Source organism: Amycolatopsis sp. NPDC051903 (assembly GCF_044452505.1).
GTDB lineage: Bacteria > Actinomycetota > Actinomycetes > Mycobacteriales > Pseudonocardiaceae > Amycolatopsis.
In genome coordinates, this window is record NZ_JBITBT010000057.1 from 1 (window position 1) to 50,788 (window position 50,788).

Annotated in this window: 48 protein-coding genes; 21 read left to right on the plus strand and 27 right to left on the minus strand. The window is 70.8% G+C overall.

The features are described 5' to 3' along the window. Positions 1 to 119: 119 nt before the first annotated feature. Positions 120 to 1,622, minus strand: coding sequence for an alkaline phosphatase family protein (locus tag ACIA77_RS49015; RefSeq protein WP_395893096.1), 1,503 nt, complete (start codon positions 1,620 to 1,622; stop codon positions 120 to 122). A 210-nt stretch (positions 1,623 to 1,832) separates the two neighbouring features. Between ACIA77_RS49015 and ACIA77_RS49020 the strand changes: the two genes are divergently transcribed. Beyond that, a complete protein-coding gene (locus tag ACIA77_RS49020; RefSeq protein WP_395893097.1) occupies positions 1,833 to 2,210 on the plus strand; it encodes a hypothetical protein in 378 nt (125 codons plus the stop codon). 70 nt (positions 2,211 to 2,280) lie between these two features. Here ACIA77_RS49020 and ACIA77_RS49025 read toward each other — a convergent pair whose 3' ends face one another. Genes ACIA77_RS49025 through ACIA77_RS49045 form a run of 5 tightly spaced genes read right to left on the minus strand, consistent with a single transcriptional unit; the run spans position 2,281 to position 7,667 of the window. Next, a complete protein-coding gene (locus ACIA77_RS49025; protein WP_395893098.1) occupies positions 2,281 to 3,099 on the minus strand; it encodes a proline-rich domain-containing protein in 819 nt (272 codons plus the stop codon). A gap of 41 nt (positions 3,100 to 3,140) precedes the next feature. Further along, positions 3,141 to 4,445, minus strand: a complete 1,305-nt coding sequence (locus tag ACIA77_RS49030; protein WP_395893099.1) for an aldehyde dehydrogenase family protein — start codon at positions 4,443 to 4,445, stop codon at positions 3,141 to 3,143. Next, positions 4,442 to 5,950 carry a CoA transferase gene (locus tag ACIA77_RS49035; protein ID WP_395893100.1) on the minus strand — a complete coding sequence of 503 codons (1,509 nt, stop codon included), beginning with the start codon at positions 5,948 to 5,950 and terminating at the stop codon, positions 4,442 to 4,444. The genes ACIA77_RS49030 and ACIA77_RS49035 overlap by 4 nt, the downstream gene beginning before the upstream one ends. Before the next feature lie 52 nt (positions 5,951 to 6,002). Continuing rightward, positions 6,003 to 6,923 (minus strand): 3-hydroxyacyl-CoA dehydrogenase NAD-binding domain-containing protein, encoded by a 921-nt coding sequence (locus tag ACIA77_RS49040; protein WP_395893101.1) that lies wholly within the window; start codon positions 6,921 to 6,923, stop codon positions 6,003 to 6,005. Between the two features lie 9 nt (positions 6,924 to 6,932). After that, complete coding sequence (locus ACIA77_RS49045) at positions 6,933 to 7,667, minus strand: acetoacetate decarboxylase (RefSeq protein WP_395893102.1); 735 nt, start codon at positions 7,665 to 7,667, stop codon at positions 6,933 to 6,935. Between the two features lie 104 nt (positions 7,668 to 7,771). Between ACIA77_RS49045 and ACIA77_RS49050 the strand changes: the two genes are divergently transcribed. Continuing rightward, positions 7,772 to 8,533, plus strand: coding sequence for a class I SAM-dependent methyltransferase (locus ACIA77_RS49050; protein ID WP_395893103.1), 762 nt, complete (start codon positions 7,772 to 7,774; stop codon positions 8,531 to 8,533). Here the strand turns inward: ACIA77_RS49050 and ACIA77_RS49055 are convergent. The 6 genes from ACIA77_RS49055 to ACIA77_RS49080 all read right to left on the minus strand — a co-directional run bounded on the left by ACIA77_RS49055 (position 8,508) and on the right by ACIA77_RS49080 (position 16,532). Then, entirely contained in the window at positions 8,508 to 9,227 is a 720-nt protein-coding gene (locus ACIA77_RS49055) for an alpha/beta hydrolase (RefSeq protein WP_395893104.1), read from the minus strand. The two genes, ACIA77_RS49050 and ACIA77_RS49055, sit on opposite strands and share 26 nt — an antisense overlap. Positions 9,228 to 9,405: 178 nt before the next feature. Beyond that, entirely contained in the window at positions 9,406 to 10,554 is a 1,149-nt protein-coding gene (locus ACIA77_RS49060; protein WP_395893105.1) for a S8 family serine peptidase, read from the minus strand. A 14-nt stretch (positions 10,555 to 10,568) separates the two neighbouring features. Next, on the minus strand, positions 10,569 to 12,719 hold the full coding sequence (locus tag ACIA77_RS49065; RefSeq protein WP_395893106.1) for a hypothetical protein: 2,151 nt from the start codon (positions 12,717 to 12,719) through the stop codon (positions 10,569 to 10,571). Between the two features lie 96 nt (positions 12,720 to 12,815). Beyond that, positions 12,816 to 14,276 (minus strand): flavin-containing monooxygenase, encoded by a 1,461-nt coding sequence (locus ACIA77_RS49070; protein ID WP_395893107.1) that lies wholly within the window; start codon positions 14,274 to 14,276, stop codon positions 12,816 to 12,818. Beyond that, positions 14,266 to 15,738, minus strand: a complete 1,473-nt coding sequence (locus ACIA77_RS49075; RefSeq protein ID WP_395893108.1) for a class I adenylate-forming enzyme family protein — start codon at positions 15,736 to 15,738, stop codon at positions 14,266 to 14,268. Before ACIA77_RS49075 ends, ACIA77_RS49070 begins: the two co-directional genes overlap by 11 nt. 17 nt (positions 15,739 to 15,755) lie before the next feature. Continuing rightward, positions 15,756 to 16,532 carry an SDR family NAD(P)-dependent oxidoreductase gene (locus tag ACIA77_RS49080; RefSeq protein WP_395893109.1) on the minus strand — a complete coding sequence of 259 codons (777 nt, stop codon included), beginning with the start codon at positions 16,530 to 16,532 and terminating at the stop codon, positions 15,756 to 15,758. A 137-nt stretch (positions 16,533 to 16,669) separates the two neighbouring features. Here ACIA77_RS49080 and ACIA77_RS49085 point away from each other — a divergent pair, with 137 nt between their 5' ends. Further along, complete coding sequence (locus tag ACIA77_RS49085) at positions 16,670 to 17,266, plus strand: TetR/AcrR family transcriptional regulator (protein ID WP_395893110.1); 597 nt, start codon at positions 16,670 to 16,672, stop codon at positions 17,264 to 17,266. Between the two features lie 51 nt (positions 17,267 to 17,317). Here ACIA77_RS49085 and ACIA77_RS49090 read toward each other — a convergent pair whose 3' ends face one another. Then, complete coding sequence (locus ACIA77_RS49090; protein WP_395893111.1) at positions 17,318 to 18,148, minus strand: alpha/beta fold hydrolase; 831 nt, start codon at positions 18,146 to 18,148, stop codon at positions 17,318 to 17,320. 254 nt (positions 18,149 to 18,402) lie between these two features. On the opposite strand from ACIA77_RS49090, the gene ACIA77_RS49095 reads away from it, so the two are divergent. After that, complete coding sequence (locus ACIA77_RS49095; protein WP_395893112.1) at positions 18,403 to 19,974, plus strand: hypothetical protein; 1,572 nt, start codon at positions 18,403 to 18,405, stop codon at positions 19,972 to 19,974. Positions 19,975 to 19,983: 9 nt separating this feature from the next. On the opposite strand, the gene ACIA77_RS49100 is transcribed toward ACIA77_RS49095, so the two are convergent. The 4 genes from ACIA77_RS49100 to ACIA77_RS49115 form a co-directional block, all read right to left on the minus strand. Then, positions 19,984 to 20,652 carry a LuxR C-terminal-related transcriptional regulator gene (locus ACIA77_RS49100; RefSeq protein ID WP_395893113.1) on the minus strand — a complete coding sequence of 223 codons (669 nt, stop codon included), beginning with the start codon at positions 20,650 to 20,652 and terminating at the stop codon, positions 19,984 to 19,986. Beyond that, positions 20,649 to 21,284 (minus strand): sensor histidine kinase, encoded by a 636-nt coding sequence (locus ACIA77_RS49105; RefSeq protein WP_395893114.1) that lies wholly within the window; start codon positions 21,282 to 21,284, stop codon positions 20,649 to 20,651. Before ACIA77_RS49105 ends, ACIA77_RS49100 begins: the two co-directional genes overlap by 4 nt. Before the next feature lie 96 nt (positions 21,285 to 21,380). Continuing rightward, positions 21,381 to 22,208, minus strand: coding sequence for a hypothetical protein (locus tag ACIA77_RS49110; protein ID WP_395893115.1), 828 nt, complete (start codon positions 22,206 to 22,208; stop codon positions 21,381 to 21,383). After that, on the minus strand, positions 22,201 to 23,718 hold the full coding sequence (locus ACIA77_RS49115) for a polysaccharide deacetylase family protein (protein ID WP_395893116.1): 1,518 nt from the start codon (positions 23,716 to 23,718) through the stop codon (positions 22,201 to 22,203). Before ACIA77_RS49115 ends, ACIA77_RS49110 begins: the two co-directional genes overlap by 8 nt. Before the next feature lie 181 nt (positions 23,719 to 23,899). Here ACIA77_RS49115 and ACIA77_RS49120 point away from each other — a divergent pair, with 181 nt between their 5' ends. The 5 genes from ACIA77_RS49120 (at position 23,900) to ACIA77_RS49140 (ending at position 29,722) form a co-directional block, all read left to right on the plus strand. Beyond that, positions 23,900 to 24,592 carry a LuxR C-terminal-related transcriptional regulator gene (locus ACIA77_RS49120; protein WP_395893117.1) on the plus strand — a complete coding sequence of 231 codons (693 nt, stop codon included), beginning with the start codon at positions 23,900 to 23,902 and terminating at the stop codon, positions 24,590 to 24,592. Between the two features lie 5 nt (positions 24,593 to 24,597). Beyond that, entirely contained in the window at positions 24,598 to 25,881 is a 1,284-nt protein-coding gene (locus ACIA77_RS49125; RefSeq protein WP_395893118.1) for a nucleotide sugar dehydrogenase, read from the plus strand. Positions 25,882 to 25,965: 84 nt separating this feature from the next. Then, positions 25,966 to 26,949 carry an NAD-dependent epimerase/dehydratase family protein gene (locus ACIA77_RS49130; RefSeq protein ID WP_395893119.1) on the plus strand — a complete coding sequence of 328 codons (984 nt, stop codon included), beginning with the start codon at positions 25,966 to 25,968 and terminating at the stop codon, positions 26,947 to 26,949. Then, positions 26,946 to 28,022: a glycosyl hydrolase family 18 protein gene (locus ACIA77_RS49135; RefSeq protein WP_395893120.1), complete on the plus strand. Its 1,077-nt coding sequence runs from the start codon at positions 26,946 to 26,948 to the stop codon at positions 28,020 to 28,022. Before ACIA77_RS49130 ends, ACIA77_RS49135 begins: the two co-directional genes overlap by 4 nt. Further along, entirely contained in the window at positions 28,019 to 29,722 is a 1,704-nt protein-coding gene (locus tag ACIA77_RS49140; protein ID WP_395893121.1) for a glycosyltransferase, read from the plus strand. The genes ACIA77_RS49135 and ACIA77_RS49140 overlap by 4 nt, the downstream gene beginning before the upstream one ends. A gap of 87 nt (positions 29,723 to 29,809) precedes the next feature. On the opposite strand, the gene ACIA77_RS49145 is transcribed toward ACIA77_RS49140, so the two are convergent. Beyond that, positions 29,810 to 30,949 carry an FAD-dependent monooxygenase gene (locus ACIA77_RS49145; protein WP_395893122.1) on the minus strand — a complete coding sequence of 380 codons (1,140 nt, stop codon included), beginning with the start codon at positions 30,947 to 30,949 and terminating at the stop codon, positions 29,810 to 29,812. A gap of 97 nt (positions 30,950 to 31,046) precedes the next feature. Here ACIA77_RS49145 and ACIA77_RS49150 point away from each other — a divergent pair, with 97 nt between their 5' ends. Beyond that, positions 31,047 to 31,748: a TetR family transcriptional regulator gene (locus ACIA77_RS49150; protein ID WP_395893123.1), complete on the plus strand. Its 702-nt coding sequence runs from the start codon at positions 31,047 to 31,049 to the stop codon at positions 31,746 to 31,748. A gap of 117 nt (positions 31,749 to 31,865) precedes the next feature. Here ACIA77_RS49150 and ACIA77_RS49155 read toward each other — a convergent pair whose 3' ends face one another. Together ACIA77_RS49155 and ACIA77_RS49160 are read right to left on the minus strand one after the other, a co-directional pair. Then, a complete protein-coding gene (locus ACIA77_RS49155; RefSeq protein WP_395893124.1) occupies positions 31,866 to 32,222 on the minus strand; it encodes an ArsC/Spx/MgsR family protein in 357 nt (118 codons plus the stop codon). Between the two features lie 18 nt (positions 32,223 to 32,240). Further along, the gene (locus tag ACIA77_RS49160) at positions 32,241 to 32,840 is read right to left on the minus strand and encodes a hypothetical protein (protein ID WP_395893125.1); all 600 of its coding nucleotides are present in this window, start codon (positions 32,838 to 32,840) and stop codon (positions 32,241 to 32,243) included. A 141-nt stretch (positions 32,841 to 32,981) separates the two neighbouring features. Here ACIA77_RS49160 and ACIA77_RS49165 point away from each other — a divergent pair, with 141 nt between their 5' ends. Then, a complete protein-coding gene (locus tag ACIA77_RS49165) occupies positions 32,982 to 33,512 on the plus strand; it encodes a GNAT family N-acetyltransferase (RefSeq protein WP_395893126.1) in 531 nt (176 codons plus the stop codon). A gap of 256 nt (positions 33,513 to 33,768) precedes the next feature. On the opposite strand, the gene ACIA77_RS49170 is transcribed toward ACIA77_RS49165, so the two are convergent. Continuing rightward, on the minus strand, positions 33,769 to 34,218 hold the full coding sequence (locus ACIA77_RS49170; protein WP_395893127.1) for an MEKHLA domain-containing protein: 450 nt from the start codon (positions 34,216 to 34,218) through the stop codon (positions 33,769 to 33,771). Positions 34,219 to 34,370: 152 nt separating this feature from the next. Then, on the minus strand, positions 34,371 to 35,012 hold the full coding sequence (locus ACIA77_RS49175) for an FMN-dependent NADH-azoreductase (RefSeq protein ID WP_395893128.1): 642 nt from the start codon (positions 35,010 to 35,012) through the stop codon (positions 34,371 to 34,373). Between the two features lie 84 nt (positions 35,013 to 35,096). On the opposite strand from ACIA77_RS49175, the gene ACIA77_RS49180 reads away from it, so the two are divergent. The 5 genes from ACIA77_RS49180 to ACIA77_RS49200 all read left to right on the plus strand — a co-directional run bounded on the left by ACIA77_RS49180 (position 35,097) and on the right by ACIA77_RS49200 (position 40,677). Then, positions 35,097 to 35,591 carry a MarR family winged helix-turn-helix transcriptional regulator gene (locus ACIA77_RS49180; RefSeq protein ID WP_395893129.1) on the plus strand — a complete coding sequence of 165 codons (495 nt, stop codon included), beginning with the start codon at positions 35,097 to 35,099 and terminating at the stop codon, positions 35,589 to 35,591. A gap of 118 nt (positions 35,592 to 35,709) precedes the next feature. Then, a complete protein-coding gene (gene ctaD, locus ACIA77_RS49185; RefSeq protein ID WP_395893130.1) occupies positions 35,710 to 37,446 on the plus strand; it encodes a cytochrome c oxidase subunit I in 1,737 nt (578 codons plus the stop codon). 38 nt (positions 37,447 to 37,484) lie between these two features. Further along, positions 37,485 to 39,071, plus strand: a complete 1,587-nt coding sequence (gene ligD, locus ACIA77_RS49190) for a non-homologous end-joining DNA ligase (protein ID WP_395893131.1) — start codon at positions 37,485 to 37,487, stop codon at positions 39,069 to 39,071. Positions 39,072 to 39,125: 54 nt separating this feature from the next. Next, positions 39,126 to 40,112, plus strand: a complete 987-nt coding sequence (locus tag ACIA77_RS49195) for an LLM class F420-dependent oxidoreductase (protein ID WP_395893132.1) — start codon at positions 39,126 to 39,128, stop codon at positions 40,110 to 40,112. Between the two features lie 271 nt (positions 40,113 to 40,383). After that, entirely contained in the window at positions 40,384 to 40,677 is a 294-nt protein-coding gene (locus tag ACIA77_RS49200; protein WP_395893133.1) for a hypothetical protein, read from the plus strand. Between the two features lie 601 nt (positions 40,678 to 41,278). On the opposite strand, the gene ACIA77_RS49205 is transcribed toward ACIA77_RS49200, so the two are convergent. Continuing rightward, complete coding sequence (locus ACIA77_RS49205; RefSeq protein WP_395893134.1) at positions 41,279 to 41,887, minus strand: hypothetical protein; 609 nt, start codon at positions 41,885 to 41,887, stop codon at positions 41,279 to 41,281. 18 nt (positions 41,888 to 41,905) lie between these two features. Then, positions 41,906 to 42,466, minus strand: a complete 561-nt coding sequence (locus tag ACIA77_RS49210) for a helix-turn-helix domain-containing protein (RefSeq protein WP_395893135.1) — start codon at positions 42,464 to 42,466, stop codon at positions 41,906 to 41,908. Positions 42,467 to 42,508: 42 nt separating this feature from the next. Here ACIA77_RS49210 and ACIA77_RS49215 point away from each other — a divergent pair, with 42 nt between their 5' ends. The 3 genes from ACIA77_RS49215 to ACIA77_RS49225 are packed head-to-tail and all read left to right on the plus strand — an operon-like array spanning position 42,509 to position 43,902. Next, positions 42,509 to 43,030: a GNAT family N-acetyltransferase gene (locus tag ACIA77_RS49215; RefSeq protein ID WP_395893136.1), complete on the plus strand. Its 522-nt coding sequence runs from the start codon at positions 42,509 to 42,511 to the stop codon at positions 43,028 to 43,030. Between the two features lie 17 nt (positions 43,031 to 43,047). Beyond that, positions 43,048 to 43,488 carry a helix-turn-helix transcriptional regulator gene (locus ACIA77_RS49220; RefSeq protein WP_395893137.1) on the plus strand — a complete coding sequence of 147 codons (441 nt, stop codon included), beginning with the start codon at positions 43,048 to 43,050 and terminating at the stop codon, positions 43,486 to 43,488. Positions 43,489 to 43,497: 9 nt separating this feature from the next. Continuing rightward, positions 43,498 to 43,902 carry a VOC family protein gene (locus tag ACIA77_RS49225; protein ID WP_204091152.1) on the plus strand — a complete coding sequence of 135 codons (405 nt, stop codon included), beginning with the start codon at positions 43,498 to 43,500 and terminating at the stop codon, positions 43,900 to 43,902. A 90-nt stretch (positions 43,903 to 43,992) separates the two neighbouring features. Here the strand turns inward: ACIA77_RS49225 and ACIA77_RS49230 are convergent, their stop codons facing one another. From ACIA77_RS49230 to ACIA77_RS49240, 3 genes are all read right to left on the minus strand, one after another. Beyond that, positions 43,993 to 44,979, minus strand: a complete 987-nt coding sequence (locus ACIA77_RS49230) for a hypothetical protein (protein ID WP_395893138.1) — start codon at positions 44,977 to 44,979, stop codon at positions 43,993 to 43,995. After that, positions 44,976 to 45,539, minus strand: a complete 564-nt coding sequence (locus tag ACIA77_RS49235; RefSeq protein ID WP_395893139.1) for a hypothetical protein — start codon at positions 45,537 to 45,539, stop codon at positions 44,976 to 44,978. Before ACIA77_RS49235 ends, ACIA77_RS49230 begins: the two co-directional genes overlap by 4 nt. A gap of 415 nt (positions 45,540 to 45,954) precedes the next feature. Continuing rightward, the gene (locus tag ACIA77_RS49240) at positions 45,955 to 46,164 is read right to left on the minus strand and encodes a hypothetical protein (RefSeq protein ID WP_395893140.1); all 210 of its coding nucleotides are present in this window, start codon (positions 46,162 to 46,164) and stop codon (positions 45,955 to 45,957) included. Between the two features lie 382 nt (positions 46,165 to 46,546). Here ACIA77_RS49240 and ACIA77_RS49245 point away from each other — a divergent pair, with 382 nt between their 5' ends. Next, a complete protein-coding gene (locus ACIA77_RS49245) occupies positions 46,547 to 49,630 on the plus strand; it encodes a BTAD domain-containing putative transcriptional regulator (protein ID WP_395893141.1) in 3,084 nt (1,027 codons plus the stop codon). Positions 49,631 to 49,889: 259 nt separating this feature from the next. Then, a protein-coding gene (locus ACIA77_RS49250) for an IS5 family transposase (protein ID WP_395893142.1) occupies positions 49,890 to 50,686 on the plus strand; the annotation gives its coding sequence in 2 pieces (ribosomal slippage) (positions 49,890 to 50,231 and positions 50,234 to 50,686; 795 coding nt in all). Positions 50,687 to 50,788: the final 102 nt, after the last annotated feature.

Here is a 50,788-nt window from a genome sequence, read left to right on the forward strand (position 1 = left end):
CGATACCCGGCGCCCCCCCAATAACACCCGCGCGGGGGGGGGGCCCCCCCCCGCCCCCCCCCCCGGGGGGGGGGGGGCGGGGGGGGGGGGGGGCCCCCCCCCCCCCCCGGCCGGGCAGGTCAGGAGGTCTTCGGCCGGTGGCCGGGTTCCTGACGGGGGAAGGTCTGCTTGCCGGTCGGGATGGCCGGCAGCTTGAACTGGCTCACCTCGAACTGCGCGAGGTTGTACTGGCCCTGGGTGTCGGGCAGCACGGGCGCCTTCTTGCTGGCGTCGCCGAAGCGGAACGCCGACGTGAGGTCGCCCACGGTGCGGCGGCGCCAGTCGGTGATGTTCGGCTCGCGCACCCCGGTCACGCGCTCCAGCAGCCGCAGCTGCGACGTGTGGTCGGAGGTCTCCGAGCACACCCAGCCGCCCACGGTCCACGGCGACACGATGATGCAGGGCACGCGGAAGCCGAGCCCGGTCGGCAGGCCGGCGCCGTCGACGCCCGTCACCGACTTCTTGAACACGAACTCACCCGGGGTGCCGGGCTGCGGGGTCGGCGGCACGACGTGGTCGAACAGGCCGTCGTTCTCGTCGTAGGACAGGATGAACACCGTCTTGGCCCACACGTCGGGGTTGGCCGCGATGGCGTCGATCTTGCCGGCGACGAAGGTCGCGCCCGCGGCCGGCAGGTTGGCCGGGTGCTCGTCGTAGGCGCTGGGCGGCAGGATCCAGCTGACGGTGGGCAGCTGGTCGTGGGCCGCGTCGTACTCGAACTGGCCGAGCGGCTGCGGGTTCATCGCCTTCTCGAACAGGTCGTCGCCCGGCTTCGCGTTGAAGTACTGGGCGATGTGCGAGATCGACGCGAGCCCCGTGGTCGAGCCGGGCGCGTGGTAGATCTTCCAGCTCACGCCGGCCTCGGTGAGGCGCTCGGGGTAGGTCTTGAAGGAGTACTGGCCGTTGGGCGCGCTCGTGGTGAGCGACGGGCCGCCGAACTCGCCTTCGGCGTCGATCGTGCCGGCCATCCACATGTGGCGGTTCGGGCCCGTGGGGCCGAGCACCGAGCAGTGGTAGGAGTCGAGGATCGTGAACGCGTCGGCCAGCGCGTACTGGAACGGGATGTCCTCGCGCGTGAAGTAGCCCATGGTGTACTGGCCGTTGACCAGGCCGTCGGCGGCCATGTGGGCGGGCAGCCAGTTGTCGTTCTCGCCGCCGTTCCACGCCTGGTGCTGCACGGCCCACTCGTGGCTCGTCGACGGGATGGCCTGCGCGGCGGTCGACTTCGTGTCGAGGTGGTAGGGCAGCAGGTAACCGTCGGGGTTGTCGGGGTCCTTCTGGTAGAAGACCGAGCGGCCGTCGGCCTGGCGCGCGACGTGCGGGTCACCGAAACCGCGGACGCCCGAGAGCGTGCCGTAGTAGTGGTCGAAGCTGCGGTTCTCCTGCATCAGCATCACGACGTGCTTGATGTCGGAGACCCGGCCGTTCTTCGGCGCGGGCTCGGCGATCGCCTTGCGGACGTTGGCCGGCAGGGCCATGGCCGCGGCGGCGAGCCCGCCGGCGGCCGCGGCGGAGCCCAGCAGCCGTCTGCGCGTGAAGCCGTTGCCCTGCTCTTCAGTGTTGGATTTGCCGGTGTCGCTCATCCAGAGAGGTCCTTTCGGGGTGGGAGCCTCCGCAACACTCACCCGTCCGAGTGAGCCGGAGGACGGGGAGTTGATGAGCAACGGCTGAACTTCGGGGAAAAACCCCGCCGAATTGCGGACGAAGTGGCGGAACCAGACATCGGATTCGTCTACAGTGGACTGACAATTTTCCCGTCAGCGGAACGGCCGCGCGCGATGAGGGTGGAGTTCGTGAATCGCACGATCGCGGTGAACTACCCCGCACCGATCCCCGTGGGCCACGTCGTCGAGGTGACCGAGTTCACCGACACCCGGCCGGAGAAGAAGCGCCGGGGGTTCGACATGAGCGAAGCCTTCCGGCACCCGGTGCTGGTCGACCGCACCACCGGCATCCGCTACATGAACCACGTCCACGCGTCCACGGGCGGCAACGGGGGCAACACCTTTACGCCCACCCTGTACAGCGTCCTCCCCCGTCCGGACCTGCCGGTCTCGGCCGTCTGGACGGGCAAGGTCGTGGCGTGTGCGCTCGTGATGAACGAGGGCCTCAGCGGGCAGCACACCACGCTCGTGCTCGAACCCGCGGAGCGGCCGGCGGAACAGGCCTGAACGCGCCGCACCGGCCGCTGCTCACCCTCGGCGAGCCGCGGCCGGCGCGGCGGGAGTCCACTGTGGCCGATCAGGGCATCGCGGGGCCCTGGCGCGGGCCGACGGCCGCACCGGCGACCACGAGCACGGCACCGACGGCGAGCACGATCGGGCCGGTCCCGAGCTGCGAGAAGCTGCCCCAGTACATCGTGGCGATGCCGGCGAGGTGCAGCACGAGCATCACGGTCGCGCGGCCGCCGAACACCGTGCGGTACCACCAGAAGTTCGCGCGTGTGAGGTCGCGGCTGCGGATGCCGCTGAGCAGGAACGCCGAACGCTTCGAGCGCAGCCCGCCGAGCGTCCACGGCAGCACGGACACCGCGGTGGCGGCCGTGATGATGAAGGCGAGGAAGTGCACGTAGGCCGCGGCGAACCCGTCCGTACCGACCTCGCTGACGCGCTTGAACAGGTCGAGGAACGACATCGTCACCGACTGGCTGCCGCTGGTGAAGGTGATCCACGACAGCGCGAACAGCCCGACGAGCTCCAGCACGACACCCAGGATCGCCGGGGCCGCGGCCCAGCCGGCCAGGGTGAGCGGGCCGGCCGCCGGTCGCTGCTGCGGCGGGAAACCCTGCTGCTGGGGATACTGCTGCTGGGGATACTGCTGCTGCGGGTACTGCTGCGGCGCACCCCACTGCTGGTGCCCCGGCTGCGGGTAACCCGGCTGGGCGAACCCCTGCGGCGACCCCGGCTGCGGCGGATTACCCGACTGGGCGAACCCCTGCGGCGACCCCGGCTGGTACTGCGGCTGCCCTTGCGGTGCGAAGCCCTGCGGCGAACCCGGCTGCGGCGGATAGCCCTGCTGCGGGTAGCCCTGCTGCGGCTGCTGACCCCCTGGGTGACTCATGATCGGAGATGGTAGCCCCCTGCGGGCGATCCCACCGGTCGTCAGCTCAGCGGCTTGTCGAGCACCGCCTTGAGGTTGCTGAACGTGTCGATCGAGTACTTGCCGTGGTAGCGGCCCATTCCGCTCTCCCCCACGCCGCCGAAGGGCAGTTCGGGCGCGACCAGGTGCAGCACCGGCATGCCGAACGTGACGGCACCCGACGAGGTTTCCGCCAGGATGCGCTGTTTGTTCGCTTCGGAGCCCGTGAACGCGTACAGCGCCAACGGTTTGTCGCGCCCGGTGATGAACGCGATCGCGTCGTCGAGCGAAGGCACGGACAGGATCGGCAGGATCGGTCCGAAGATCTCTTCGCCCATCACGGGCGAATCGGGCGCGACTTCGGTGAGCACGGTCGGTGCGATGAACTTCGCGGCACGATCCGTTCGCCCGCCGGTGACGACGCGTCCGCTGGCGAGCAACCTGGCCAGCCGGTCGAAGTGGCGGGTGTTCACGATCCGGCCGTACGCTGGGCTCTCCGCCGGGTCGTCACCGAACTTCGCGCGCAACGCCTGCGCGAGCAGCGGTTCGAGTTTCGCGGCCGTGTCGCCGAGGGCGAGCACGTAGTCGGGCGCGACGCAGGTCTGGCCGGCGTTCAGGAACTTCGTGTCCACGATGCGTTCGGCGACCACGCCCAGGTCGACGTCGGTGTCGACGATCACCGGGCTCTTGCCGCCCAGCTCCAGCGCCACCGGCGTGAGGTGCTTGGCGGCAGCGGTCATCACGATCCGTCCGACGGCGCCGTTGCCGGTGTAGAAGATGTGGTCGAAGCGCTGTGCCAGCAGCTCCGTCGTCTCCGGGATCGCGCCCTCCACGACGGCCACGGCCTCACGGTCGAGGTACTCCGGCACGAGCCGCGCGATCGCGGCCGACACCGTCGGCGAGAGCTCACTCGGCTTCACCACGGCGGCGTTGCCCGCGGCCAGCACGCCGACGAGCGGCGCGAGCGCGAGGTGCAGCGGGTAGTTCCACGGCCCGATGATCAGCGCGACGCCGAGCGGCTCGCGCACCACGCGGCCCTCGCCCGGCTGCAGCCGCGGCGGCAGCGCCGCGGGCTGCGGCGCGAGCCACTCGTCGAGGTGCTCGAGGGTGTCGTCGACCTCGTTGACGATGAACACGACCTCGGTCCGCTGCGCCTCCACGGCGTTCTTGCCGAGGTCGGTGTGCAGCGCTTCGAGGAAATCGTCCTCGCGTTCGAGCAGCATGCGCTTGAGCGCGCCGAGTTGCTCGCGCCGCCATGCCAGGGGTTTCGTGCGACCCGCCGCGAACGCGGTGCGCAACCGGGAAACGACAGCAGGGATCTCGATCACGACCTCGACTCCAACGGCAGCCATTCGGCGCGGCCGGAGCCGCGCGGGACGAGGACCGTGGCGAATTCGCCCGGGGTTTCGGACATCCGCACCTGGTCCGTCACGCCTTGGTAGAGCCCCAGCGGCGTCTCGGCGGTGAACGTCTCCGGGTCCAGGTACGCGTGCTGGTCACCGGTTCCGGCGACGGTGCGCGCGTAGTCCTTGTCGAACACCCCGAGGCTGATGATCCACAGCGCGATGCGCGTGAGCGAGATGTGCACGCGGTAGCTGCCGCCTTCGGTCGCGCGCCGCATCAAGGCCGCGCAAATCCCCGTGGTGGCGAGCCACGGCACGAGGTAGTCGTTGACCACGCCGATGTGCGGCAGCACGGGCTGGTCCGGCGAGCCCTCCAGCGTCATCATCCCGGTGACGCACCCGGCCGTCTGGTCGAAGCCGACGCGCTGCGCCCACGGCCCGCGTTCACCGTGCAGCGACACGGTGGTGTGGATGATGCCGGGCCGCATCTCCGCGGCCCGCTGCGCCGAGAGCCCGAGCCCCGAAACGAGCCCCGGCCGGCGGTTGGCGTAGAAGACGTCCGCTCCGCGCAGCAGTTCGTGCACCTTCGCCAGCGCGGTCCTGTCGCGCAGGTAGTCCACTGTGGCCGAACGAACGCCGACGTTCGCGGTGCAGTAGGTGACCGGGTTCTCCCACTCGGTGGGGCGCCACAGGTTCAGCGCGTCGGCGCCGTGCAGGGCGAGCGACCGGCCGACGGCGGCGCCCGCGATCACGTGGCCCATCCCGAGCGCGCGGATGCCGTCCAGCGGCTGGCGGGCGCCCGCGGGCAGCGGTTCCGGAGCGGAGTCGCCGATCTTCTCGATTTCGATGAGCGGCAGCTCGGCCAGCACGTCGCGGTACTGCCGCGTTTCCAGGAACTCCTCCGTGCTGCGCACCATGGGCATCACGAGGCCCGCGGCAGCTCCGGCTTCCTCCAGTTCGAGCGCGCTCCAGCGGGCGACGGCGTCGGCCACGGCCGGCTCGTCGTCCCACGTGCGCAGGAGTTTGAGCGTCGCCGACTTCAGCTTGGGGTAGATGTCGAGCGGCATGACCCAGCGGCCGTCGCCGGCCCGGTAGAACTTGAGCGACAGCGGGCTGCCCGGGTCGGCGGTGTTGGTGGGCGGCAGGCCGTTGAGCAGCTCCCACTTCTTGTCGTAGAAGGGACACAGCCGGTGCGGCGCCGTGCGCACGTCCATGCTGATGTCCTGCCCGGGCCCGCCGCGGTGGCGCCACACCGCGGCCAAAGCCACGGACTTGGCGACCAGCCCGATCGCCGGCGCCGCGCCCAGCCGCACGGCGCTCGGCACGATCGGGTCGGTGCCGGTGAACTCGACGGTGCCACCGCAGTCCTTTTCGGACAGTCCGGCGTCGGCGAGGACCTCGGCCAGCGCGGCGTGGAGGTCGAAGCGGTCGTCGGCTGCGGAACGGATCGGGTTCGCGAGCGCCGCGCGGACCCGTTCGGTGACGGTCATGCGCGCACCTCGCGCCGGCGGATCGTCGTGGCCGGGTCGGCCGTCAGGTCGCTCACCGCTCCTCCTGCCCGGGGGTCGTGCCGAGTGCCTTCATCACGGCGAGCTGCTTCTCGTCGCGGGCTTTCGCGAGTTCGTCGACGGTGCCGCCGAAGTCCTCGGACTGCGCGGACAGCAGCGCGACCGTCGGTTCGTCGAGGTCCGGCGAGCCGAGCTGGCCCCAGCGCTTGCGCAGGCCGGGCCCGAGGTGCTCGAGGAAGTGCGGCAGCCCGCCGGAGCCGCCGCCGAGGTGGAAGCTCAGGAACGGCCCGCTCACGGCCCAGCGCTGCCCGAGCGACGAGGTGACGACCTCGTCGAGCTGCTGCTCCGTGACCACTCCTTCGGCGACGAGGTGCACGCACTCGCGGAAGATCGCGGCCTGCAGCCGGTTGGCGACGAACCCGGGCACCTCCTTGGCGAGCACGATCGGCTTCTTGCCCAGGCTCCGGTAGAACGCCACGGCCCGCTGGACGTTCTCCGGCGACGTCCGCTCCCCCGGCACGACCTCGACCAGCGGGATGAGGTGCGGCGGGTTGAACGGGTGGCCGACCACGAGCCGTTCGGGCCGCTTCAGCGCGGTCGCGATGTCGGTGGCGGGAATGCCCGACGTCGAAGTGAGCAGCAGCGCTTCGGCCGGCGCGTGTTCCTCGATCGTGGTGAAGATCTGGTGCTTGAGGTCGAGCCGCTCCGGGCCGTTCTCCTGCACCACGTCGGCCTCGGCGACGGCCGCGGCGAGGTCGGGTTCGAAGTTCACGGTGAGGTGGTCGCCGGGCAGGCCCAGCTCCCGCAGCGCCGGTGCCAGCTCGGCGAGTCCGGCGCCCACGGTGTCCTGGATGCCCGGTGCCGGGTCGCTGATCGTCACGTCGAGCCCGCGCGCGGCCATCAGGCCCGCCCACGACACGCCGATGACCCCGCCGCCGACGATCGTCGCCTTCATCGCGTTCCCCTAAGCCAGGTAGTCGTGCACGGCCGCGGCCCGGCCGAGCGTGAGGTCGGTGAGCAGGTGGCTCGCCGACACGATCTCGAGCACCGGCAGGTCGGCCAGCGGCGCGAGCGCGTGGGGCACGAGGTGCAGCCGCGCGGGCCCGGTCCACGCGCCCTTGATCGTGACGTCGCTGATCCGGCTCCGGGCCAGTTCGCAGATGCGGGGTGTGCCGTCGTAGCCGGGCACGATCTTGAGCATGAACGTGGGCGCGGTCAGCTCCGCGCGCGCCCGCTCTTCGTCGAGCGCGCGGTGCTTGTAGCCCATCGTGGCGAGCGCGACCCGGATCGAGCCGTAGTCGAGGGTGCCGACGAGCGTGTCGGAATCGGTGTACAGCCGCGGCTGGCCGAGCTTCTTCGGGTACGCCGCGACCTCGCGGCCGCTCGCGATGGCGGGCAGGCTGTCCACGTACATGCCGAGGGTGAACTCGCCGGCCTCGGCGCCGTGGCGGACCATCGCGACCTGGCCGGATTCGGTGTAGTCGCCGAGCCCGGTCACGTCGGGCATGCGCATCACCTCGAACCGCACCAGCGGTTCGTCGACCACCAGCGGTTCGGGCACGAGCGCCCGCAGCGCCGCCGGATCCGTCCGGTACGTGATGTTCAGGTACTCCCGGTCGGTGAACCGGTAGGGCCCGCGCGGGAAAGCCGGCGCGGCCAGGGGCGTGGCGAGCTGGGCGAGGACCTCGTCCTCACGCATGAGCGACTTCCCGGAAGATCACGAACCGGAATCTACCTGCGGTTTTCGCCCGCCGCATCTCGTCGGGGTTGTCGCCGGGACGGGGCGTCCGGTGTGATGACGCGATGGCGTGCGGGTTCGACTACGACGGCGAAATGCGGTGCTACCAGCCGCGGCTGCGCGAAGCCCTGGCCGTCGAGCCGGACGACGTGGTGCTCGACATCGGCTGCGGCACCGGCACCACGACCCGCGAGGCGGCCCGGCTCGCGATCCGGGGCAGCGCGGTCGGCGTCGACGTTTCGCCCGAGCGGCTGGCACTGGCCCGGCGCGACGCACCGGCCAACGTGAGTTTCGTGCGGGCCGACGCGCAGGTGCACCCGTTCCCGCCCGCGCGGTTCACCCTCGCGTTCAGCCGCTACGGCACGATGTTCTTCGCCGATCCCGCCGCGGCGTTCGCGAACATCGGCCGCGCGCTGCGGCCCGGCGCGCGGTTCGTGCAACTGGTCTGGCAGGGCTCGGCCCGGCAGGAGTGGGTGAGCGAGATCCGCGGCGCGCTCGCCGCCGGCGCCCCCGTGGCCGGGGACGAGAGCGCGTTCTCGCTGGGTGACCCCGCCGTGGTCACGGAGTTGCTGACCACGGCGGGGTTCACCGGCATCGACGTCACCGACCTGGCCGAGCCGATCTGGTACGGCGCGGATCCCGACGCGGCCGTCGACGCTGTACTGCCCTTGCGGTTGACGCGAGACGTGCTCGATCAGCTCTCCGGCACCGACCGGGACCTGGCCCTGGACCGGCTTCGGAGTGTCATGGTCGCGCACCACACGCCGGACGGCGTGTGGTTCGGCTCGCGGTCGTGGCTCGTCACCGCGCGAGGAGGTGGCGGGTGAAGAACCGGACCGCGCTGTCGGCTTCGAAGCGCGGCAACTGCTTGTGCTTGCCCGCGTTGGCGTGCAACGTCTTCTCCGGTGAGGCGAAGGCGTCGAACAACGCGAGGGCCGATTCGCGCGGAATGTGCTCGTCGTCCCACTGGATGTCGAACTCGACGGGCACGGTGATCTGCTTGGCGAGCTCGACCAGCGGTTCCGGCCAGAACTGGCCCAGCACCGCGGCCGTGATCCGGGGTTCGGCCGCCACCAGCGGGACGCCGATCGCGGTGCCCATGTTGATGCCGTAGTAGCCGACCGGGCCCGGCACGTCTTCCAGCAGCGCGTCGAGCGCCGCCCGGTACTCCGGCACGGCTTGCTCGGCGAGCAGGCCGTTGTAGCGGACGACGATCGGGCCGACCGGCTCGCCCGTCGCCATGGCCTGCTGCATCGCGGCGATCTCACGGTCGTCGTGGGCCGTGCGAGGCCGGTCGCCGTGGCCGGGCGCGTCGAGGACGGCCGCGGAGAAACCCGCGGCCAGCAGGAGCTGCGCGCGACCGGTCATGGCCGGGTGCTTCTTGTGGTTGCCACCGCCGTGGCCCATCAGGACCAGCGGACCGGCGCCCGCCGCGGGCGTCCAGAGGACGCCGGGGACCCCGCCGACGGTGAATTCGCGTTCGACGACACCGTCCGTGGAGGTTTCAGAAGTGAAGTACATGGCTTGCCGCCTTTCGAGAATGCCTTACGGCGCTCCCGGCGACACCTATCGCCCAACCGCGACCACGAGGGGGAGCACCCACATCGATGAACTGAACACGGGTCCCACCTCCTCGAGCCGAATCACGGTCGAGGCGACAGTACCGGCCCCGGCGTCCTCCGGCCAGCTCATTTTTCGCTCAGAACCCGGCGAGGCCGTCGGGCGTGCCCACCCCCGTCGGCGCGTCGTAGCCGGCCGCCGCGACGCACAGGTAGTCGCCGCCGCACTTGGCGCCGCCGGAGAGGCGGTCGTTGGTGCCGTCGGTGACGTCGAAGAAGTGCGCCGCGCCGGCGTACAGCGTGGCGGCGGTCGTGGTGCCCGCGCGCCCGGCCCGCGCGATCAGGCCGGCGACGAACGGCGCCGACGCGCTCGTGCCCTCGGCCGTGCCCCAGCCACCCGCGTCGGTGAAGTGGATCGCCAGTTGCTCGGCGGCCGCCGACACGTCGGCGACCGTCCGATTGCGACAGTGCGGATCCTTTTGCCACGACGGTTTCGCGACGTAGGCCGAGCAGCCGCTGCCGCCGCGCGACCACGCCGACTCGGTGAAGCCGCGCGCGGACGAATCGCGGGTGAGCGTGGTGCCGCCGACGGCCACCGCGTCCGGCAGCACCGCCGGAAAGCTCGCCGCGGTGTAGCCGGCGTCGCCCGACGACACGACGGTCGTGACACCCGGGTGCTGGTAGCTGCTCGCGAAGGCCAGCGACACCCCGCTTTCGCGCCCGCCGTAGCTGTTGGTCACGATCTTCGCCCCCAGCCGCACCGCGGTGTCCTCCGTGGCCGCCAGGTCCGCGAAGTCCGGGCTGTCCCCCTCGACCACGAGCAGCCGGCACGACGGGCAGGCCGCCGACACCATCGACACGTCCAGGGTGGCTTCCACGTTCCAGCCGTAGTTCTGACCCGGTAGCGGCCCCGTTTCACCGCGCTGGTTCACCTTGCGGAAGCAGCCGGTGTCCGAAGTGCACGGTGGCAGCCCGTACTGCGCCCGGTAGGCGGCGAGGTCCTGTTGGAGCGCCGGCGAGTCGTAGGCGACGGAGATCGCCACCAGGTCACCCGGCCCGGCGTCGGCGGGCAGCCGGTACGCCTGGCCGAGGTCGGTCGCGCCCCAGCCCTCGGGCGTTTCGGCCGCGACCGCCGTCACGGGTGGCGCGTAACGGGTCAGGCAGCGCGCCATGGTCGGGCCGACGGCGCCGCACGCGTCGCGGGGCCCGGTCGCGGCGCCGGCCGGAGCTGTTGTCGCGACGAGCGCCGCCCCGGCGAGCACGGCGGCGGTGAAGAGTCTTCTGAACACAGTGGACACTCCTCTCACGCGTTCACGCGGTAGGCGGCGGTGATCGTTTCGGCGACGGTGCTGCCGCCGGCGTCGGCGGCGGTCACGCGCAGGGCCACGGGCGTGCCCCGGAAGTCCGCGGGCATCACGGAATACGCCGCGTGGACCGCGCCGTTCGCACCCGGCGTGACGGTGGCGTCCTGCCACGTCGTGCCCCCGTCGGTGGAGAACTGGACGGCCGCCGAGGCGACGGTGCTCGGCGCGGCACCCTGCATCCGGGCGAAGGTGACGTCGAGCGCTTGCGGGCCCGCGGCGGTGCTGCCGTCGAGCCCGAGCCCGGAGATCGTGTACGTCGGCATGAGCAGCGGCTCCACCCCGCACGTGGTGTCGGGCGACGCGCCGCCGTAGCCGCAGATGAACGGCTTCGGCAGCACCGGCCCGTCGACGTGCTCCGAGCGCCACGACCATTCGGTGTGCGTCGCGGTCGACAGGGCGAACATCGGGCTGCTGCGCGTCGCGTCCACGGTGAGCCCGAGCGTGGCGGGCGCCGCGGTCACGGCCTGCGTGAACTGCGCGTCCTGGAACAGATCACCTTCCGCGGCAACCGTTCCGTCCTGCGTGAACCGGTAGTGGCCGGAGCGGGTGTCGCCGGCCTCGCCGTAGATCCCCATGCCGGTGTGCCCGGTTTCGTTGTCGCTGAACGGCACGAGGTCGACCGACACGTCGTCGCCGTCGCGCACCGCGCCGGGAACCTGGAACGGACTCGCCGCGCCCGCCGAACCGGCCACGGTCGCGCCGGCCGGGTGCAGCGGGAACTCGTTGTAGCCCTCGGTCTTGTGCTGCCCGCCGGCGTAGACCTCGCCGGTCGTGTACTGGGCGCCGTACCAGGCTTCGAAGCTCCCACCGCGGATGTACTTGGCCACGCCGCCGATCCACAGCAGGTCCGGCGCCGCCGACACGTACTCGATCTGGTGGCGCGGCAGGTCGATCGGCACGGCCGGCCGCCCGCCGCGGTCCTCGAAGGAGAACATGCCGCTGCGCTGGTGCCGCCCGAGCGAAGGAACCTCGGAGTAGTAGCTCGCGTCCACTGTGGCCACCTCGGCGTCGGTGGCGGGGTAACGCTGCTTCGGGATCGTGCCGATGCTGGCTTTCTGCAGCCAGTACTCGTACGGCGTGCCGGGCCCCGGCGGCGAGATCAGGCGCGCGTACGGGTAGGTCTGCAGCTCACCGGTGCGCACGGCCTTGGCGACGGGCGAGATCCACATCGGCACCCCGGGTCCGGCGTCGTAGTCGAACGTCACGGCGGGACCGGACTTCGCGGCGCGGCGCACGAGGAACCCGTTGTCGTCCAGCAAAGCCGGCCGCGGCGTCTGCCAGGTGACCTTGCTCGTGGCCTGCGCGGCGTCCACGCGCACGGTGGTGTCGGCCTTGACCGTGAACTCGGGGTGCACCACCTCCCGCACGCCGGTGACCGTGCCGTCGGCCGCAGTGGTGAAGAAGGCGCTGACGGCGCTGTAGGTACCGGCCGGCACGCTGTACTTCGCGGTGCCGTCGTAGAAGAAGTTCAGCGCTTCGCCGTCGTCGAGCAGGGTCGAGTCGTCGACGTTGGTGACGAGGGAAATGCCGGTGTCCGAAGGCGTTCCGTCGAGTTCGTCGGCGGCGAGGGTGAGCGTGTTCAGCACCCCGCGCGGCTGCTGCTTCGGCGCCGTTCCGAACGTGGCGCCGTTCGCGAACAGCCCGCGGCCGCCGAAGCCGCCCCGCGCCCGGTCCTCTGTGTACTGTTTCGCCAGCCGGGCGCCGAAGTCCTTCGCGGCCGCGCGGTCGAACGTGCGCGCCGGCGTACTCACCCGGTCCGCGGCTGCGCGGTCCACGTCGAACAGGCTGAGGTCGAGCCCCTTGCCCAGGTACGGCACGGCGGTCGCGGGGATCTCGTAGTCGTGCCCGCCGAGCCCGAGGTGGACGAGCGACCGCGCGGGCCCCTTGCCGGCCGCGGGCTCGACGTCGAACGTCTTGCGCCCACCGGCGTCGTGGATGGTGACGACGTCACCCGTGATGAGCAACGCCGTCCGGTCCTGCCCCGGCGGGACTCGTCCTTGCCGGCTGTGCTCTTGCGGCCCGGCGGCCGCGACCCCTGCCCCGGTCACGACGAGCGCCGCGACCCCCAGGACGGTCAAAGGTTTCCGCACACACACCTCCAGGTGGTAACGATCACCCGCTACCTACGTGGGAGGTGCGACGGAGGTTCTGCCGCGGTTTCGAATTGCTCCGTTCAGCCCAGCGGTTCAGGCCGGCTCGACGACGTAATCCGCCGGCCGGACGCGCCGCGTGCGGCGCCAGAACTCGACGGTGCCCGCGGGCCACAGCACGGTGTTGCGGCCCGAGCGCGGGTCCTGGTACCAGCTGCGGCAACCGCCCGTCTGCCAGACCGTGTGAGCCAGGCGCGAGTCGAGCCAGTCGTTGAAGGCGGACTGGACCTCGGGACGCACGTCGAACGACTTCGCGCGGCGCAGCCGGCGCAGGGCGGCGACCACGTACGAAGCCTGCGCCTCGATCATGAACACCTGGGAGTTGTGGCCCAGCCCCGTGTTCGGGCCGACCATGAGGAACAGGTTGGGGAATCCCGTGACGGTCGTGCCGAGGTAGGCCTGGTTGCCGCCGCGCCACGCGTCGGCGAGGGTGCGGCCGCCGCGGCCGACGACGTCGAAGCGGATGGTGTGCTGGGTGTCGAAGCCCGTGCCGTAGACGAGAACGTCGGCGGGCACGACCGTCCCGTCGGCGGAGACGACGGCGTCGGGCCGCACCGAAGCGACGCCACCGGAAACCACGCCGACGTGCGGCTGCGACAGCGCCGGGTACCACGTGCTGGAGATGAGCAGGCGTTTGCAGCCGATCGTGTAGTCCGGCGTGAGCCGCGTGCGCAGGTCCTCGTCCGGCACCTGCTTGCGCAGCAACCGCCGCGCGAGGTCGGCGGTGCGCTGCATCGCCGCGGGGTCCGCGACGAACCCGACGGCGCGCTTCTCGTGGAGCCAGTACAGCCGGTCGCGCACGTACCAGCGGTAGGGCGGGAACCAGCGGGCCCAGAACTTGTGCCGGGCGTCGAACGCGCGGTCGGCCTTCGGCACGATCCACGGCGGCGTCCGCTGGAACACCGTCAGCGCGGCGACGCGGTCGACGATCGCCGGCACGAACTGGATCGCGCTCGCGCCCGTGCCGATCACGGCGACGCGCTTGCCGGTGAGGTCGACGTCGTGGCGCCACTGCGCGGAGTGGAACACCTCGCCGCTGAACGACTCCACGCCCGGCAGCTGCGGCACCGCCGGGAAGTGCAGCGGGCCGACGGCCGACACGACGAACCGCGCGCGGTAGGTCTCCCCCGTCGCCGTGGTCACGTCCCAGCGTCCGGCCGCTTCGTCCCACTCGGCGCGCGTGACGCGTTGTCCGAACCGCAGCCGGTCCAGCAGCTTGCGCCGGCGCGCGACGTCGTGCAGGTACTCCAGGATCTCCGGCTGGCCCGCGAACAACCGGGTCCAGTCGGGTTTCTGCGCGAACGAGTACGAGTACAGCGGCGCCGGGATGTCGCAGCCGCAGCCGGGATACGTGTTGTCGCGCCAGGTGCCGCCGAGGTCTTCGGCGGCTTCGAGGACGCGGAACGAGCGGAAGCCCGCTTTGTCGAGCCGCGCGGCGACGCCGAGCCCGCTGAACCCGGCGCCGATCACGACGACGTCGACGTGCTCAGCCGGCATCCGCGAGCTCCCGCTTCAGGACCTTGCCCGACGGGTTGCGCGGCAGCTCGGTGACGAACCGCCACTCCACCGGAACCTTGTAGTCCGCCAGGAGCTTCACCGCGTGCTCGCGCAGGCTTTCCTCGGACGGCGAGTGCCCGGGCCGCGGCACCACGACCGCGCGCACGCGTTCGTCGAAGATCGGGTCGGGCACGCCGATCACGGCGACCTCGGCGACGTCCGGGTGCTGCGCGAGCGCGCTCTCGACCTCGAGGCTGTAGATGTTCTCGCCGCCGCGGATGATCATGTCCTTGAGCCGGTCGAGCACGCGCACGAACCCGTCGGCGTCGATCGAGCCCACGTCACCGGTGTGCAGCCAGCCGTCGACGAACGTCTCGGCCGTGGCCTGCGGATTGCCCCAGTAACCGGCGACGACCACGGGCCCGCGCACGCACAGTTCGCCGACGGTGTCCCGCAGATCGCGTGGCGGCTGATCGGGCAGCGCGATCGCGACCTCGACGCCGTCGACGACCGGGCCGACGCTCCACGCGTGGCTCTTGTACTCCGCACCCGCGGTGTAGGTGACGATCGACGTCGCTTCCGTGAGGCCCCAGACGTTGCCCAGCACCAGATCCGGCAGCTGCTCGGCGACCTGCGCCGGGAACGGCTCCGGCACCGGGGAGCCGCCCATCACGAACAGCCGCAGTGACGAAAGGTCCGCGCCCGCGTCGTCCGCCTTCAGCAGGATGAGCCGCAGCATCGCCGCGACGCCCGCGAAGAACGTGATGCGCTCGGCGGCGATGAGCGCCACGACCGTCTCCGCCTTGAACGCCGGCGTGAACACGCAGCACGCACCGTTGGCGAGGAACCCGACGAACTGCGAAACGATCGCGGTGGCGTGGAACATCGGCGCGGCGACGAGGGTGCGTTCGCCGGGAGCGGCGCCGAGGCGCTCGCGCACGGTGCCGGCGTTGAACATCAGGTTGGCGTGCGTCTGCATCGCGCCCTTGGGCCGGCCGGTGGTGCCGGACGTGTACAGCAGGTGCGCGACGTCGCCGGGTTCACACTGCTGGCCCGGCTGGGCGGCGGGATCGGCGGTTTCGCCGGTGTCGGCGGTGAGCGCGGCCGCGTCCACGGTCGGCGCGCCCGGCAGATCGCGGTCGGTGAGCACGAGCTTCGCTCCGCTGTCGCCGAGCACGTGGTCGATCTCAGGACGGGTGAAGCGCGTGTTCACGAGCACGGCGACGGCGCCCGCGAGCTGCACGCCGAAGTAGCCGACGGCGTACTGCCAGCCGTTGGGCAGCAGGATCGCGACGCGGTCGCCGGGTTCGACACCGAGCTCACGCAGCCGCGTCGAGAAGACGGCCGCGCGGCGGACCATTTCGTGGTGGGAGAGGCGCAGTTCGCCGTCGACGAGGGCTTCGCTCGGCCCGTGTCTCTCGGCGACGGCGACGAGCATGGCGGGCAAGGTGCTGGGGGACATCGGGGATCTCCTGGCGGTCAGCGGTAGAAGCCGCCGCGGGTGAGCCCGGCACCGCCGTCGAGGCGCAGCGCCTGGCCCGTGGTGTACCCCGCGGCCGGGGAAAGCAGGTAGAGCACGGAGCCGACGACTTCGCCGAGCGTCGCGACGCGGCCCATCGGCACGTCGGTGAGCAGCCGGTCGCGCGCCGCCGGCGGCAGGGCGAGGACCTTGGGCGTCGCGAAGAGGCCGGGCGCCACCGCGTTCACACGCACGCCGTCGCCGGCCCACTCCGCGGCGAGCGAACGGGTCAGGCCGAGCACGCCGGCCTTCGCCGCCGCGTACGCCGCCTGCCCGGGCAACCCGTCTTCGGCGGCTACGGACGAGAGGAAGACGATCGCGCCGCGGGATTCCTTCAGCGCCGCGTGCGCCGCGCGGGCGACGACGAACTGCGCGACGAGGTTGGTGTCCACATCGGACTTGAACGCGGCGAGCGGGAACGTGCCGGCGCGGTGCACGGTGTCGACCACCCCGGCGGCGCCGATCAGGGCGTCGAGGCCGCCGAGCCGGTCGGTCGCCGCGGAGACGGCCTGGGCGGCGGCGGTTTCGTCGGTCAGGTCGGCGGTGAGGTGGTCCGCCGGGTGCTCGGTGTCGCCGGCGTCGGGGTTTCCGGTGGGAGCTGCCACCCGGTCGATGCCGACCACCCGGGTTCCCGCCTGCGTCAACGCCTTGACGAGCGCCTGCCCGAGCCCACCGGCCGCGCCCGTGACCACCACCCGGCTGCCCGGCCGCGGAAGCGGCGACCAGTCCTGTTCCACCCTTGCCCCACCCTCGCGTGCCGATCGATTGATCGACACCCAGGTTAACCACGCTGTGTTCGGCGCGTCAACGTGTCGATCGTACGATCGGCACGATCGTCCCCCGCGCTTGCGCACATCCGGTCGAAAGGAGCGCCGTGGCCAGGAAGAAGAGTCTCGACGACGGGCCCGCGCTGCGCGGCCTGATCCTCGGGCGCGCGAGCGAGCTCTTCCACGAGCGCGGCTACGGCGCCACGTCGATCCGGGACATCGCGGACGCCGTCGGGATCTCGTCGTCGACGATGTACCACCACTTCACCAACAAGCAGGAAGTGCTGCACGCCATCGTGTCGCGGTTCATGACCGACTTCGTCGCCGCGACGGTGCCGGTGCTGCGGGACCGCTCGCTGCCGCCGGCCGAGCGCATCCGCCGGACCGTGCGCCGGCACCTGGAACTGAGCGACGACCGGCGTCCGGAACTGCTGGTGGGCAACCCCATCCGGTACGCGCTCGACCCCGTCCAGCAGGAAGAAGGCATCCGGCTGCAGACGGCCTACCACGACGCCGTCCGCGACACCCTCGCCGAAGGCGCCGCCGCCGGCGACTTCCGCATCGACGACGTCGCCGTCACGACCATGGCGGTGCTCGACATGCTCAACGGCGTGCGCGAGTGGTTCTCCCCCGCCGGCCGGCTGAGCCGGGACGAGCTGGTGGCCGAGTACGTCGCGTTGGTGGATCGGCTGATCGGCGCCTGACCCCACGAGGAAAGCCCCGGCCGCGGCCGGGGCTTTCGTTCGCAGCGAGCGTTACTTGGTGGTCGCGTCGGCCGCGCTCAGGATGATGTCGGTGACCTTGTCCGGCCGCGAGACGAGCACCGCGTGCGAAGCGCCGGGCACGACGACGGTGTGGGCGTGGGCGCGCTTGGCCATCCACTCCTGCGCCGCCGGCGGGATGTTCTTGTCACCGGTCGGGATCAGGCTCCACGACGGGATGTTCTTCCACGCGCCCGGGCCCGAGGCCTCGTCCAGTGCCGCCGCGGTGATCGGCCGCTGCTCGACGGCCATGAGGCGCGCCTGCGCCGGCGCGACGTCAGCCGCGAACTGCTTCGGGAACAGGTCCTGCTTCACGTAGAGGTCGGTCTCACCGCCGGGGAGGGCGACCTGCTGGAGCGTGTCGCCGAGCGTGCTGCCCGGGAACTTGGCCGACAGCCCACCGGCGGACTCGCCCTGGTCGGGGAGGAAGGCCGCGATGTAGACCAGCGCCTGCACCTTCGGGTCGTTCAGCGCCGCGGCGCTGATCACCGAGCCGCCGTAGGAGTGGCCGACGAGCACGACCGGCCCGTCCACGCTGTCCACCAGCGCCTTGATGTAGGCCCCGTCGGACGCGACGCCCCGCAGCGGGTTCGCCGCCGCGATCACGTGGTAGCCGCGTCGCTCGAGCCGCTCGACCTCGCCGTTCCAGCTCGACGCGTCGGCGAACGCGCCGTGCACCAGCACGATCGCCGGTTTCACCTTGTGGTTCGCCTGCGCTTCCTGCTGCTGCGGCGCCGCCGACGAAGGCACGGCGGCGAACACGGCGGCCGCGGCCAGCGCGACGGTGGCGGCGGCGATCTTGGTGAGGCGAATACGGGTGCGCATCTCTGACTCCTGGAAGGTCGGGTTTCTCGCTTGCCCCTGAAGAGTACAACTTAATTGCGCACAATCAAGTTGTCCGCTCTGAGATGTGGATCGTCTCCTGCCGAGGAATAAACCAAGTCCTGGCCGCGGATGTGCGACACACTCGACAGTGGGGCCCGAAGGGCACGAACCCGGCACCTCCGTCATCGGCCCCCAAGTTCCGCTGAGGTTTCGACCGGTCGGGGTCGTCACCGTTCGTCGACCACGGGATTCGCATGACCAGCACGTCCGAACCAGCCACGAGCACGCGGACCGGGCGGCCACCCCGCCGGGCGCTGGTGCTGACGGGGCTCGGCCTGTTCGTCGTCTTCCTCGCCGGCGCTTGGTCGGCCTGGTTCTTCACGATCGACGACGCCTTCATCAGCTTCCGCTACGCGGCGAACCTCGTCGCCGGCCACGGTCCCGTGTGGAATCCGGACGGCGCGCGCGTGGAGGGCTTCACCGACTTCCTGTGGGTGCTGTGGGCGGCGCTGGGCGCGTGGCTCGGGTTCGCGCTGCCGCTGTTCATGAAGCTGACGTCGCTCGTCTTCGGCCTGCTGACGCTGCTGATGCTGGTGCGGACCGGGCACCGGCGCGGCGGCCTGGCGGGCGCACTCGTGGCGGGCGGCGCGTACGTGGTGTTCCTGCCGACCTACTTCCACATCACCAGTGGACTGGAAACGGCGGTGTTCGCCGCCGTCCTGCTGCGCGCGACGGTGCTCGGCCTGCGGGCGCTCGACGGCGAGCACGTCCACCCGTGGGAACCGCCGCTGCTCCTGCTCGTGCTCGGCACGCTGCGACCCGACGGCGTGCTGGCCGCGCTGCCGGCCGTCCTCGTCTGGTTGTGGCTGACCCGCCGCAGCCGCGCGACGTGGCTGTGGACCGCCGCGGCCGTGGTGGTCGGCGCCGGGTACTTCGCGTGGCGCTGGCAGTACTACGGCCAGCTGCTGCCGAACACGTTCTACGTCAAGTTCGGTGACCTCGCGTCCGGCCGTACGTGGGTGAACACCACGTTCTGGCTGCTGCTGCCGCTCCTCGTGCTGACCCTGTCACTCCTGCTCCGCCGGTCCACCCGCGCGGCCGGCGCTCTGCTCGTGGCCACGGTGCTGCTGACCTACGTGACGTACGCCGTGTCCGGGCCGACGATGGACTACCTCGGCCGCTTCGCCGACCACGGCGTGCCCGTGCTCTGCCTCGGCGCCGGGCTCGCCGCGTCCGCGCTGGGCGGGCGGTGGCTGACAGCGCTGGCCGGCACGATCGCCGTCGCCTGGTCGGCCGTCGCCGGCGCGACCGCGCCCGATCTCGGCCTGATGGTCAACTACGGGCCGGATCTGCAGCGGGCCCACGTCGCGATCGGCCGGGGACTCGCGGCCGCCGCCGTGCCGGCGCGAGCGCGCACGCTCGCCGTCGGCGACGCCGGCGCGATCCCGTACTACAGCGGCTGGCACGCGATCGACTACATCGGCCTGAACGACCCCCAGATCTCCCGCGGCGCCGACCCGACGCGCGTCATCACGGCCGCCCGGCCGACCGTCGTGATCATCACCGCGCCGAGCCCGCAGGTGCAGGACGTCCGCTACGGCGTGCGCAACCTCGAAGCCACGGCCGGGTACGAAGAGGTCGCCGCCGTGCCGATGCGCGGCGACTACCACCAGACGATCTGGGTGCTGCCCGAGTTCGCGGCCACCGTGCGCGACCACGTTAACGCGGCGGTCGCGCAAGCCGCGCCGGCCAACGACCCCGGCCGCTACGACGAAACCGTCGGCCGCTGGCTCGACCGGCTCAAGGCCGAGCTGCCGGGGTCGTGACGCGGCGGCTCAGCCGAGCTGAGCCTGGAACTCCGGGTTCAGCGACGCGGCCGGCACCAGCGCGTGGCGCACCGCGAGGGCCGCGGCCTCCAGGCGGGAGTGGACCCCCAGCTTCACGAGCACGCCCTGGACGTGGCTGCGCACCGTCGCGGTCGACACGCCCAGGCGGCGCGCCATGGTCTCCGTGGTGTTGCCGTCGATGAGCATCGCGAGGCACTGGCGTTCGCGGGCGGTGAGAAAGCGTTCGCGCAAGTCGATGTCGCTCGAGCGGTCCGCGGCCGGCTCGGCGGTGCGGGCTGGGACGTCGACGTGGGTTTCGCCCTCCACGACGCGGCCGATGGCGCTGATGAGGTGCTCCACGCCCCGCGTCTTGTGCACGTAGCCGGCCGCGCCGGAGCGCAGGGCATCGGCCACCGCGATGGTGCCGGGGCTCGCCGTGAGCATGATGACCTTCGTCCCCGGGCTGGCGTCCAGCGTCGCCGCGACACCGTCTTCAACGGGCCCCTCGCCGAAGTTGCGGTCGAGCAGGCAGACGTCCGGGCGCGTGTGGCGCACCCGGTCCACCACTTCCGCGAGCGTGCGGCCCGTGCCCACCACCCGCATCCCGTTCCGCTCCAGCAGCCCGGCCAGCGCGTCCAGAAAAACCTTGTGATCGTCACCGAGGACGATGCTCGTCATGGATGTTCCTCCCCTTCAGTCATCCGGCTGGGGAAGACGATCCGCACGCAAGTGCCCCCCGCGTCGCCCGGACCGACGAGCGTCTGCGCACCGCAGGACTCGGCCAGCCGCGCGACCGTGACCAGCCCCAGCGACGCCGTGCCCGGCGGGATGCGCCCGAACCCGGGCCCGTCGTCCGAGATCGACACGGTGACCGGCGAGTTGGCCGTGAGCTCCACGCGCACGGACCCGCCCACCCCGGCGGCCCGCACGGCGTTGCCGAGCACGTTGGCCAGGATCCGCCACAGGATCGTGCCGTCCGCACGGACCGCGGCCGCGGCACCGTCCACGAGCACCACCGACGGCTCGCTGACCCGATCGGTCAGCTTCACCAGCTGCGCCAGCAACGGCCGCAGCTGCACGACCTCCGCGTGCGTCTCGGCGGCCAGCGCGTGGGCGACGAGCGCGCGCAGGCGTGCCACCTGCTCGCCGATCAACCCCGCCCCGGCCGGATCCTTGAACTCCGCCTCGACCAGGTAGGCCAGTGCCGTGATCTCGTGTCCGAGATCGTGCAGCACTCCCCACAGAGCCTCGACGGTTCGGTCCTCGCTCCGGCGCCCGGTGCCCGCCCGGCGATCCGGCACGGATTCCATGGCAATTCCCTCGCCTTTAAACTTCCCCGACCGAGGGGAGTCGTCCGCGATCTTCGGCGCGTTACTCGTGATTGGACGGTGATCCGAAGCGGACGGTTATCGGTTCTCGTGCGTAACCCCACTCGTGGTGACGACGATCTTCCACGGACCGGGCGGCACTTCGGCGGCTTCGGCGAACTGCCAGTCCACCCGATCGTCTTCACCGTTGAGGTCGGTGAACCCGAGACACCCGTTCAGCGCAGGTGAGACGTCCAGACCGGCACCGTTGAACCGGCGGTTCGCCGGCCGGGCGTCATCGGAGCCGAACACGTACCGGGCGTCGTCGTACTCGCCGGGGCCGGCGTCCTGGATCTGCCCGTAGCAGATCCTGCCCCCGTTGCGAATGCGAACCCAGCGATTTTTCAGAAGACTGAAGGTTCGATCCGAAATCCGAGCGGAATAATACTCGTCGCGCGCCCACGGCACCACCTGAGCGCGTTGCCGGTGTGCAGCCTCGTTCCCCACATCGTCAAAAGGAAGGTCGAGGTAGAACGGATTCTCGCGTGGGACGAGGCGAATGGGGAAGAATCCGTTGGCCGCCGTCCGCCGTTCGGTCTCGCAGTTTCCGGCGACGACGGCGCCGTCGCAGCCACCGTAGTGCTCCAGCCAGCGGTCGTCGTACGCCGATCGGACCTGGCTGCCGTCCTCGGCGTTCGGGTCGAACACCTCCCCGACCCAGAACGTCGTCGCGACGATCCCCGTGTGCCACGGGTATCCGTGCGGCGAAGGCTGCACCGCCGGCGCGCCCGCCCGGGGGGAGGGGACGGGCGCGCCGGTGCAGGACGCGGTGATCAACACGGCCGCCAGACCCCACACCGCGAACCTGATCCGGGTCGCCGCCCGGCGGCTCCAGCCGGGCGGCGACGGTGGACGGACCTCAGTCACCGGGCTCCGCGGGAGCGATGACCTGGCCCGGCTTCGATGGAACCAGCGGCTTCGCGTGCTTGCCGAACACGCCCGCCTTCAGCGAGTTGCGGCTCGGCACCGCGAACCTGCGCGGACTCGTGGGCGACGCCTGGATGGCGGCCGCGGCGGCCGCGCCCGATCCTGCGGTGAACGAGTAGTCGTCGGTGGTCAGGGAACCGTTGGCGATGAGCGCGAGGCCGTAGCTCATCCCGACCGCGTCGGCGGGCGCCGGGGGCGTGGTGAACGTGCCCTGCGTCCAGTTCGCCGCCGGCGCGAGCCACGGACCGGACGTCCAGTACTGCCAGAAGCCCTGCGTGTTGCGGTAGTACAGCGCGAACTGCGTGATCGCCGTGGATTTGTACCAGACGCCGACGGTGTACGTGCTGCCCGCGGTCACCGCGGGTGTGCAGGCGCCGAGGTCGAACGTCGGCAGCAGCTTCGCGTCACCGTCCGTGTAGTTGGTGACGTCGAGCCGCTCGGCGCTGGTGCCCGTGTGCGCGTCGGTGGTGCGGGTCCACGTCGGGGTGTTGCCGCCGTAGCCACCCGGCATGTAGCAGTCGGGGAACCCCGTGCCGCTCGTCGAGCTCTCGAGCGAGGTGTTGGCCAGCGTCGTGTTCGTCGACGCCGGCGCGGTCACGATCGGCTTCACCGTGCCGCCGATGACCTCGTTCATCGTCTTCACCGTCGTACCCACGCTCGTGCGCGTGGACAGCCACGACAGGAACTGATCGAGCCGCGTGGTCGGGATCGACAGCTCGTCGCACCCCGTGCCGTCGCAGACGTGGTGGAAGGTGAACGTGAGCAGGCCGCCGGTGTTCTCGGCCGCGGTGACGGCACTCTGCATCTGCTCCAGCGTCCAGGTGTTGTCGTCCTCGTCGAGGGCGCGCAGCTCGAACGCGTCGCGGGGCGGCGTCGTCTCGGCAGCGGGACAGCCGGCGCAGCCGTGCGCCGAAGCGATGTCACCGAGCCCGCGAGCGCTGTTGTACCCGCAGGTGCGCGCGGTGTCCTTGACCGCGGTCGTCAGCGACGCGTACGGGTACGCGAAGCTCGTGACGGAGTAGCCCAGGCCGGCCAGCGCCGCGCGGTCGTTGCAGATCTGCCGCTTCGCCTCGTCGGCGGGCACGGTGGCGAGGTCGGGGTGCGTGACGGTGTGCCCGCCGATCTCGTTGCCGGCACCGGCGATCGTCTGCAAGTCGGCCTGGGTGAGGTAACCGGGCGCGCCGACCGAACCGCTGATGATGTAGAAGGTGCCCTTCATGTTGTACTTCTGCAGGATCGGCAGCGCGTTCATCTGATCGGCGTTGCCGTCGTCGAACGTGAGGGTCACGGCGAGCGGCCGGGTCGGCGACGCGGAAGCCGTGGGGCTCTCCGCCGCCAACGCCGGCAGCACGCACAGCAGCGCGGCCGCGCAGACCGCGAGCTTCGTGCGCGCCCGCCGGAAGTCGAAGCCCTTGCGGGGCTTGCGGTGTTTCCGCCTTGTTCGTTGCATGGGTGGCCACCAATAGCTCGGGGATTCCTGAGCCGACCGTATTGTCCAGACCGCGGCACCGGATCCCCCTCGAAGACGAGGCCGCCTACCGCAAATGCGGGATCTCCGTCATCTGCATGAGTCCGCATTTCGCACAGCTGGCTGAGGACAAGCCCGTGCGCGCGCTGCTTTGCTTTGCGGCGTGGACACCACCCGCCTCTTCCTGATCGAAGACCACCGCATGGTGGCCGACGTGCTGACGTCGAGCCTCGCCACCGTGCCGTGGATCAGGGTGGTCGGGACCCGGCCCGCCGCGGACCCGGCGTTGCGCTCCGAGCTCGCGGCGCAGCAACCGGACGTGGTGACCGTCGAGCTGCAGTCGCTGACCGACGTGCGCGAGCGGATCAGCACTTGGCGCGAAGCGGCACCAGCCGCGCGTTTCGTGGCCCTCACCGCGAGCCGGGACCGAGATCTCGCGGTGGCCGCGGCCTACGCCGGGATCGACACGTGGATCCCCAAGGAGAGCTCGCTCGCCGACCTGCTCGACCGCGTCCGCGGCGCCCGCGCCGGGCACGCGTGGTACCCGCCGGAGCTGCTGGCCGCGTTGTTCGACCGGCTGCGCCGCGACGGCGCGGCACCGCACCGGAGCGGGTCGAACCCCCTCGACGTGCTGAGCGAGCGAGAACGCGAAGTGCTGATCGCGATGGTCGACGGCGACCGCAGCGACCAGATCGCGGCCCGGCTCCAGCTTTCCCGCCACACCGTGCGCACGCACACCAGAAACCTGTTCCGCAAGCTGAAGGTCCACAGCGGACTGGAAGTCGTGAAGATCGCCCGAGCCGCCGGCATCGAGCCCACCGGCCAGACGCCGGCCCGGAAAGGGGAACTCCCTTGACTCTCATGGCCGAATCGCCACTCGACGAGGCCGACGGCCTCGCGTCAACCGCCGTCGTCGGCATGGGCTACGTGGGCCTGCCGACGGCGCTGGGCCTGCACGCCGACGGCGCGCGCGTGCTGGGCCTCGACACGAGCACCGCCCGGCGCGAGACCATCGCCTCCGGCCACCCCGACCTGGTCGACGCCGACCTCGCGCGCCTGGCGGCGGCCCGCGGCGACGACCGCTTCGAACTCACCGCCGACCCCGCGCGGCTGGCCGAAGCCGACTCGGTGATCATCTGCGTCCCGACGCCGCTGGACCGGTACCTGACCCCGGACCTCGGCCCGCTGCACTCGGCGTGCCAGGCCGTGGTCGAGCACGCGCGGCCGGGGCAGACGCTCATCCTCACGTCCACCAGCTACGTCGGCACCACGCGGGAGCTGCTCGTGGAACCGTTGGCGAACCGCGGTCTCGTGGTCGGCGAGGACGTGTTCGTCGCGTTCAGCCCGGAGCGCATCGACCCCGGCGTCCCCGAGCACACGCAACTCGGCACGCCCCGCGTCGTCGGCGGCTGCACGGCGGCGTGCTCCGGCCGCGCGCGGCGGGTGCTGGAACGCTTGACCCCGCTCGTGCACGAGGTCTCTTCGGCCGAAGCGGCGGAGCTGACGAAACTGTACGAGAACTCGTTCCGGGCGGTGAACATCGCACTGGCCAACGAGTTCGCCGGGATCTGCTCGACGCTCGCACTCGACCCGATCGAGGTCACGCGCGCGGCGGCGACCAAACCGTACGGCTTCATGAGCTTCTACCCCGGCCCGGGCGTCGGCGGCCACTGCATCCCGTGCGACCCGCACTACCTGCTGTGGCAGCTGCGCGAGGCCCGCGGCGCCGCTCCGCTGATCAGCCAGGCCATGACGTCGATCGCCCACCGGCCCGGCCAGGTGGCCGACCGCGTGACCGCGACGCTGTCCGCCGCCGGCCGCGGGGTGGCGGGAACGCACATCGTCGTGGTGGGCGTGACGTACAAGCCGGGCGTGCGCGACCTGCGCGAGTCGTCCGCCCTCGAGATCCTCGAGCGCCTGGTCGCGCTCGGCGCCAAGGTCGACTACCACGACCCGCTCGTCCCGGAGCTCTCGCTGGGCGGGCGGTCGTTGCAGAGCGTCCCCGATCCGCACGGCACCGACTTCGACCTGGTGCTGATCCACACCGTCCACCCCGGACAGTCCTACGACTGGATCGAGCACTGCCCGCTGGTCCTCGACGCGACTTACACGTTCGAGGCCGCCGGGCACCGCGAACTCGTCTGACCCCGGCGCGGCCGCTTCGCCTGTCCGTTGCGGCCGCGTCGGCCTGTCCCACCCCAGCGATTCCTCCGACGAAAGGGCGAACCCATGCGGTGCTTGGTGACCGGCGGGGCCGGCTTCATCGGTTCCCACCTGACCGAGCGGCTGCTCGGCGAAGACCGCGAAGTGGTGGTGCTGGACGACTTCAGCACCGGCACGGCGCAGAACCTCGCGGCTGTCGCCGACGACCCCCGGCTGCGGATCGTCCGCGGTTCCGTGTGCGATCCGGAGGCGGTGGAGTCGTGTCTGGCGGGCGTCGAGCAGATCTACCACCTCGCGGCGGCCGTGGGCGTGTTCACGATCATGCGCAAGACCCTCCAGAGCCTGCGCACCAATCTGCTCGGCACCGAGGTTGTGCTCGACGCGGCGCTGCGGCACGACGCCCGCATCCTCGTCGCGTCGACCAGCGAGGTCTACGGCAAGAACACGTCGATCGGCCTGCGCGAGGACGACGACCGCGTGGTCGGCTCGCCGTTGAAGAACCGCTGGTCCTACGCCGAGGCGAAAGCGCTCGACGAGACGTTCACCCACCTCTACGGCACCGAGCTCGGTGTGCGGACGGTGCTCGTGCGGCTGTTCAACACCGTCGGTCCGCGCCAGCGCGGCCGCTACGGCATGGTCGTGCCGCGGTTCGTCGACCAGGCGCTGACCGGGCAGCCGCTCACGGTGTTCGGCACGGGCCGGCAGACGCGGTGCTTCTGCCACGTGCTCGACGTGGTGCCCGCGCTGGTCGCGCTGCTCGACGACGAGTCGGCGCACGGCACCGTCTACAACCTCGGCAGCCCCGAGCAGGTGAGCATCGAAGAGCTGGCGGCGCTCGTCATCTCGGCGACGAAGTCCAGCAGCGAGATCGTGAAGGTGCCCTACGCCGAGGCTTACGGTGAAGGGTACGAGGACATGCAGCGGCGTATTCCGAACTGCGCGCGGGCCGCGCAGCAGGTCGGGTTCCGGGCTTCGCACAGCCTTCGGGAAACCATCGACGCCGTGATCGACGACCGGCGGGCGCACTTGCGGGCCGCCGTCGCCGGTTGAGGACACCGCACCCGGACCGGCCGCGTCGCCGCGGCCGGGTCGCCCTGCTGTTGGTCTGCGAGCTGCTGGTGCTGACGTTGCTGCGGGACGGGGGAGCGCGCGCGGCCGTGCAGCCGCAGACGATCGCGTCGCTCCCCTACTGGAACCTGGCCGACGGGACCATGACCGTGCAGGCGCACTCGTCGCAGGTCACGGAGGCGTCGCCGTGGCTGTACGGCCTCGACGCCGAGGGCCGGCTCGTCCCGCAGTCGGGACGGGCGGATGATCTCGCGCGGTTGCGCGCCACCGGCGTGGACCTCACGCCGACGATCGCGAACGTCACCGAAGGCCGGTGGCACCCGCAGATCGTGCAGCGGATCCTGCACGATCCGCCGTCGCTGACGCAGCACGTGGCGGACATCGTCGCGCTGGCCGTGCGCGAGGACTTCGCGGGTATCGACATCGACTACGAGGAGCTGCGCGCCGACGATCGCGCGGCGTTCACGGAGTTCATCACGCGGCTCGCGGATTCCCTGCACCGCAACGAAAAACGCCTGTCGGTCGACGTCTTCGCCAAGACCACGGACGCCGGCTACGACGAGCGCAACCGCGCCCAGGACTACGCCGCGCTGGGCCGCGTGGCCGACCAGGTGCGGCTGATGGCCTACGACTACCACTGGCAGACGTCCGCCCCGGGTCCGATCGCGCCCGAGGGCTGGGTCCGCGACGTGCTGACGTACGCCGTGACGCAGATCCCGCCCGGGAAGATCGTCCTGGGCGTGCCCATGTACGGCTACGACTGGGTGGGCCACAACGGCGTGCCGGTGACGTGGGTGCAGGCCTACGGCCGCTCGCGGGAGTTCGGCGCGCCCGTGGAGTGGGACGGTTTCAGCGAGTCGCCGCACTTCACCTACACCGATTCCGCCGGGCAGCGGCACGACGTGTGGTTCGAGAACGCTTACAGCGCCTCGATCAAGTTCGCGCACGCCCGGCAGTTCGGGATCGGCGGGGTCTTCCTCTGGCTGTTCGGTGCGGAGGACGACCTCGTCTGGTCCAAACTCGACACTTTCTGGACACCCGCGGAGGCTCGATGATCCCCCTTTGGCTGATGGCAATTTTCGTCTTCGGGGTGAACTTCACGCTGTGGGGCACAGCCGGGCTCGCGCGCGCGATCGAGAACCGCATCCGCCGGCCGCGGCCGGCCCGGCCGTCGCCCGTGCCGCGCCAGCACCCGGGCCACGTGCACCGCTCGCGCGTCGCCGTGCTCATGGCCGCGCACAACGAGGAAGTCGTGATCGCCGACTCGCTGGCCGCCATCACCCGCCTCGTGCCGCCCGAAAACGTCCACGTCGTCTCCGACGGCTCCACCGACCGCACGGTCGAGATCGCCCACGCGTGCGGCGTGCACGTCACCGAGACTCCCGTCAACGTCGGCAAAGCCGGTGCCCTCGAAGAAGGCGTGCGCCATTTCTCCTTGGCCACCCGCTACGACGCCGTGCTGCTGCTCGACGCCGACACCCGCCTCGACCCGGGCTACTTCGACGCCGCCCTCCCGGAGTTCGACGACCCGGCCGTGGTCGCCGTCGCCGGCTGCGCCGCCACCGACTGGTCCGCCGCGAAGCGGGGTTTCACCGCCTGGCTGTTCACCGCGCACCGCTCCCGCATCTACGCCCTGCTCCAACGCCTCCTCAAGTTCGGCCAAACCTGGCACCGCACCAACGCGACGACGATCGTCCCGGGCTTCGCCAGCCTCTACCGCGCCCACGTGCTGCCCCAGATCGACATCAACCCGCCGGGCCTCGTGATCGAGGACTTCAACATGACGTTCGAGGTCTACCGCCGGCGCCTGGGCAAAGTCGGGTTTTCGCTGGGCGCCGTCGCCGTCACCCAGGATCCGGCTTCACTGCACGACTACCTGCACCAGACCCGCCGGTGGGCACTGGGGTTCTGGCAGAGCGTCCGCCGCTTCCGGCCCCGCGCCAACCTCTTCACGGCCATGCTCGGCCTCTACATCGTGGAGCTCGTGCTGGCCAGCACCTTCATGGCCCTGCTGCCTCTGGTCGTCGTCCTGCTCCTCCTCGCCGAAATACCCGGCTTCCTCGCCCTTCCCGTCGCCGGTGACGTCACCCTCGCCGTCGGCCACTACGTCAACCTCCCGACGATCGCCTTCGGCATCCTCCTGCCCGACGTGATCCTGACGATCGCCGTCGCCCTCGTCGAACGCCGTGCCCGCTACCTGCTCATGGCGCCCTTCTACCTCCCTCTTCGTTGTCTCGACGCGTTCGTCGCCCTCTGGACGCTCCCCCGCGCCTGGCGCGAACGCTCCACGGGCCGCTGGCAGAGCCCCGCCCGCCGCCCCGCCGACGCTTCCGGCCTTCCCGACGTTTCCGTCGTCGCCACCCCCGGCCAACCCGTTCCCGGCGGCTCGCTCCCCCAGCAGCCCCCACTCAGCAGCCCGCACTCCCACCAGCCGCACTCCAGCGGTCCGCTTCCCCGCCAGCCCCAGCCCGGCGGTCCGCTTCCCCGCCAGCCCCAGCCCGGCGGTCCGCGACCCCAGCAGTCCCACCCCAGCGGCCCGCTCCCGCGCCAGTCCCAGCCTGGCGGTCCGCGACCCCAGCAGTCGCACCCCAGCAGCCCGGCCCCCCGGCAATCGCACCCCGGCAGCTCCCTCCCCGGCCGGTCCCACTCCGGCCACTCCCCGGCCGGTTCCGACCCGATCTGGCCATCGGAGCTCCCGCCCGAATGGCCCCCGGAATGGCCTCCTGAGCCGTTCCCCCGGGAAAAGGTCAGCTGACCACTCCCGTCACATCCCGACGGCCGCTGCACCCGCTGCGCACGCGGACGCAGCGGCCGTCGTCGTGGACAGCGGGATCCCCAGGCCTCACGCGCTCTTGGCCAGCGCCAGCTTCTGCGCGGCGGACACCAACGGCAGCAACCGAGTTCCGAAGTTGCGCACCGCCATCCCCGCGCGCGTCGCGGGGATCAGCAACGCCGCGGCCACGGGAACGTTGCGCTGCTTGGGATTCGACAGCTTCCGGTGCGCCGCCTCGTACCGCCGGAAGGCCACAACGGGATCGTCCGGGCTCGCGGCCAGTTCCGTCGCGAGCGTGTGCGCCCCGGCCATCGCCAGCGTCGAGCCGTCGCCGAACAACGACACGCACGAAGCCGCGTCGCCCACCAGAACGATCCGGCCCGCCGACCACTCCGGGACGCGCACGCGGCTCACGGAATCGAAGTACAAGTCCTCGGCCACGCGCACCTGGCCGAGCAGTTCGGGCACCCGCCAGCCCGCGCCGGCATAAGCGTTCTCCAGCAACCGCTTGTGCTGCTCGGTGTCGCGGTAGTCGAAGCCGGGCACCTCCCGGCCGCGGAACATGAACGCCACGATCCCGCGCCCTTTCGACGGGTGCACCGCCACCGCACGTCCCGGCGAGTTGTACATGACGATCTCACTGCGATCGCTCACCGGCCCGTCGAACGGCATGGTCGCGACGTACACGCCCATGTGCTCCACGAATCCCGGCTCCGGCCCGAACGCGAGCCGGCGCACCGCCGAGTGCAGCCCGTCGGCGCCCACCACGAAGTCGAACCGCCGCGGTGCACCGCGTTCGAACGTGACGTCGACGCCGCCCGCGTCCTGCTCAAGGGCGACGACGGAATCGTGGAACACGTACTCCGCGTCGCCGGCACTCGCGTCGTGCAGGATGCGCGCGAGGTCGGTGCGGGTCAGCTCGACATCGGTGCCGGCGTCGTCCATCGGCACCCGGCCGACGGTCTTCCCGCGGTCGTTCACGAACGTCAGGCTCGTGACGCCGGTGGCCGCCGCCCGCAGCCGCGAGCTGATGCCCATCTTCCGCGCCACCTCGGCGGCCGGCCCGCGCACGTCGACCGGACTCCCGCTCGAGCGCAGTCCCGCCGCGCGTTCCACCACGGTCGGGCGGTACCCCGCGCGAGCCAGCCAGTGCGCCAGCGTCGACCCGGCGACACCCGCGCCGGAGATCAGCACTGTTTTCGTGACCATCGGTCATTCCTCCCCAGTCCGACGATCTCGCTGACCGCCGGTCAGTGCCGAAGGTACACGCCTGTCCGGCGGTCAGGCAAGGAGGTAAGCTGACCGGGTGACAGAAGACGTTCCTCCCGACACCCGGGCCCGCATCCTGAGCGTCGCGATGGACATGTTCTCCGCGCGCGGGTACCACGCGACGTCAGTGCGGGAAATCGCCGAACGGGTCGGTGTCACGAAGACCGCGGTGCTGTACCACTTCCCCGGCAAGGCCGACATCATCGCCGCGCTCGCCGAGCCGATGCTGGTCGACCTGGAGGCCGCGATCGACTCGGCGCAGGCCCTCGCGATGGACCCCCACCAAGCCCGTGACGCGGCGATCGAAGGCCTGCTCGACGTGTGGCTGCGGCACCGCTACCTGCTGCGCCTCAACCTGCGCGACCTCGGGTTGACGGCGTCCCAGTCGGTGTTCGACCGCTTCCGCAACGGTATGCTGCGCGCGAACCTGATCGTGGCGGGCCCCGGCGGGAACCTCGCCACGGACGTCCGGGCCGCGCAAGCCATCGCCATGCTCAGCGATCCGGTGGTGCTCTTCGCCGACCAGCCGGCCGACGAACTGCGCGCCGCGGTGCTCGACGGAGTCCACCGGCTCTTCGACCAGCCGCGCCCGCGCGCCGGACGGGGCAGGCCGACGGTGATGACCGACAACCTGATGATCCTGTGCCGCAAGCTCCACGACGAGGGCTTCTCGGCCACCCGGATCGCCGACGAGCTGGGCGTCTCACGCGCGACGGTGTACCGCCACTTGCCGGGCTAGCATTATTGAGACGCTTTATGATACTTTTGAGACATTCCGGCAGAGCAGGACCCAGCACGCACGGAGAACCACAGGGAGGCGAATGGACGGAACAGCGGCGCACGACACCCCGGCGGGTCAGCCGAGGACGGACCGGACCGTCTCCTCGTCGCGCGCGACGACCGTGGTGCCGTCGTCGGCCGTGATGATCGGGCGCTGGATCAGCGCGGGGTTGGCCGCCAGCGCCTCGATCCAGCGGGCGCGATCGGCCGGCGTGCGGGACCACGACTTGAGGTCGAGCTCCGCCGCGACCTTCTCGCCCGTGCGCGTGATGTCCCACGGGTCGAGCCCGAGCCGGTCCAGCACGGACTCGAGCTCGGCGGGCGTCGGCGGGTCCTCGAGGTAGCGGCGCACCGTGTAGGTGGCACCGGCCTCGTCGAGCAGCGACACGGCGGAGCGGCACTTCGAGCACCGCGGATTGACCCAGATCTCCACGGGCACACCGTACGCGAGCTACTTCGAGAACGCCTGCAGCTGGCACTGGTCGGCCAGCTTGTCGAGGTTGTCGTAGGTATCAGACGAGCCGTCGTCGATGCGCCAGGTGAGGCCGTCGGGGTCGACGCTCGTGTCGGGGGCGACGTGCACGTGGGCGCCCTGGGTGGTCATGCACTTGACCATGTCGTGGAACTGGTCGTTGAACTTCGGGTTGGTCCGCGGCGACAGCTGGGGCGGCTGCAGCGGCAGCTTCCCCTTGCAGGCGGCTTCGGCCTTCTTGGACTGGGGGCTGTCGTCGTTCATGTCGAGCGCGGGCGGGCTGCCGGGGCCGCCAACTGGCCCGGAGTGCCCGGTCCGTCCATTGAGGACGGCGTGGCCGTTGGTGCGGAGGCAGGAGTCGTAGGCGTCCCAGTAGGCCTGCTTCTCCTCGGGCGAGCTGTCGAGCCGCAGCTGTGGGCGGCCGGCATCGGCATCGGCTGTGGTCGCCGACGCGGGGGCGCCGGCGGTGGCGCTGCCGGTGTCGAGCGTGGCGACCTGCGGCGCAGCGGGCTGACCGGAACAGGCGGTGAGCAGGGCGAACGCGGCGCCTGCGACGAGAACGGTGATCGATGAACGCACGCCGCGAGCGTGCCAGCCGGTTGTGAGAAACCTGTCACGACGGAGTCAGGAGGCCACCAGGACGTATCGAGGAGCGCCAACACCCCACGGGTGCCGCGGATCACCCGCCTGAGAAGGGCGTTTTCGGCGTACCGTTCACACATGGACATGCCTCTGACCACCGACCGCCTCGTGATCCGGGATTGGTCGGTCGACGACGCCGAAGCTGCCTTCCTCGTCTACGGCTCGGATGAGGTCACGCACTGGCTGACTCCCGCGATGGACCGGGTGACCGACATCGCGGCGATGCGGTCGGTGCTGCACGCGTGGCAGGAGGCGCAGCCGAACCTCGTCCCGCCCCGCGGCCGCTGGGCCGTGGCGCGCGCCTCCGACGGTGCGGTGGTGGGCGGACTGGGGATCCGGCTGCTGCCGCCGTACCAGGAGGACTTGGAGCTGAGCTGGCAACTGCACCCAGACGCGTGGCACCAGGGCTACGCGACGGAGTCCGCGCGGGCGCTCATCGAGTGGGCGTTCACCCAGGACACCGACGAACTGTTCGCCGTCGCGCGGCCGTCCAACACCCGCGCCATCGCGACCGCCGAACGCCTCGGCATGCAGTGGGTCGGCGAAACCACCAAGTACTACGACCTGCGCCTGCAGGTCTACCGCATCCGCCACAGCGACATCGTCTGACCCGACCACGCACGCCCACCGGCGCCGGCCCACCCCCGGCGCCGGTGAACGCTGCGCGAACACTGGGAAAACGCCGCGGACAGCCGGAAACCGCCGGCCGCGACACCCAAGCGGAGATGCTTCCGTGCGGCGATCGTGGCTCAGCCAGCGCGCGACACTGAGCGGCTCGGCCGCCCCGCAGAGCGCAAAACCCGCACAGAGCAAAAAGACCGCCAAGCGAGCGCGCATCGCAGAAGACCGCGCAGCCGGCAGTGGTTCAGGCGTTCGTGTAGCGCGGGAACAGTGCGGCCTGGCCGTGGTTCACGCCGGTGGCGTCGGTGAGGTTCCACATGGTCACGTCTTCGATCCAAAAGCGGCGGCCCGACTTGGCGATGCGGCAACCGCGGTAGCCGGTGGCGAAGCCGTGGGCCGTGACGGCTGCGAGGAGGGCGTCGCGGTCTTCTTGACGGTCCGGTTCGGCCGAGAGGCGGGACGGGAGGCCCGTGAATTCGGGCCAGGGACGTTCGAAGGCTTGCTGCGCCGTGAGGTTGGCGTAGGTGAAGCGCGGGTCGCCGGCGGTGTCGTGGGCGAGGAGGCCGAAGGGGGCCTCCGCGTAGAGCCAGTGGGGGAGGTCGCCCGGGGAGCCCGTGACGAGCGGGGTGCCCACCAAGCGCTCGTAGCTCGAAGTCAGGAGGCGGGCGAAGGCGGCGTCCTGGGGCGACGGCATGTCGCCAACGTACGCCTGCCACCCCGCGGCGTGCGGGCACGGGTGATCGACTTCACGGGTCGTGTCCACTGTGGAACCGACGCTCGCCACGGTCTCCCCCGCGGGACCGTGGCGAGCCGGCGGACCACCGTGCGAGCCGCCCACGCAAGAACTCAGGCGTTGACCGGAGTCCAGAGCTCGTCGATCTCGCGCTCGGCGGCGGCGAGGCTCTCGGCGGCCAGGTCGCGGAGGTCGGCCATGGCGGGGTTGGTGTCGGCGAGCGTCAGCTCGGCGGAGATGAAGCGCGGCTCGATGCCGGTGATCGCGAGGCCGTGCGGGAGCCACGGTTCGGCGTGGTCCCAGCCGAAGCGCGGGGTGCCCTCGCCGTAACCGCCGCCGCGGGAGGCCAGGACGAGGAACTCGCGCCCGTCGAGCAGGCCGGCGCCGGTGGCGGGGTCGAAGGCCAGGCCGGGCGCGATGAGGTGGTCGACCCAGGCCTTCACGACGCTCGGGGCGCCGTAGTTGTACAGCGGCAGGCCGAGCAGCACCGTGGTCGCCTCGCGGATCTCGCCGACCAGTTCCTGGGTCAGCTTCCAGGACTCGTTCTGCTCGGGCGTGCGCTCCTCGGCCGGCACGAGGCGAGCGAGCCCGGCCACGGAGTCGAAGTGCGGAACGGGGTTCGCGCCCAGGTCGCGGTAGGTGACGGTGCCCTCGGGGTGCGCTGCGCGCCACGCGTCGGCCGCGCGGGCGGTGAGCTTGCGGCTCACGGATCGGTCGCCGTTGATGCTGGAGTCGATGTGGAGGAGGTGAGGCATCTCGTTAGCCACCCATGGATCGTTTGTGTAGGACAAACCATTTATAGCACACGGACGACTAGCGAGTTCTCGTACACTGGACGCATGACCTCGCTCCCGGTCGTCAACCAGCCGCCCCACCGGTGCGGCGCCCTGCTCGACCACCTCTCCCGCCGGGTGCGGACGCGGTCCGAGACAGTGCTGGCGCCCCTGGGCCTGCGGCCACGCCACCTGCTCACGCTCACCGTCCTGCGCGACCACGGCAGCAGCACCCAGCAGGCCCTCGCGGCCACGCTGGGCATCGACAGCACGAACCTCGTCGGCCTGCTCAACGACCTCGAAGCCGACAACCTGATCGAGCGCCGCCGCTCACCCGAAGACCGCCGGCGGCACGTCGTGGACCTCACGGACGTCGGCGCGAAGAAGCTGGCCAAGGCGGAGTTCGTCCTGGCCGCCGTCGAGGACGAGGTGCTCGCCGCTCTCAGCGTCGAGCAGCGCGAGCAGCTCTACTGCCTCCTCCACCAGGCCACCGCCACCACGGACATCGCCGCCTGCGCCGGCGCGGAGGACGAACCGGTCCCGCCGGTCATGTACCGCTGACCCGCGAAAACGCCCGCCCCGCCGGCCGCTCCACCGCGTTGAAAAACCGACCCCGATCGGCCCTCGTGAGCGTGCCCACAATGGGTACGCCCGCGCGCCGTTAGGGGGTCGAGGACCGATGACCGACACCGTGAACAGGCCTGTTCCGGTTCCGATGCGGCCTGCGTGGCGAGGACCCAAGGGCGGACAGGTCCTCAAGGTCGTCCGGACGACGGATCACAAGACGATCGGTGTGCTGTACCTGACGACGTCGTTCGCGTTCTTCCTGATCGGCGGGTTCACGGCGCTGCTGATGCGCGCCGAACTCGCACAGCCCGGGATGCAGTTCCTCTCCCCCGAGCAGTACAACCAGCTGTTCACCATGCACGGCACGATCATGTTGCTGCTCTACGCCACCCCGAACCTGTTCGGGTTCGCGAACTTCGTGGTGCCGCTGCACATCGGCTCGCCGGACGTCGCGTTTCCGCGGCTGAACGCGTTCTCGTACTGGCTCTACCTGTTCGGCGGGCTGATCGTGATCAGCGCCTACCTCACGCCCGCCGGCCCGCCGGAGTTCGGCTGGACCGCGTACACGCCGCTGTCCGACGCCATCCACTCGCCGGGGATCGGCGGCGACCTGTGGATCACCGGCCTGATCGTGTCGGGGCTCGGGACGATCCTGGGCGCCGTCAACATGGTGACGACCATCGTCACGTTGCGCTGCCCCGGCATGACGATGTGGCGGATGCCCATCTTCACCTGGAACATCCTGCTCACCGCGGTGCTGATCCTGCTCGCGTTTCCGATCCTCACGGCCGCGCTGTTCGCGCTGCTGGCCGACCGGCACATCGGCGCGCACGTGTTCGACCCGGCCAACGGCGGCGCCATCCTCTGGCAGCACCTGTTCTGGTTCTTCGGCCATCCGGAGGTGTACATCGTCGCGCTGCCCTACTTCGGCATCGTCACGGAGATCATCCCCGTGTTCAGCCGGAAACCGCTGTTCGGCTACCGCACGATGGTGTTCGCGACGATCGCCATCACCGGTCTGTCCGCCACCGTGTGGGCACACCACATGTTCGCGACCGGCGCGGTGCTGCTGCCGTTCTTCTCGTTCATGACGTTCCTCATCGCCGTGCCCACGGGTATCAAGTTCTTCAACTGGATCGGCACGATGTGGAAGGGCACGCTGACGTTCGAAGCGCCGATGCTGTGGTCGATCGGGTTCCTCGTCACGTTCCTGCTCGGCGGGCTCACCGGCGTCATCCTCGCGGCGCCGCCGCTCGACTTCCACGTGCACGACAGCTACTTCGTCGTCGCGCACTTCCACTACGTGCTGTTCGGCACCATCGTGTTCGCGACGTTCGCCGGCATCTACTTCTGGTTCCCCAAGATCACCGGCCGGATGCTCGACGAGCCGCTCGCCAAGTGGCACTTCTGGACGACGTTCATCGGCTTCCACACCACGTTCCTGATCCAGCACTGGCTCGGCGCCGCCGGGATGCCCCGCCGCTACGCCGACTACCTGCGAGGCGACGGGTTCACCATCATGCAGAGCATCTCCACGATCGGAGCGTTCATCCTGGGTGCGTCGGTGCTGCCGTTCATCTGGAACGTCGTGAAGAGCTACCGCTACGGCGAACTCGTCGAGACCGACGATCCCTGGGGCTTCGGCAATTCCCTGGAGTGGGCGACGACCAGCCCGCCGCCGCGGCACAACTTCCTGGAGCTGCCGCGCATCCGGTCCGAACGCCCGGCGTTCGAGCTGCACTACCCGCACATGGTCGAGCGCCTGCGCGAAGAGAGCCACATCCAGCACGGCGGCCGGCACCGGGCGGCGGCCGACGCGCTCACCGCACCGCGAGAACAGGACCGCTGATCGGAAGTGTCCTACTCTGCCTGCAGGAGGGCGGACCCATGGACTCAGCGGCGGAGCGGCTCAGGAAGTACCGCGAGATGCGCGATTTCGAGCGCACCGCCGAGCCCGCGGGCAGCGACGCCGCGACGTCGCCCGGCAACCGGTTCGTCGTGCAACGCCACCGCGCCCGGCGTCGGCACTACGACCTGCGGCTGGAGCTGAGCGGTGTGCTCATCAGCTGGGCCGTGCCGAAGGGCCCGACGCTGGACCCGAAGGCGCGGCGCCTGGCCGTGCACGTGGAGGACCACCCGCTCGAGTACGCCGACTTCGAGGGCGTGATCCCGCACGGCGAGTACGGCGGCGGCGACGTGATCGTGTGGGACCGCGGCACCTGGGAGCCCGTCGACACGGACGACCCGGAGCAGGCGCTCGCCGACGGCAACCTCCACTTCGACCTGTTCGGGGAGAAGCTGCTCGGCCGCTTCGTGCTCATCCACCCGAGTCGTGACGGCGACGGCAAGCAGTGGCTGCTGCTGCACAAGCAGGACGACCACGCCACGACCGGCTGGGACGCCGAGGACCACCCGAAGTCCGTGAAGAGCGGCCTGACCAACGACGAGATCAAGGCCGCTCCACCTGCGCTCTGGCGCGGCGACCTGCCCGCCGCCGAAGCCGAGCAGAAGCTCAAGCCCGTGTTCCGGCCCGCTTCGGACGAGGAGCTGGCCGCGCTCGACGAGCTGGGCGCCAAGGGCTCGTGGACCGTCGCCGGGCGCAAGCTCGCCCTCACCAACCTCGACAAGGTGCTCATCCCCGGCCGCGACGGCGAAGACCCCATCACGAAACGCGACCTCGTCCGGTACTACACGCGCATCGGCCCGACGATGCTTCCCTACCTGGCCGAGCGCGCGCTCAACACCAACCGCTTCCCCAACGGCATCGAAAAACCGGGGTTCTGGCACAAGGAAGTGCCCGACCACGCGCCGCAGTGGCTGCACCGCTGGCACTACGAGGCGGCCGATCCCGACGACGTGCAGCAGTACCTCGTGCCCGAGGGGGTCGCGGACCTGGCGTGGCTGGCCAACTTCGGCGCGCTGGAGCTGCACGCGTGGACGTCGCGGATCGAGGACGTCGAGCACCCCACGTGGACGCTGTTCGACATCGACCCCGGCCCGGACACGTCCTTCGACGACGTGCTCGCCCTCGCCCGCCTGCACCGCACCGCGCTCGACCACCTCGGGCTCATCGGGCTGCCGAAGGTCACGGGGCAGCGCGGGATCCAGGTGTGGGTGCCGATCGAGCCGCGCTACACCTACGCCGAGACGCGCAAGTGGGCCGAGACCGTCTCGAAGACGATCGGGCGCACGCTGCCGGACCTCGTGAGCTGGGCGTGGCAGAAGGACCGCCGCGGCGGGAAGGCGCGGCTGGACTACACGCAGAACGTGCTGAACAAGACGCTCGTCGCGCCCTACAGCGTGCGCCCGCGCCCGGGTGCGCCGGTTTCCGTTCCGTTGCAATGGGATGAGCTCGACGATCCGGAGCTCACCCCCGACCACTGGACGATTCGGACGGTCGTGGAGCGCGTCGAATCGGTCGGTGATCCGTTCGCGGAGCTGCTGGGGGTGGCGCAGCCGTTGCCGGACCTGTGACGTTCACCGGTTCCGAGGGCACCTGGAGTGCGCTCAAGGCCTAGGGTCGGGGCCATGCGATTCGGACTCTTCGTTCCCCAGGGCTGGCGCTTCGACCTCGTCGGCATCGACCCGAAGGACCACTGGACCACCATGCTCGACCTCGCCCGCTTCGCGGACGCGGGCCCGTTCGAGTCGATCTGGGTCTACGACCACTTCCACACCACGCCCGTGCCCAGCGAGGAAGCGACGCACGAGGCGTGGAGCCTCATGGCGGCCTACGGCGCGGCCACTTCGCGCGTGCGGCTGGGCCAGATGTGCACCTGCATGGCGTACCGCAACCCGGCCTACCTCGCGAAGGTCGCGGCCACGATCGACGTGATCTCCGGCGGCCGCGTGGAGATGGGCATCGGCGGCGGCTGGTACGAGCACGAGTGGCGCGCCTACGGCTACGGCTTCCCGAGCGCCGGCGAGCGCCTCGGCATGCTCGACGAGGGCGTGCAGATCATGCGCCAGCTGTGGACCGAGGGCAAAGCCACCCTCGACGGCAAGCACTACCAGGTCGACGGCGCCCTCTCCCGCCCCCTGCCCCTGCAGGACGGCGGCATCCCCCTGTGGATCGCCGGCGGCGGCGAGAAGAAGACGCTGCGCACGGCCGCGAAGTACGCCCAGTACACCAACTTCGTCGGCGACGTCGAGGGCTTCACGCACAAGTCCTCGGTGCTCGAGGGCCACTGCAAGGACCTCGGCACGGACTTCGGCGCGATCGTGCGCTCGGCCAACTACAACGTCGTCATCGGCGAGACCGAGAAGGACGTGCAGGACCGCCTGGGTTGGATCCGCGCGCACTACGCGCCCCACCTGCCCGCCGACGTCCTCGAGTCCACGTACGGCAACTTCGAGAAGGGCCTGCTCGTCGGCACCCCCGAGCAGATCGTCGAGCGCCTGAAGAACATGGAATCCCTCGGCATGACCTACGCGATCTCCTACTTCGCCGAAGCGGCGTACGACCGCTCGGGGATCGAGCTTTACGCGTCTAAGGTGGTTCCGGAGCTTTCTTGAGTTTTGGTTGTTCAGCCGGCCGGGCCCTTCGGGGTTCCGGCCGGTTGTCCTTTGTGGACTCTTCGTGCCGCTTTCTTTCGCTGGGTGGGGCCACCGGTGCGTCGCGTCGCGGGCCGTCTCGATGGCGACATTCTTGACGACGCGATCGGCGCCTGGCTGCCCAGTCACCACGGCGACGACACCGCCGCCGAACCCGATAACGCCACCCTGCCAGAAGCGATCGGAGTGGGGAGGAAACGCTCGGAACGTTCCCCGCACCGGCGGTGCCGGAATGCACCTGCTCGCCGCCATCACTCAGGAGCGCGCCGGTTGTCGGCCAACGCCGGGTCCCGTTCGGCAACAGCGAAATCGCCTGGTTTCCGGGCTGCTGAACACCGTCGATCCGGCCAGGCGAGTGGCCACCGCCGACACCCGGCACACCACCGCCGCCCATGCCCACTACCTACATTCCCGCGATACCAACTACGTGTTCATCGTCAACGAAGAGACCAGCACCGCCTCCACGCGCTACTCCGGGCCCTGCCCTGGCACGAGATCCCACCACGCCACCGGCAACCACTGCTAGCGCCTGTGCCACACCGCTGGACCGACGTCGCCGCCGGACTACGCCATGACCGGCAACCCCACCGAGCTCTCACCCCGCTCGGTATCCACCTCTGAACACCATAAACGACCTTGCCGGAATACAAATCTACGCCCTCCCAGAGGGGTCCGCACCTCCATTCTATCGGCCGGCACCGACAGTTTCGGAAAAGTAGCCGCCAGGCGAGGCGGTTGTCCACAACTTGGCTGGCCTGTGGACAACCCGGGCTGTACAACCGCAATGACGGGCCCGCGGCGGTATGTTGGCCAGGAGCGAGCAAGACCGCAAAAAACGCGATGCCCACCCGGCTGGAAGAGCTCGAACCAGCAAGACCGCCATCAACGCGACCAAGCAAGACCGACGACGCCCAGCCACCGGAGGAAAGCCCAGCCAGCAATGCAAACCGGGCAAAGACAGGAACGTCCACGATGCCCGACCCCGGCGAGTACCTGAAGCACCCGCCAAATCCGGCAAGACACGATGCCAACCTCCGACCGAAACCCGCACCCCCAACCAACCATCCAGGCAGGCCAAGAAGACCCTTACCAACCCACAAAAACCACGAACACCCGCGCTCGAGAAATCAGAGCAGCGCCTCGAACACGTCCGGAAGCGCCACCAGCAAAGTCGACACCACAGCACACGGAACAGCCAGCGCCACAACAAGCCCGAGCTTCCTGAGCGACCCGACACCGAGCCACAGCACCACACCGATACCCAGCACCGTGGCGACGGTCAGCGTCACCGGGTCCTGACGGCCCCCTTCACGGACGGCGTCGGCAAGAAGGAGGCCCACAGCGGCCGCCGTAGCGAAAACGCCGGCGCGCGTGTCGGTGCCGATGTGCCGGAAGACGAGGCCGAGCAGACCCGCGGCGAAGCCCAGCACGCACCAGAGCACGACGGTCCCGGTGTCGAGCAGGTACGGCATCCCGGAGTACTTGACGCCGTAAGCGATCTTCTTGCCGAAGTAGAACGCGAGCACCGCCGGGACGAGCGCGGCGACCGTGCGCCAGTAGGCCCGCCCCGGCGAAGCGCGCGACGACACGGCGACGACGAGCACGATCCACAGCACGAAGGCGTGGGCCAGGATCCGCAACCCGTCGGTGTAGTAGGCGAACGCCGCGAACCCGCCCGAAACCAGTCCACCGGCCACGGCCAGCACCTCGGCCGGCCCGATCCGAGCCCCGTTCATCCGTCCCCCCTCGAACGATCAGCGTTTCGTCAGCACCACCAGGTACCGGCACGCCTCTTCCGTCGGATTCACATACGTACCAGGCACCGGCTTGCCGAGGTGCAGGCAGTCGCCCGTTTCGAGGTCGTGGACGTCGGTGCCCTCGACGAAGCGCAGGCGGCCCGACAGCACCCAGATCTGGTGGTCCGCGAACGCGTACGAATCGGCGGGGAAGCCGACGGACGCGCCGGCCGGGAGGGAGACCTCCACGAGTTCCGTCGCGCCGCGGGCGGGCGGCGAGACGGAGCGGCGGACGTAGCCGGTGACGGGATCGGTCCAGGTCGGCTGGTCGGCGAGGCGGGCGAGCCGGCGGTCGGCCGAGCCTTCGGCGCGGGCGACGAGTTCGGACAGCGTCAGCCCCAGCGCGGAGGCGAGCCGGCTGAGCAGGACGGCCGTCGGCTGGGCTTCGCCGCGTTCGATCTTGCCGATCATGGCGCGGGAGACGCCGCTGCGGTCCGCCAGGGTGGCCGTGGAGAGGTCGCGGGAAAGCCGCGCTTCTCGGAGCGTCGAAGCCAGGGAGGCCGACAGCGGGTCTGTCATAATTCGATACTATAGCAGCCAATATCGGCTACTATAGTGCCCATGCTGATCCGGGAAGCCGACGAACGCGACGCCGAGGCGTGCGCGGAGATCTACGCGCCGTACGTCCGCGACACCGCCATCACCTTCGAACTCGAGCCGCCGACACCCGCCGAGATGGCGGAGCGCATCAAGCGCGCCGCGAAAACGCACGCGTGGCTCGTGCTGGAGGACGACGGACGCGTGGCCGGGTACGCGTACGCCGGCCCGTACAAGGAGCGCGCGGCGTACCGGTGGTCGTGCGAGGTCAGCGTGTACCTGGAACTGGGGCGGCGGCGCACGGGCGCGGGGCGGAAGCTCTACGAAGCGCTGTTCGCCCGGCTGGCCGAGCGCGGGTTCCGGACGGCCGTCGCGGGTATGACGCTGCCGAACGACCCCAGCGTCGGCCTGCACCGGGCGCTCGGGTTCGAGCCCATCGGCACCTTCCGGCGGATCGGGTGGAAGCACGGAGCGTGGCGTGACGTCGCCTGGGCGCAGCGTCCGCTGGCGCCCGAGTCGGACGAAACTCCCGGCGAACCGGCGTGACGGTGCAGAATGGGGCCATGGGTGCCGACCTCGACGAACTGCGCCGACTGCGCCGGGCGCGTGACCGGATGGACCGCGAGTACGCCGAGCCGCTCGACGTCCCGGCGCTGGCCCGCACCGCGCTGATGTCGACGGCGCACTTCAGCCGCCGCTTCCGCGACGCGTACTCCGAAACGCCGTACTCCTACCTCATGACCCGCCGCATCGAGCGCGCCAAGACGCTCCTGCGCAACGGCCTCACCGTCACCGAAGCGTGCTTCGCCGTCGGGTGTACGAGCCTCGGCTCGTTCTCGGCGCGGTTCACGGAGCTGGTCGGCGAGACGCCGTCGGCCTACCGCGCGCGCAACCATGAGGACGTCGCCGCAGTGCCGCCGTGCCAGACGATGGTGGCGACGCGCCCGCGCAAGACCGGCAGCAAGAGCAGTTTCGGAGAAGCGCCCGTCGGTGCGCCCGCATAATCTCACCTCATGTCTGTTTCCATCGCCGCAGTGCACGTGATCGTCGACGATCCCGATGCCGCCGTCGCCTTCTACCGCGACACCCTGGGCTTCAAGGTCCGCAACGAAGTCAGCAACGACGGGTTCCGCTGGGTCACCCTGACCACCGAAACCCAGCCGGAGATCGAAATCGTGCTGTCGCAGCCGCACGCCGGCCGGTCGCAGACCGACGGCGACACCGTGGCCGCGCTGCTCGCCAAGGGTGAGCTCGGCGCGATCAACCTGCGCACCGACAACCTCGACGAGACCTTCGCGAAGGTCTCGGCCGCGCCCGGTGCCGAGGTGCTGCAGGAGCCGGCCGACCAGTTCTGGGGAGTGCGCGACGCCGCCGTGCGCGACCCGGCGGGCAACCTGGTGCGGATCGCGCAGGCCTAGTTGCCATCCGGCCAAAGCAGGCGGCCCCGGGGCAGCACTACGCAAGCCGGATCGCCGTGACTGTGGTCGGGTTGGTAGCGAACGGCACAGCTAGCCGCCGTTGATGTCGAGGTCCTCGATGTCCTGCTCGAGACGGGCGCGCCAGGACCACTGGGGCTGGGCCCAGTCGGTGTCGTCGGCCGGGGGTTCGCCGAGCGGCAGCGCCTGGTCGGCAACGCCGTGGGTCACGCGGTAGGCGAGCGCCGACGTCGCCGCGCGGATCCAGCGGTCGCCGGCCGCGCCCGAAGGCGGCGCGACGCCGAACGCGTGCGTGAACCACACCGGCAGCAGCGCGCTGGACCCGATCGCGTCGGTGATGCGTTCGCGCAGCTTCGAGTGCAGCTCTTCCCAGTCGCGTTCGGCTTTTTCGATCTGCGGGAGCACGCGGGTGCGCGTGACGTCGTCGGCGTCGAGCAGCTGGCGCGCGGCCTCGGCGTCCTTGGTGGCGGCGGGCAGCTGCCGGTCGAGCACACCGCGGCGGCGGGCGACCACTTCGGACAGTCGCACCTCCGCGTCGGCGCGGCGGTCGTCACCGCGCTGGCTGGTGGCGAGCACGCCGAGCACGGCGATCAGCGCGCTGTCGGCCTCCAGCAGGGCTTCGCGCGCCTGCGGCAGCCGCTGGAGGTCCTCTTCGTACGGCCGGCGCTGGTTCGCCGTGAGGAGCTGGGTGGCGAGGGCGTGGCGGCGTTCGGCGTCGGCGGCGAGCTTGCGCAGCGCCGGGCCGACGTCGTCGAGGTCCACCACCGGCACCTTCTCCGACACGCGCACCGCGCGTTCGAGCAACTGCAGGCGCTGGCGCAGCCGTTCCAGCTGCCGGGTCGCCTGGTCGAGGCGTGACTCGTGGCGGGCGTGGGCGTCGGTGAAGGCGTCGAACGTCTCGCGCAGCTCCGTGAGCTCGCGCCCGGTGCGCGTCTCGAGGTCGACGACGGTCTCCTGCACGCCGTCGACGGTCTCGGACAGCGCGTCGAACTCCGGATCGCGCTCTTCTTCGCCGGGCTCGTAGTAGTCCGTGTCGGGGTAGTACTCGGAGTAGGTCATCGGACCTCCTGCACCAGGAACAGCACGGTGACCGCGGTGGCGAGCGCGGCGAGGACCACGAGCACGACCTGGGCGGTGCTCGCGAGCACGATCAGCGCGGCGGCCGTGAGCCCCGCCCCGAGCGCGCCGCTCCACGCCGCCCGCAGCCGGCGGTCGACCCTCAACGGCGTCGGCCCCAGCGGCCCCAGCGCGATCCGCAACCCGGCCACGACCAGCGGCACCGCGAGCAGGACCCACACCGGCCCGATGCCGCCGAACAGCATCAGCGCCCCGGCGATCATCCCGACGGCGACGGGCACCGCCGCCAGGTACAGCGCGAGCCGCTGCGTGCCGGCGCGGTGCTCCTCCAGCTTCGCAGCCCGCACCTGCTCCTTCGCGGTCTCCACCTCGTGCTCGGTGCGCAGCAGGTCCTCGGCGGTGTCGACCAGGCTGTCGAGCGCGCGCGTGCGCCCGGCGTCGTCCAGCTCCGGCAGGGCCGCGAGCCGCGCGCGCATGTCCTCCTGCAGACGGCCGACGCGCGCGGTGGCCTGGTCGCGCTTGTGCTGCGCTGGCGTAGTCACCCGGCCACTGTAGGTACGAACCGCGCCAGACCCACGCAACGACGCGGCTTGTCGTGGTCACGGAGTGTTCATGGCGAGGCTGACGTTGGGGGCGTGGGGCTTCATCGGGTCGTGCGGGTGGCCGGGTCTGCGGTGGTGGAGCGCGGCTGCTCGGATGCCGGCGCTGGTGGTTCGACCCCGTTGTTCAGTGTGCGATCGGTTATCTCGCACCGTCGCCGGGAGGCGCGCTCACCAGCGACGATCACGCTCTCGGCGACGCTTCGACGATTTAGATCGCGCCGTGGCGTTCTTCCATGAACGGCCACTGCGGCGGAGCAATCGACGATGCGCCAGACCCGCAACACCCCACTGAGAGTTCCGCCGGGGCAGATCACGCCGAACAGGCAGTAGCCGCCGTCGGGGCCCTGGCGCAGCATCAGCGTCGCCGAGAGCGGGTGGTGCTGTTGGCCGCCTGGAGATGGACGAATTGGGTGATGTCGTGTTGTGGTTCGACCTCCGAGACGAGGTACGGGTTGGCGAAGTGGCCGCGGACCAGCGAGTCGGGGCTCATGGCGGCCGACCTGCACACGTACTCGGCGGCGCTGGCGAGGTCATGGTTGTTGGCCTTGCCGAGGAGCACACCCATGAGCGGCCACTCCGGCAGAGCAATCGGGGACGCCTGGTCAGCTGCACCTTGGGTTCGTCGGGCGCCTTGGGGTGTGGACAACACCGGGAGTTGTGGACAGCTTCGCCCCCACGACCGCTCTGGGCCGGTTTTGTCGGTGGTGGCCGATAGAATGGACTCGGGGACGCCCCCCTCGGGAGGGCGGGGGTATCGGTGGGCCGGCCGGGGCGGGCACAAGCACGTGCTGCGGCAGATTCGAAGCTGCCAGCGGGGCCGAGAAGCCGCCATATTCGCAGGTCGGCCAGGACGAGCCGGCGGCCCGAGCGCGTCGAGGGGAGCAGTGCCGCGCAAATCCGGGATCTCCCTGACGCACAGCAGGCGTGGGTTCCGGCATTATCGGGCGGTGCGGATCGGGTTGCTGGGGCCCCTGGAGGTACGGACCGGGGAAGGCGAGGCCGTCGAAGTGGCGGGCGCGCGGTTGCGCGCGCTGTTGAGCGCGCTGGCGCTCGAGGCCGGGCGGGAGGTGCCCGCCGGGCGGCTCGTGGACGCGGTGTGGGGCGAGCGGCCGCCCGCGACGGCGAACGCGTTGCAGGCCCTGGTGTCCCGGTTGCGGCGCGCGGGGGTGGCGCTGGAGTCGACGTCGGTCGGGTATCGGCTGGGGGCCGAGGTCGACGTGGAGCGGTTCGAGGAGCTCGTGGCGCGCGGGCGGCGGACGGGTGATGCCGAGGCTCTTCGAGAAGCGCTGGAGCTGTGGCGCGGGCCGGCGCTCGTGGACGTGGCCGACGGCGAATACTTCCAGGGGCCGATCGCGCGGCTGACGGAACTGCGGCTGGGCGCGGTGGAGGACCACGCGGAGGCCGTGCTGCGGCTGGGCCGCGGCGAGGAGCTGACGGGCGAGCTCGCCGCGCTGCTGCAGGAGCACCCGCTGCGCGAGCGGCTGGCCGCGGCCCTGATGCGGGCGCTGTACGCGGCCGGGCGGCCGGCGGAAGCGCTGACCGTGTACGAGCGGCTGCGCAAGGCGCTCGTCGAGGAGCTCGGCGCGGATCCGTCGGCGCAGGTTTCCGCGGTGCACACGGCGATCCTGCGTGATTCCACTGTGGACACCGCGCCGGACGAAGTGCGCACCAACCTGCGCGCCGGGCTGACGAGTTTCGTCGGCCGGGACGCGGACGTCGCGCAGGTCGGCAAGCTCGTGGCCGAGTACCGGCTCACCACGCTGATCGGGCCGGGCGGCGCCGGGAAGACGCGGCTGGCCACGGAAACCGCGCGGAAGCTGCTCGAGCAGACGACCGGGGACACCTGGCTCGTCGAGCTCGCCCCGATCACCGACGGCGCCGACGTGGCGCAGGCCGTGCTGGCCGCGCTCGGCGTGCGGGAGCAGGGCCAGCTGAGCTTCGGCGGCGGCGCCACCTCGGCCGAACGGGCCGTGCACGCGCTGCGCAGCCGCGAGGCCCTGCTGGTACTGGACAACTGCGAGCACGTGATCGACGCGGCCGCCGAGCTGGCCGAACGGCTCCTGGGCGAATGCCCGCGCCTGCGCATCCTCGCGACGAGCCGGGAAGCCCTGGCCGTGACGGGCGAGGCGCTGTGGCCCGTCGAACCGCTGGCGCTGCCGCCCGAAGGCGCGAGCGTGCCGGAGGCGATGTCGTGCGCGTCGGTGCGGCTGCTGGCCGATCGCGCCGCCGCGGTGCGTCCCGGGTTCGAGGTGGACGCGTCGACGGTCGACGCCGTCACGCGGATCTGCCGCGCGCTCGACGGCATGCCGCTGGCGGTCGAATTGGCGGCGGCGCGGCTGCGGTCGCTCACCGTTCCGCAGCTGGCCGCGCGCCTCGACGACCGCTTCCGGCTGCTGGCGGCCGGCAGCCGGACGGCGCTGCCGCGGCACCGGACGTTGCGCGCGGTCGTCGACTGGAGCTGGGAACTGCTGTCGGACGCCGAACGCACGCTGCTGCGCCGCCTCGCCTTCTTCTCCGGCGGCGCCACGACGGAGGCGGCGGCCGCGGTGTCCGGCGTCGAGGACGCACCCGACCTGTTGACGGCGCTCGTCGACAAATCGCTGCTGGTCGTGTCGGATTCGGCCGAGGCCCGCTACGGCATGCTGGAGACGATCAAGGCCTACGCCTTCGAACGCCTCGACGACGCCGGCGAACGCGAGCAGGTCCGGCGCGCGCACGCGGAGTGGTTCGCCCAGTTCGCGGAAACGGCCGATCCACACCTGCGCCGCGCCGAACAGCTCGAGTGGCTGGCCCGGCTGGCGGCCGACCACGGCAACCTGACGGCCGCGGTGCGCGGCAGCGTCGCGGCCGCCGACGCCGCCACGGCGTTGCGGCTCGTGGCCGCCGCCGGCTGGTACTGGCTGCTCGGCGGGCACAAGGCCGAGGGCCAGGAACTGATCGTGGCAGCGCTCGGCGTGCCGGGCGACGCCAACGTCGACCACCGCGCGGCCGCGAACGCGTTCGCCGTGCTCTTCGTGACCGCCGGCATCGCCGACGACAGCATGGCCGACGAGTGGACCCGCGCGGCGGTCGAGCTGTCCGCCGACACCGAGCACCGCCACCCGCTGCTGCGCTTCATGCTGCCCCTGCAGGAACTGCTGTCCAGCGGCCGCACCGGCGCGCGCCCGCGGATCGAGGCCCTCGACGAACTCATCGCCGACGAGGACCCGTGGGTCCGCGCCCAGGCCTACCAGAACCGCTTCCGCCTGCAGCTCAACCTCGGCTACGGCCACGCCACCGCCGAAGCCGACGCCGAGGAGTCCGTGCGCCTGTTCCGCCTCAGCGGCGAACGCTGGGGCCTCTCCCTCGGCCTCACCAACCTCGCCGAACTCACCGCCCGCCGCGGCGACTTCCGCCGCGCCATCGACCAATACCGCGAGTCGATCCACGTCGTCACGGAGATCGGGACGCTCGAAGACGTGCTGTGGGTCCGCGCCCGCCTCGCCCAGCTCTACTGGCTGATGGGCGACATCCCGGCCGCGGACGCCGAACTCGCGGCAGCGGACCGGGATTCCGCCGCGGTCGCGTTTCCGGACGCGCTCGCCGGACTGGCCCAGGCCAGAGGGGATCTGGCTCGGTGGCGGGGTGAGCGGGAGGTCGCTATCGCGGAGCTGGATCGGGCCGAGGACTTGGTTCGGCATCTGCCGTTGCACCCGCTGTTCCGCGCGATGATGTTGCAGTCCCGGGCGTTTTTGGCGGCTGAGGCTGGTGAGCTCGAGACCGCTGCCGGGATGCGGCGCGAGGTTTACGAGTTGACGATGTCGGGTGGGGATGTGGTTTATCTCGCGCACGCTGTGGTCGCGGTCGCTGATCACGCGTTGCGGGTGGGGTTGCCAGGGGAAGCTGCTCGGTTGATGGCTACGGCGGATGTGTTGCGTGGTGGACCGGATTTGAGTCTGCCGGATGCGGTGGCGACGGCTCAGGGGCTTGATGAGGCGGAGCCATTGGAGACGGAGGAGTTGCAGCGGGTGATTGATGTGGTGTTGGGGTGAGTTGAGCATTTGGTTGGCACCTCCTTTCAGCTGCGGGGGTATTTGTGGTGGCAGTCCGTCTCTGCGGCGGACTGCTGGCAATGACGCTGATGAAGTGAACGGCTGACCGGATAACGCAACCATTCAGCTGGCACCACCGCCGCCATCTACGCAGCTAACAGCCGGCAGCGGCACCGATGAAGTGACCGGCTGACCCGCTAAGAGCGTGTCTCAGTAGGGTTTGGCTGGTCGTGTTGGATGATCTTGGGTTGTGGATGATCTGTCTCGGCGGCTGGTGCCGGATGAGTTGTGGGCGCTGGCGGAGCCGCTGATTCCGGAGCACGGGGTTCGTCCGCGGGGTGGTGGACCGGCACGGATCGACGACCGGGGTGTGTTCACGGCGATCGTGTTCGTGTTGACCAGTGGGTGCGCGTGGCGGTATCTGCCGCCGTCGTTCGGGGTCACCGTGCCGACTGCGCATCGCCGGTTCACCGAATGGACCAAGGCCGGTCTGTGGCCCCGGCTGCACCGCGCGGTCCTCGATGAACTCGGCGGCCAGGGCATGATCGACTGGTCCGGGGCGGTCTGTGACGGAGCCTCCGTTCGAGCCAAAAAAGGGGACCCATGACCGGCCCGAACCCCGTCGATCGCGGCAAGAGCGGCTCGAAGATCCACGTCCTGTCCGACCGTGCCGGGCTGCCCTTGTCCGTGGCGGTGTCCGCGGCCAATACCAACGACTCCTACGCTCTCAAACCGCTGGTCATGGCCATTCCCGCGATCACATCCCGACGCGGCCCCCGCCGACGCAAACCCGGGAAACTACACGCCGACAAGGCCTACGACCAGGCTGACTTGCGGAAGTGGGTTCGCGGCCGCGGCATCAAGGTCCGCATAGCCCGCAAGGGCATCGAGTCGCGCAAGAAGCTCGGCAAACATCGCTGGGTCATCGAACGATCCATCGCCTGGCTGTTCGGCTACCACCGACTCGCCATCCGATACGACCGCTACGCCAACCACTTCTGCGCCTTCCTCACCCTCGCCGCCACTCTCACCTGCTACAAGAAGCTCACCTACTGAGACATGGTCTAATACTGCAACAACACTTCGTGATGGCCGCGTCGTTGGTAGTGGCTGGCACGTGCTCGGGCTTGGCTGGTTCGTCGCCATTTCGACCAGTGC

Excerpts from the sequence above, each read along its gene's own strand:
- ACIA77_RS49180 (WP_395893129.1), top strand. The coding sequence starts at position 35,097 with ATGACCTCGCTCCCGGTCGTCAACCAGCCGCCCCACCGGTGCGGCGCC.
- ACIA77_RS49045 (WP_395893102.1), bottom strand. The coding sequence starts at position 7,667 with ATGCGTGAGGACGAGGTCCTCGCCCAGCTCGCCACGCCCCTGGCCGCG.
- ACIA77_RS49230 (WP_395893138.1), bottom strand. The coding sequence starts at position 44,979 with ATGACCTACTCCGAGTACTACCCCGACACGGACTACTACGAGCCCGGC.
- ACIA77_RS49015 (WP_395893096.1), bottom strand. The coding sequence starts at position 1,622 with ATGAGCGACACCGGCAAATCCAACACTGAAGAGCAGGGCAACGGCTTC.
- ACIA77_RS49105 (WP_395893114.1), bottom strand. The coding sequence starts at position 21,284 with ATGGAATCCGTGCCGGATCGCCGGGCGGGCACCGGGCGCCGGAGCGAG.
- ctaD (WP_395893130.1), top strand. The coding sequence starts at position 35,710 with ATGACCGACACCGTGAACAGGCCTGTTCCGGTTCCGATGCGGCCTGCG.
- ACIA77_RS49165 (WP_395893126.1), top strand. The coding sequence starts at position 32,982 with ATGGACATGCCTCTGACCACCGACCGCCTCGTGATCCGGGATTGGTCG.
- ACIA77_RS49075 (WP_395893108.1), bottom strand. The coding sequence starts at position 15,738 with ATGTCCCCCAGCACCTTGCCCGCCATGCTCGTCGCCGTCGCCGAGAGA.
- ACIA77_RS49130 (WP_395893119.1), top strand. The coding sequence starts at position 25,966 with ATGCGGTGCTTGGTGACCGGCGGGGCCGGCTTCATCGGTTCCCACCTG.
- ACIA77_RS49215 (WP_395893136.1), top strand. The coding sequence starts at position 42,509 with ATGCTGATCCGGGAAGCCGACGAACGCGACGCCGAGGCGTGCGCGGAG.
- ACIA77_RS49210 (WP_395893135.1), bottom strand. The coding sequence starts at position 42,466 with ATGACAGACCCGCTGTCGGCCTCCCTGGCTTCGACGCTCCGAGAAGCG.
- ACIA77_RS49050 (WP_395893103.1), top strand. The coding sequence starts at position 7,772 with ATGGCGTGCGGGTTCGACTACGACGGCGAAATGCGGTGCTACCAGCCG.
- ACIA77_RS49055 (WP_395893104.1), bottom strand. The coding sequence starts at position 9,227 with ATGTACTTCACTTCTGAAACCTCCACGGACGGTGTCGTCGAACGCGAA.
- ACIA77_RS49220 (WP_395893137.1), top strand. The coding sequence starts at position 43,048 with ATGGGTGCCGACCTCGACGAACTGCGCCGACTGCGCCGGGCGCGTGAC.
- ACIA77_RS49170 (WP_395893127.1), bottom strand. The coding sequence starts at position 34,218 with ATGCCGTCGCCCCAGGACGCCGCCTTCGCCCGCCTCCTGACTTCGAGC.
- ACIA77_RS49100 (WP_395893113.1), bottom strand. The coding sequence starts at position 20,652 with ATGACGAGCATCGTCCTCGGTGACGATCACAAGGTTTTTCTGGACGCG.
- ACIA77_RS49125 (WP_395893118.1), top strand. The coding sequence starts at position 24,598 with ATGGCCGAATCGCCACTCGACGAGGCCGACGGCCTCGCGTCAACCGCC.
- ACIA77_RS49205 (WP_395893134.1), bottom strand. The coding sequence starts at position 41,887 with ATGAACGGGGCTCGGATCGGGCCGGCCGAGGTGCTGGCCGTGGCCGGT.
- ACIA77_RS49090 (WP_395893111.1), bottom strand. The coding sequence starts at position 18,148 with ATGCGCACCCGTATTCGCCTCACCAAGATCGCCGCCGCCACCGTCGCG.
- ACIA77_RS49025 (WP_395893098.1), bottom strand. The coding sequence starts at position 3,099 with ATGAGTCACCCAGGGGGTCAGCAGCCGCAGCAGGGCTACCCGCAGCAG.
- ACIA77_RS49240 (WP_395893140.1), bottom strand. The coding sequence starts at position 46,164 with ATGGGTGTGCTCCTCGGCAAGGCCAACAACCATGACCTCGCCAGCGCC.
- ACIA77_RS49140 (WP_395893121.1), top strand. The coding sequence starts at position 28,019 with ATGATCCCCCTTTGGCTGATGGCAATTTTCGTCTTCGGGGTGAACTTC.
- ACIA77_RS49115 (WP_395893116.1), bottom strand. The coding sequence starts at position 23,718 with ATGCAACGAACAAGGCGGAAACACCGCAAGCCCCGCAAGGGCTTCGAC.
- ACIA77_RS49200 (WP_395893133.1), top strand. The coding sequence starts at position 40,384 with ATGCACCTGCTCGCCGCCATCACTCAGGAGCGCGCCGGTTGTCGGCCA.
- ACIA77_RS49035 (WP_395893100.1), bottom strand. The coding sequence starts at position 5,950 with ATGACCGTCACCGAACGGGTCCGCGCGGCGCTCGCGAACCCGATCCGT.
- ACIA77_RS49195 (WP_395893132.1), top strand. The coding sequence starts at position 39,126 with ATGCGATTCGGACTCTTCGTTCCCCAGGGCTGGCGCTTCGACCTCGTC.
- ACIA77_RS49175 (WP_395893128.1), bottom strand. The coding sequence starts at position 35,012 with ATGCCTCACCTCCTCCACATCGACTCCAGCATCAACGGCGACCGATCC.
- ACIA77_RS49070 (WP_395893107.1), bottom strand. The coding sequence starts at position 14,276 with ATGCCGGCTGAGCACGTCGACGTCGTCGTGATCGGCGCCGGGTTCAGC.
- ACIA77_RS49145 (WP_395893122.1), bottom strand. The coding sequence starts at position 30,949 with ATGGTCACGAAAACAGTGCTGATCTCCGGCGCGGGTGTCGCCGGGTCG.
- ACIA77_RS49095 (WP_395893112.1), top strand. The coding sequence starts at position 18,403 with ATGACCAGCACGTCCGAACCAGCCACGAGCACGCGGACCGGGCGGCCA.
- ligD (WP_395893131.1), top strand. The coding sequence starts at position 37,485 with ATGGACTCAGCGGCGGAGCGGCTCAGGAAGTACCGCGAGATGCGCGAT.
- ACIA77_RS49040 (WP_395893101.1), bottom strand. The coding sequence starts at position 6,923 with ATGAAGGCGACGATCGTCGGCGGCGGGGTCATCGGCGTGTCGTGGGCG.
- ACIA77_RS49225 (WP_204091152.1), top strand. The coding sequence starts at position 43,498 with ATGTCTGTTTCCATCGCCGCAGTGCACGTGATCGTCGACGATCCCGAT.